Here is a 57671-nt window from a genome sequence, read left to right on the forward strand (position 1 = left end):
GTTAGATTAATATTAATTGGAATCTAGACCTGCTTCGCGCAGGTCTATTTTTTCCGCTCAATTGTTTGCGTTATTTTACCATCCTGATCAAATTTTACTGCGCGATAGACTGCATCATGGTAAAAAGTGAACCATGCGTCCTTGCTGATTCCAAATTCAAGCCATTTCTGCTTGGCGAAAATCGAATCCATTGGGTAATCATCGTACGCCAGCACCCAAAGAGGATTCTGGTGAGCATGTGTAGGCATGATATCAGCCATATGGACAATTGTTAGGTCTTCATCTTCAATAATCAGGATTGAATGTCCATCACTATGGCCACCTGTGTGGAGCATTTTGATTGGGCCAAATGACCATTCCTTCTCAAATGTCTCAACCTGCTGTTCAATCCCCTGCCAGTTTTCTTTCCAATATGTACTTTTGGACCTGATATTCGGATTGCGCATCTCATCCCACTCTACCTGGGAAGTGATAATTTTCGCGTTCGGGAAAACCGATACAAGTTCCCTTTCTGAATCCTTCGTCAACCCGCACGCATGGTCAAAATGCATGTGTGTCATCAATACGTAATCAATATCTTCAGTCGATAAACCAAGTCGATTCAGATCTGAATCCAGGTTTGATTCCTCCAGCACGCCAAAATTGCGTTTCTGCTTCTCGTTAAGTTTTCCGTTACCCAAGCCGCTTTCTACAAGGAAATTTTTGCCGGAGGCCTGGATCAAAATGGGATCTGTCCGCAGCTCAATCTGGTTTTTGTCATTCACAGCATATTTGCGTGACCATAACGGTTTCGGGACAACCCCAAACATCGCTCCGCCATCAAGATGAGTGACTCCACCGTTCAGCCATTCCAGTTTAACATTCCTAAGCTCAAGCTTTTCCATCTTGCATCCCCCTTTTTTACTTGATTGTAACACTAGGATTTTTAATTTTTAAATAATTCATCTTGTTATTGCTAAAAAAACAGTAATTAGTGGTGCGGTTTTTCAAAAAAATTTATTGGCGAAGTTCACAATTTTATTGGCGAAAATCTTATTTTATTGGCGATATCACAGGTTTATTGGTGGAAATTTGATTTTATTGGCGGTTTTCACAATTTTATTGGCGAACTGGGAAATTCCCTCGCTTTTTTTCCAATTAAGGTGGTATTTTTTCCATACAAAAAGCCGATCGATAAACTCGACCGGCCACACTGCTTATTTAGATTGAAACTGTACCTCACAACGATAAATGCGGCTGCCGCGTGAAGAGAATTTCTCTTCGTATTCAGTCATGACATTGCCTTCGAATTCACTTTTGTGAAGATCGAGGCTGACATAGTTAAGCTTCATGCCATAATGCGAGAAGCTGACAAGAGAGTACTCGAACAATCCCTGGTTGTCTGTTTTGAAGTGGATCTCTCCATTTTTGACAAGTATTGCTTCGTAGACTTCAAGGAAGGACTTGAATGTCAATCTTCTTTTTTCATGGCGTGTCTTTGGCCATGGATCAGAGAAATTCAAGTAAACGCGGCTGACATCTCCGCTTTCAAAGTACTTGGCAAGCTCTGCACCATTTACGTTCATTAGTTTACAGTTTGGCAAGTCTACCTCAATCAGCTTGTCCAGCGCGCTGACGATGACGCTTTCCTGCAATTCAATACCAATATAGTTAATGTTCGGGTTGGCTTTTGCCATTCCAGTGATAAACTGGCCTTTTCCAGTCCCGATCTCGATGTGGAGGGGCTGATCCTTCTCAAAAACCTGACCCCATTTTCCACGGTGTTGTTCTGGTTCATGAATCACAAAATTCGAATACTCACGTAATTTATCTTTAGCCCAAGGCTTATTTCTTAGTCTCATCCTGACACCTCTGTACTATTTTCATTCGTTTCAAACAATATCATGCAACCCATATGTTTTCAAGATTAAATTTATCCTGGCTGGCTGCTCGATGCATAAACACAAAAAGGAATCCACAATCTATATGTGAATTCCTTTAAAACGAAAGGGTGATCATCGTGCCTTTAAGCCACCATGACCAGGTAAATTTATTAAAGGATATATTAAGCAACCAGCAAACTGACTGCTGCGGTTCGGTTGCGGAGTATCAACAGTTGGAACGCCTGATCAAATCGCTGATGGTCAACACTAATGTTGACGGAAACATCAAATCGATTCTGCAGGATGTTTATCAGTATAGCCAAAATGGCGTCAATGCCTCTGACTTGGAACAGCATATCCAGACAAACCAGGGTCAGCTGTCACAATGGGTTAATGACATTGGGAGTTTTTCGTAAAAATTAAATAAGTGCTTTTAGAAAATCAATCCATTTGTCCATTTCTGGAATGCGATTCTGGTTTTTATGCCACTGGATTGCTGAGAGTGATTGTGCAATTGCATACCATTTCATTCGCAGCTTAAGGTTTTCTGTCAGAATGATGCCGTATTTATCCAGCCATTCCTTCCATTCCCCTTCCGGTATATAAGAATACAGGAGAAGTCCAAGGTCGATGGCAGGGTCGGCAATCATCGCTCCATCCCAGTCAATTAAATACAACTGGTTGTCTTCGGTAAGCAGCCAGTTGTTATGATTTACATCACAATGGCAGACGACCTTTTCGTCCACATCAATATTGCCAACATGTCCAGTTAAAAACTTTAATGATTCTATGACAGCTTGCTTCGTGCGAAGCTCCTCATCCAATTCCTCATTCAGCGCTGAAAGGAACATCTCGGGTTTCAGCGGACTTTTTCCCAGCCTGGTAAGCATCCCAAGAAGCGGATCTGAAGCATGGATCTTCTTCAACAGCTTGGCCACACGATCGTTGTTCATATCCCCGGGCTTAAGCTCTCGTCCATTCATCCATTGCTGTGCCGTAATGACATCTCCGTTTTCTAACCTTTTCGTCCAAACAAGTTTGGGTACAATTCCTTCTGCGGAGAGAACAGCAAGAAAAGGGGATGAATTGCGTTTTAGAAATAGCCTTTGTTCTTCATGCTGAGCAAAATAAGCGGCACCGGTTGCACCACCTGCAGGAACGATCTCCCAATCCTGTCCAAATAAATGTTCCAAAGTTAGTCACCTTCATTTATCACTATTTCCCTTATGCTAAAACCGGAAATGGATTCTATAAAATCAAAATTCACTGTTGTTGTCTTTATTATCGGAAATAAAAAGACAGCTATTGATAGAAAAATACACACAATAGCTATCTTATAAATTTTATCCCCTAGAGGATGAGTACGTCAACCCCATGGAACCTAAATTAATATTGTGAAAAAGTTATCATATGAAAAGCAGAAGCGCTTTATTTTATATCTATAAGGGTTCGTTACTTGACAATTGGAGACTTCCCCTACTTTGCCAGCACAAACAGCGAGCATGGCTCCAGCAGCACCTTATCTCCTTCTATATGGCGAAATGGCTGTGCGGAGGCTTTTTCATGGTCAGCAAGGACACTCCATCTCGCATCTTCTGTCAGATCCACAAGCTGCTGGTCCATTGATGGGTTTAAGAACACGAGAATTTTTTCCCAATGTCCACTTGGTTTTATTTCTTTCAGCGAAAAGCCGATCAACGGTGCTGGCAATGAGAAAAATTCCATTTTCCTGCGGATTTGTTCACTGTCAGGAAGCCGGAAAGCTTCGTTTGATTTGCGTATATCGATGATTCCTTTGATGTATTGGACATTATCCATGTTTGCATCACGAAGGTCCCAATCCAGCCAGTTTATTTCATCGGGAGAACGGTAACTGTTGCCAATTCCTTTTTTCGACCTGAAAAATTCCTGGCCGCTATGCAGAAATGGTACTCCCTGGGCCAGCAATACCATTGAAGTAGCCAGCCTGTGCTGCTTTTTCAAAATAGCTTCATCCTGATCAGGGGCACTAATTTTCAGCTTATCCCACAAAGTATGGTTATCATGCGATTCAATGTAATTCACGGATTGCCCCGGCTGCAAAAAGAGACCATGTTTCCGCTTGCCGACTCCAATGCTGCCAGCCATCACCTGTTTTGCCGCTTCCAGGTAACGTTCATTCCCTAATGCGTAGCCTTTATCATAAATGTTAAAAGTACTGCCTTTAATGGAGTCGCGGAACCAATCATTAAACTGGCCTATTCCTTGCAGCTTTGCCTGATTCGAAATATTTGCTTTTCGCTCAGGCGGGAGCGGGGTATTCAGGTCCCAGCCTTCCCCTATGATCAAAATGTCTGGACTTACGCTATTTACTGCCTTCCTGATATCAGTCATGGTATCGATATCTAAAATGCCCATCAAATCAAAGCGGAAGCCATCAACATGATATTCATTCAGCCAATACATGACTGAGTCAACGATGTACTTTCTCGCCATCAGCCTTTCGGAGGCAATATCGTTGCCCACTCCGGTTCCATTTGAGGGAAGGCCATGTGCATCGTGACGAAAAAAGTAACCTGGAACAATTTTTTCAAAAGGAGAGTCTTCACGTATATAGACGTGATTATAGACGACATCCATAATGACACCCATTCCCTGGCTATGGATGGCAGAAATCAACTGTTTAAGCTCCACGATCCGATTATAAGGTTCCCCGGGATCAGAAGCATAGCTCCCATCCGGGGCATTATAGTGAACCGGATTATACCCCCAGTTATAGTCCCTGGCCCGATCCAGTTCATCCACTCCCTCGAAATCATGAACTGGAAGGAGCTCTATATGCGTGACACCGAGATTTTTAATGTAGGAGAGCCCGGTATCCATTCCGCTTGCGCTTTTTGTTCCCGTCTCCGCTGCACCCAGGTATGTTCCCTTCATGGAAGCTCCACTGTTCGGGTGCATCGTCAGGTCCCTGATATGAGCTTCATAGATGACCGCATCAACCGGCCGTTTTAATTTTGGGGCATCAATGTTGGGTGTCTTTGCCTTTGAGAGGTCTATCACAACGCCATATTCACCATTGACGCTTAAAGCCGTTGCATATGGATCAACAGCTTCTCTCCACTCAAGGTTGATACAAACCAGGAACGAGTAGCGATATAGCTCCAGATTCCGGGCTACCTCTAAGCTCCACACGCCCTTATCAATCCTAGTCATATTGATCAGCTCGGGGTTTTGGTCATCTTCCTTGAAAAGCCTGAGCTTTATTTTTGTAGCGGTAGGCGCCCATAGCTTGAAAGTCGTTTTTTCAAGTGTATAGCTGACACCGAGATCATTTCCGCCGTAAAAAAATAAAGAATCAAATTCATCCGTTCGAATGACGGCTCCTATTTGCAGATCTGTTTGACCGCCGTGCTCATCTGAAATGACATAAGTTTTGCCGATCTCAGGCCTGATGCTTGATAAGCAAATGTATTTTACTGCATCCTTCAGCAATACCTTCTCCTGGATTGCCAATGGCAAATCAACGCCTTCTCCTTTTAGGCGGAACTCAATGGAGTTTCCTCCAAAATATAAATAAGGAAGCAATACGGTAATAACATCCACTTGATCAAGATAGGCGTTAAATTCCCTTTCAATGGCAATCATTCATTTTCAACTCCTCGGTATGCCCTGGATTGTTTTTACCAGATAGAATTTTCAAGGCTTTTGGACATGCCTGGATTTTCAGCGGTGTATGTCCGATCGCTTCACCATCTGCATGGGCTAAAACTTCACCCGTGGATTCAATGGTAATCGACTTGCCTGTAAACTGCTCAACTTCCTTGTATCTGGTATGCTTTCCCCAGAAGACGCTGATAAAAACCAGTAACAGCTTCATTCTCGAGATCTGATGCACAACCGTTATGTCAAGGATCCCGTCATCTGGGAGAGCAGCTGGGGCAATTTTCATGCCACCTCCGTAGTATGGCTGGTTCGAAACGGTGACAAACCAGGCGTTGCTGTATTTGTATACTTTTCCATCAACCGTCACCTCAATTGGAACCGTCCTGAAGGTGAGAAGTTTTTTGACAAGAATATATACATAAACCAGCCTGCCGAGTGAAAAACGGTTCAGCAGCTGTTTCATCCTGGATTCATTTGAATCCTTCGCGACAGCAGCATCAAAGCCTACTCCCATATTATTCATAAAATAGGTTTCCGGTAATTCTTTGTGCTGAATTTTTCCGATATCGATTTCCGAGGTGTGGCCATAATTCTTATCAACAATTAAACGCAAAGCATGTACGGCCTTTTGAGGTATTTCAAATCCTCTTGAAAAATCGTTCCCTGACCCGCCGGGAATGAATCCCACAGTAATGTTCGAATAGGATGCGACGCCGTTCACCACTTCATGGAGGGTACCATCCCCTCCGACTGCACAAATCAATTCCGGAGTTCTGTCAGCCTTACGGGCAATTGACTCTGCAAGTTCCTGAGCATGACCCGGATACTCAGTAAAAAATGCAAGATACGGAATGTCCAGATTCTCCAGCTCTATCTCTATGTTTCTCCAAATCTCCCGGCAGCTCCCATTTTTTGCATTCGGGTTGACGATAAAATAGATCTTCTTCATATGATCAACCTTTATCTATTTATTAGGTTTCTGAAACTTTTTATTCGCTCTTAGGATTGTTTTCCCACTCAAGCCTTCTGACGGATGTTGTCTGGCAGTATTGCAATAGAACCTGTGCTGCTTTTAATTGCATATGCTTCAATGGAGATTTCATGCCTCTCAGGGACATGAACCATGCCTCAAAATTACGTTTTTCAATAAATTGCACGCCATAAGGCTGGAGAGGATAGTCAAAGAATCCATTCCTGCTGATCAGCAGCTTTTGCACAGGAAGATCGACACCGTACATGTCAAAAAGAGTCTTGACGATTTTCTCTGTCCGATTGAGCGCAATCAACGGATTAAGGATTTTCTTTTCCAAATTTCTCGTTTTCTTGATCCAGAAGCGGTCCTTTGACCCGACATAAGCAGCATCCTCTTCGGCTTCGATGAACGAAATGCACATGGCTGCTGCAGGAGTGATGATGATTAACTCCGCCTCGACCGGCGCTTTTTTTAATAAAAATATAGGTTTATATAAAATGAGGAAGGTATCAGGAAATCGCTGCAGCAAAAACTTTAATGTCGGATCATTGTTGTATTCTTTTGCGACAAAAGACCTTTCCGTCAAAGTCGAGCTGGCCCATTTCAGCTGGAATGGCAGCAACCCATCAAGGAAATGTTGTTTTAATTCTTCGATCGTTTTTATGTTAGTGATTGAATTCAAAGAACCAGCGTCCAACAAATTCTCTTGGTCTTCCATGTTCCCAGGGACACTCTCCTCATACACCGGCTCAGGCTGTCGCACCATGCCTTTGAGCTTATGAAGGATATTATTAGGCTGCTCTGCCTGTTGTGAATTAATGAAGCTTTCAATATTTTGTTCAGGACCGTTTTCCCATTTATTCTTAATGCCATCCCATTGCTTTTTTTTCAGGCGGACATATCTTGATGGGTAAAGGTAAATGTCCTGGGCATAGCGTGATACATAGTCTTGGAGCTTGATTAATTGTGCCATAGATTGACCTGCCTTTATTCCTGCATAGCAAGCGGGAATAGTGTAATTGGTTCATATTTTGGACTTTTCCCCAAATGAGTCTTGTACAAAACGACCCTTTCAGCATGAAAAGTTAATTCTTTTTTAAATGGGTTCATTGCCTCTAACAGATCAGAAGTGAAAACTTCCTCGCCGACCCATTTCCTTGCGATTGTGATATGCGGGCTGAACGGCCGTGTTTCAAGGGCAAAACCCGCAGTCATACATGCAGAAAACACAGTATCTCTAATTTCATTCAATTCTTTGGATTTTTTCAGCCCTCCCCAAAAAATCCTTGGAGAGTCCTTACGACCGAAGATGCCTAGATGATCGATTTCCATTTTAAATGCCGTTGTTTTATTTAGTGCCAGCTCGATCACTTCATTGGCAGCCTGTATTTTAGCTTCAGGCGCATTCCCGAGGAAAGCGAGCGTAATATGTAAATCCTGCGGATGAACCCAGGTTTTAAAAGGCAATTTACTTTGAAGGTTGTGGATTGTGCCCTCCAGGATTTCTTTTGTCTCCCCAGGAAGTTCGAGAGCATAGAAATAATGTGTTTGCTGACCTGTCAATCAAATACACCCTTTCTTGTCCACTTGAATTTATTGTAGCAAATGGCAGGTTACATTGGCAGAATTTCCTTATAAACAATTTATAATCCCCACAAGTTGATAGGAATAGTCTTTTTTTATATGATAAAAAGAAGCTAATATTATTTTTCAGTTGCTTATCATCATTTATTCACTTAAATGGAAATACTAAAGCAGTCGATATCGATCAAGGAGGCTATCATATGAGAGTCGTTAACAATATTGCTTCATTAATTGGAGAAACCCCACTTGTAAAATTGAACAAATTGGCGCCAGAGGGAGGTGCAGCGGTATACCTTAAGCTAGAATACTTCAACCCTAGCAAAAGTGTAAAAGACAGGGCAGCGTTCAACATGATTGTTTCTGCCGAAAACGAAGGAAAGCTGAAACCTGGCTCTACGATCATTGAGCCCACCAGCGGCAACACAGGCATTGGCCTCGCCATGAACGCTGCAGCAAGAGGCTACAAAGCGATTCTAGTCATGCCGGACACGATGACAGAAGAGAGAATCAATCTTTTAAAAGCGTATGGAGCAGAAGTCGTGCTCACTCCTGGCGACGAAAAAATGCCTGGTGCGATCAAAAAGGCGGAAGAATTAGTAACAGAGATTCCCAACAGCTTTATGCCGATGCAGTTTGAAAATGGAGCGAATCCAGACGCCCACAGGCAAACAACAGCAAGAGAGATTATCGAGGCGATGGAAGAATTGAAAAAGCCGCTCAGCGCATTCGTGGCTACCGCTGGAACCGGCGGGACAATCACCGGTACAGGCGAAGCTCTAAAAGAAGAGTACCCTGACCTTGCAGTACACGTTGTTGAGCCGGCCGGGTCGCCTGTGCTCTCCGGCGGCAAGCCCGGAAAGCATAAACTCGTCGGCACAAGTCCAGGCTTCATCCCAAAAATCCTCAACCAGGATGTATATGAAAAGATCCATAAAATCGAGGATGAAGATGCTTATGAAACGGCACAAAGACTGGCAAAAGAAGAAGGTATCCTAGTCGGTCCATCATCCGGAGCCGCTTGCTTCGCCGCCATCAATGTCGCCAAGGTCCTAAAGCCCGACGAAGTCGTCATCTGCATTGCCTGTGACACAGGAGAAAGATATCTATCCAGTGATTTGTTCAAATTTGAGGATTAGTCGTGAAGAAAACTCGCCATTGTGATGGCGAGTTTTTCACTTTAAAGAGGATATGAAATAGATACGTTTTGACGTTTTAGTACCTTATCCTTTGCGTGCCCCGGGTAGCTTTTTGCTTGAATGAGACCCTTATGCAGGCTTTGCGCGTCACATAAGGGTACCTTTCCGACTGAACGAGACCCTTATGCAGGCTTTGGGCGCCACATAAGGGTACCTTTCCGATTGAATGAGACCCTTATGCAGGCTTTGCGCGTCACATAAGGGTACCTTTCCGACTGAATGAGACCCTTATGCAGGCCTTGGGCGTCACATAAGGGTACCTTTCCGACTGAATGAGACCTTTATGCAGGCTTGATACACCACATAAGGGTACCTTTCCGACTGAATGAGACCCTTATGCAGGCTTTGCGCGCCACATAAGGGCACCTTTCCGATTGAATGAGACCCTTATGCAGGCTTTGGGCGCTACATAAGGGTACCTTTTTTAAATCCCACATTTAATCTTTGACTATAAAAAGACTGCAGACAAACCATTTATAAATAGTTCGTCTGCAGTCTGTAAAATATCTCAGCCACACGCTTTTTTACTCGTTGTTTTCCATTTCTTCTTCATCATCCTCAAAAATCGTACCAGAATGGAGTGTCACTCCTGACACGATTTCTTCCATTTCAGCTTGGATTCTCTCGGTGATTTCTTCCCGTTCTTCTGGTGAAAGTGACTCCTTTGTATAACCGAATAGATAATTATCCAAGTCAAATTCTCTTAGCTTGCACTTTGTATGGAAGATGTTTTCCTGGTACACATTGATATCGACCATATCGTATTGTTCTTTTACATTTTCCGGGATGTAATTTTGAATCGAGCTTATGTCATGATCGATGAACAACTTGTTGCCATCTTTGTCCCTCGTGAATCCCCTTACCCTATAATCAATCGTCATGACATCTGTTTCGAAGGAGTGAATCAGGTAATTCAAGGCTTTCAATGGCGTAATCTCCCCGCAAGTGGAGACATCGATATCGGCACGGAACGTACTGATTCCTTCATCAGGATGGAATTCAGGATACGTATGGACGGTGATGTGACTTTTATCAAGCTGTAAGACTACATTATCAGGAAGCGGTCCAGGCGACTCATCATATGCTTCATCAGGAACCTCGACGACCGGTCCTTCAGATACTAAAATCGTCACACTTGCACCCTGCGGGACATAATCCTGCTTGGCCACATTCAGTACATGGGCCCCGATAATGTCGGAAACATTCGTAAGTATTTTCGTCAGACGATCGGCACTATACTGTTCATCAATATATTCAATATAAGCTTCGCGCTCTTCTTTTGTTCTCGTATAACAGATGTCATACATATTAAAACTTAATGATTTCGTCAGATTATTGAATCCATGCAATTCTATATGCTGTTCAGAAGTGAATTTCATTACTGTTCCCCCTGTTCGGTATTCTGCTGTAATGTGTATGATTTTGAACAAAAAGCAGGTTTCCGGATGATTTAAATATTTTTATGATACCCATTTACTACCGAGAAAAAACAAAGAAAGGTACTTGGCCGTTAGCGCCCACAAGGTAGTGTCCAAAAAAAGTAAAAAACCTGCAGCTTATCTATCTGCAGGTTCAGTATTTTAGTTATAATTTGCCGCAATGGCGTTCAATTTCCGCTCTAAAGAGTTTTTGCAGGTTCCTGGTGACAGGGCCTGGCTCCCCATTTCCTACAGGCTTCCCGTCCACTTCAACAATCGGCATGACCTCGACTGTTGTTCCCGATGAAAAGACTTCATCAGCCGCAGACAATTCGTCAAGGGTGAATGCTCGTTCCTCAAAAGCAATACTCTCATTGCTGCAAATCTCGAGCATCTTTTGTCTGGTGATTCCATTAAGAATCAAATTGTCTGCCTGGTGTGTGATGATCACACCATCTTTGACAATCGAGATGTTGGAATGGCTTCCCTCAGTTACAGTTTCTCCTCGATGAAGGATTGCTTCAAAACAACCTGCCTCTGCCGCTTTTTGCTTGGATAACAGATTGCCAAGCAAATTCAAGCTTTTAATGTCACAGCGAAGCCAGCGGATGTCTTCATCAAGAATCGTCCTGACTCCTTTTTCCATGGATTCCACAGGGCGTGACACCTTGCGCGTGTATGCGACAAAGGTTGGCTGCACATCACCGGCAGGAAAAACATGATTACGAGGCGAAGTCCCTCTTGTAAATTGCATATAAACAATACCAGTGTCCAATTCGTTTTTCGAAATCAGCTCTTGCATTTTTGCTTCAAGCTCCTCAGGACTGAAAGGCAATTTCATCCTGATTTTTTCTGCACTTTCTACAAGTCTGTTCAAATGCTCTTTTCCCGTGAACATTTTGCCATTATAAATCCGGATGACTTCATATACACCATCGCCAAATTGATAGCCTCTGTCCTCAATGTCTACCTTGGCGACCGTCCGGTCAAGAACCTCGCCATCTACAATTACATATTCCATGCTCTTCCCCCTCCTTGTTTTACGGAAATGTCTTTATTATTTTGCCAATTCATAGATCGCCTGCGCGTAGAGCGCAGTAGCTCTGAGTAAGTCTTCAATAATCATATATTCATCCTTCTGATGGGCGATATCAGGTCTTCCTGGGAAAAGTGGACCAAATGCCACACCTGACTTTAACGACCTTGCATATGTTCCTCCGCCAATTGAAATAAGTTCAGCTTTTTCCCCAACTTGTTCTTCATACACTTTTTTCAACGTCTGGACGAGGAAGTCACTTTCATCAACATGATGCGGATTTGAGTTTGAGAAATTCTCGATGGAAAGTCCCTCAGATTCTAATACCCCATTTAAGGTTTCTTTTGTCTTTTCAAGATTGGTTGTCACTGGGTAGCGCATATTCAAGCCAGCGCGGCCACCTTTATCCTTTGAGTAAGAAAGTTTACCAACATTGATCGTCAAATCTCCGGTGATGTCATCTGTATAGGCGACGCCCAATTCCTTGCCGCGTGAATCTTTGCCCAGGTACTTGGCGACAAACTGAAAGAACTTTTCACTGTTTCCATCAAGGTTCAATTCAGACAGGAATCCTGCCATATATAGGCCTGCGTTTTTCCCATTGTCCGGCTCCATGCCGTGAGCTGAAACACCTTCTAGCTCAAGGATCAGTTTGCCGCTTTCAACGATTGCCTTGCCGTCTAACCCATTATTCTTTTTGAATTCATCAAAGCGCTGGACAACATCCGTTTGTCCTTGCTGTACTACCAAGGTGACCTTCGCAAAATCCGGTACCATATTATAACGGCGGCCCGATGAAAATTCGATGACTTCAGCCTCGAAGCCTTCTTTTGCCATACTGGCTGGTTTTGAAACCAAGTCATAATCAGCGATGCCTTTTTCCGCGTAGATGATCGGGAAGTCAGCATCCGGGGCAAAGCCCATCGCCGGCATTTCCTCGTGTTCGAAATAATGATCAACACAGCGCCATTCGCTTTCCTCATCCGTACCTATGATCATCCTGACCCGCTTGTTCAGAGGCAATCCTAATTCTTTAACTATTTTCATTGCATAATATGCTGCCATAGTTGGCCCTTTGTCATCGATTGCGCCACGAGCAAAGATTTTACCATCGCGAATTTCCGCACCGTATGGGTCACTTGTCCAGCCGTCCCCTTCAGGAACAACATCGACATGACAGAGAACACCAACAATTTCGTCTCCTTGCCCGAACTCAAGATGGCCAGCAAGATTGCCAACATTCTTTGGAGTGAAGCCATCCTTTTCACCCAACTGAAGCATGAAGTCCAATGCTTCCTTGACCCCTTCACCAAGCGGTGCTTCCGGAGACGTATTCTCTTCGTCAAGAACACTTTTGATTCTTAGCAGTTCCTGTGCGTCTTTGATTAAATCACTCTGTCTTTTTTCTACTTCCTGTGTCCAATTGATTGAAGTCATCCATGTAAACCTCCAATTTAATTTTATATGTATAAAGATGGTATTCCCTTTTCAGGAACACTTAAGCGAGAAGATGTTCTTATTGTACTCTAAATCTTCACTTGAAAACTTGAATATTATTTTACTCCTTATCACCTCTTTTCGTAAACCGCGGGTAAAAGTAAAGTTACAGTTTAATTAATTTTTGTAATTTTCTAATAAATGTCATATTTAACCTGTTTAACACCATATGGTTAAGTATATAAACCATTATGAAGGGGGTACGTCCTGAGCAAATTATTAATTTTTCATAAAAAACAGTAAATTATCTGGAATTATATTTTATTAAAGTGTAAAATAGTCCAAAAGGTAAGACATCTTAGGACTGCCTTTTAAAATGGACGCAAAAGGAGCTGTCTGGAAAGAAGAAAACTACATACTTGAGGATTCGTCTTCAATCAATAGTCGGTTGCAGGAATATGACAAAGGGGTTTAAAAAAGGATAGGGAGTGGTTGTTTGAAACCTTCGACTAACCGGATGATAAACCGCATCAAATCCATCTACATGTATATATGTCAGAATGGAACTGTCACAACTCAAGATCTTGTAGAGGAATTCGGAATTACTCCTCGAACCATCCAGAGGGATTTGAATGTCCTGGCTTATAACGACTTAGTGAAAAGTCCGAGCCGAGGTAAATGGACAACGACCCAGAAAAAGGTAAAGATGTCATCGTAGAACGAAAAGCGTAAGCGCCTTGGTCAGCCCCGACAAGCGCTGCCCGCCTAGAGCGCCACGTCCTGTGGCTGGCGGGTTAGCACTTCGTGTGCCTCAGAGGGCCTGACAGTGAAGTCGTTCTTTGACTTCATTGGCAGGACCGAAATAGAAATGTATANNGAGTTTCTAGGAGGCGACACTAGACAAGCGACTCGAGGGGCTAGGCGCTGGAGCTGGAGCTGGACACTTATCAAATTAATAAATCGTAAAAAAAAAATCGCCAAAGCAATTTGGCGATTTTTTTATACTTCATAAGTTTGCAGCATTTCCACTTCTTCGTCGGTAAGCTCCCTGTATTCTCCGAGCTCAAGCGTTTCATCCAGCTTCAGCGGCCCCATCGATAATCGCTTTAGATAAATGACTCTTTTTCCAACAGCTTCGAACATCCGCTTCACCTGATGGAATTTTCCTTCTGTGATTGTCAGTTCTATATCAGACGTCAAGCCCGATTTTAAAATAACGAGGTCCCCTGGTTTTGTTTCATAACCATCATCAAGAGTGACACCTTGTTTGAATGCTTCAATATCATCTTCCGTCACTTCCCCCTCAATTACCGCGAAATACGTTTTTGGCACATGTTTTTTCGGCGATAAAAGCTTGTGGGAAAGCTGGCCATCATTCGTGATCAGCAGCAGGCCTTCCGTATCCTTATCAAGCCTGCCTACCGGGAATGGCTCGAATACCTGGTCTTCGATTTCAAGCAGGTCGATGACCGTCTCATCACGGTTGTCCTCCGTCGCTGATATGACACCTGGCGGCTTGTTCATCATTAAATAGATAAATTCTCTATAATGAATTTCTTCACCGTTTAAAGTGATTGAATCATTTTCAGGATTCACATGGTGCTTTGCATCCTTGACGATTTCATTATTAACTTTTACAGCACCATCTTTTAAAAGTTTCTTCACGTCTTTCCTGCTTCCATATCCAAGGTTGGAAAGCACTTTATCGATTCTCATCGCTTAACCTCCTTTATTCTATTGGGCGGATGCCCATTCCATTTTCCGGTTCCTTACATAGACTAATATCATACTTTATACAAGACTATGAGGAGATGACCTGAAATGAATTATCGTCAACAAGGACAAGGCTTGTACATCCCGCTTCCCGGCCTTCCAGGCGGAGGCGGCGGATTCCCCGGTGGAGGATATCCTGGCGGCGGTTATCCAGGAGGCGGCCAGATAGATCGCCTTGAACGGCAGATTCAAAGATTGAACAACCAGTTGGACCGGCTGGAGCGCAGGGTCGACAGGATCGAACGCCGTCTCGGCTTAAGGCAAGAAGACCAGAATTTTTACTACTAGAATGTTAGCAAAAATGGCCTTCATGAGAGAAGGCCATTTTCTTTTTATACCGGCAGCCTTAATTTGCGCTTGATCTTGGTGACCCGGTCTCCGAAGAGCCTGTCCACCAGCTTGGTCCGGAATCCGAGGTAAAAATAAACCACGGCTCCTACTAGCGCTGAGATTCCAATAAGCACAATCGATTGGAACTTGGCAGCCGGTGACAGGAACTGGACAAGCATTTCATAGAACGCCATTGTAACTCCAGCCATCAAGCCGGAGAAAATCAAAATCAGAGTAATTCTTCTTGCCATAAAACCCATTGGGTATTTGGCGAACTTTTTGATTACAAACATATTTATGAGAATCGCTACCATGTAGCCTAAAGCTGTTGACATAACAGCTCCTTGGGTTTCAAATAGTTTGATCAAAGGGATATTGAAGGTTAGTTTCACCAATAATCCAGTAAGCAAACTCAAAATTGTAAAACGCTGCTCATTGATTCCCTGGAGGATAGCAGCTGTGACTGAGAAAAGTGCGAACAGGATGGCTACTGGGGCGTAGGTTGTCAAAACCTCTGTGCCCAGGTCATTATGCGCATAGAAAACGGTATACATCGGTTCAGCAAGTATCGCAATCCCAATAGCCGCCGGTACAGTCAGATACATCAATACCTGAAATGTCTGGTCAAGCTGCCGTCTCATACCCTTGCGGTCGTTTTCTGTAAATGCCTTTGTAATGCTTGGTACCAGTGTCAATGAAAATGCCGTAGCAAGAGATACCGGAATGATGACGAGCTTATGTGATTGGAAATTGAGGACTGAAAAAGCCGAACTCGCTTCATTCTGGCTAAAACCAACTGACATCATCGTTCTGGTAAATGTCATCATATCAACAAACTGGAATAGGGGATTGGCAATCCCGACAAAAACAAAAGGAGCTGCATAAAGCAGGATTTCCTTATAGATGTCCTTCAAAGAAATGTCCATTGTCTTCTTGTCTTCTTCGAGCAGTTTATCTAAATGAGGTTTTCTTTTTATCCAGTACCAGCCAAGTACTCCAAGGCTGCCAAGAGCCCCGATGAACGCGGCAAACGTGGCTACACTAACAGCTGTAACCATATCTCCTTCTATCACGTTCAGAACAAAATAGGCTCCGGCCAGTACAAATATAATCCTGACAATTTGCTCTACAACCTGTGATACTGCCGATGGCCCCATCGACTGATGTCCCTGGAAGAAGCCGCGGATCAAGCTCATGAATGGAACGACAATCAAGGCAAAGCTGACCGCTCGGATAACCGTGGTCACATTAGCAGCGGTTATTTTGACATTTTCATCACTGCTTTTATCCATAACAAGCTCGGCTAGACCGGGAGCAGTAACATACATAATCAAGAAGGAGAGAATACCGGTTGCCAGCATTACGGCCACACCGGATTTAAACAACTTCCTTCCGATTGCATATTCTTCAAGAGCATTGTATTTGGCTATGAATTTAGAAACAGCAAGCGGTACGCCAGCTGTAGCAATACTAATGAAAATTGTATAAGGAATATAAGAGAATGAGTATAGAGCTGTCCCATAATCCCCTACTATCGCGAAAAAAGGAATAACATAAAACAACCCAAGTACTTTAGATAAAATCGTGCCAAGCGTCAGTATGAACGTCCCTCTTAAAAGCTTAGATGACATAAGATCCCTACTTTTCAATCTATAAAATAAAAACAGATTACAAACTTGTATTTTACCATAAACAAAACCAGTCACTATGATATTTATCAATAGATGCAGAAATTTCCTGCATCCTAGCGGCAAGAATTCCTCGCATCTTATAGCAGTAATTTCCTGCATCCTTGTTGCCGTAATTTCCTGCATCCCCTAGTTTACTCTTTCTCCAGCATGACTGCCAGTTTTCCGGGCTGTAATTCTTTTACTGCCGTTTGAAGAACATCATTCAAGGAAATGTTTTTAATGAAGAGATGGATTATAATAATAAAAGTGCTCAAATGATTTTTAAAAAAGTAATACGAAAAGTTGGTGAAGCAATGAAATACGATGTAATCGTCCTTGGCGGCGGTCCGTCTGGCTTGATGGCTGCGATAGCTGCTGGTGAGCAGGGAGCAAAGGTGCTGCTGATCGACAAAGGAGACAAGCTTGGCCGAAAGCTGGCAATCTCCGGCGGGGGTCGCTGCAATGTGACGAATCGGCTGCCCGTGGATGAAATCATTAAACATATACCCGGAAATGGGCGGTTCTTATACAGCGCACTGTCGATTTTTAGCAATGAAGATATCATTTCATTTTTTGAAGGGCTTGGAATACAGCTAAAAGAAGAGGATCATGGTCGGATGTTCCCGGTCAGTGACAAAGCCCAGTCGGTTGTAGACGCTCTTTTATCTAAGCTTAAAGATTTGAAAGTAGAAATCAAAACGAACACCCCTGTTGCCGATGTTCACTACAAAGATGGCAAGGCTGAATCTGTCGAATTGAAAAATGGCGAATTTTTTTATGCGGACAGTGTCATCATTGCTGTCGGAGGAAAATCAGTGCCACATACCGGTTCTACCGGAGATGGGTATGCCTGGGCTGAAAAAGCAGGCCACACGATCACAACACTTTTCCCGACTGAAGTGCCGTTGACGTCCTCTGAACCCTTTATAAAAGAAAAAGTTCTGCAGGGACTATCGCTGAGAGGAGTGGCTCTCAGCGTCCTGAATCCAAAAGGGAAAGCGCTGATTACGCATAAGATGGATATGATTTTTACACACATCGGTGTCAGCGGGCCTGCTGTCCTGCGCTGCAGCCAGTTCGTCGTCAAAGCGATGCAAAAATGGAACCTGAAAGAAGTTGTCATGTCCCTTGATGCCCTTCCTGACATGAAAGAAGAAGCATTGTTCCAGGAAATCAATAAACTGATTAAAGCCGAGCCTAAAAAAGCCGTAAAGAATTTATTGAAGGGTCTTCTGCCAGAACGGTACCTCTTGTTCCTGCTTGAGCTGAATGAGATTGACCCAGCGATGCAGGGCGGACAGCTAGGTCATGAAAAAATTAGAAGCTTCGCCAAATCAGTAAAGCAATTCGAGTTCAAAGTGAATGGCACCCTGCCGCTTGATAAAGCATTTGTTACCGGAGGCGGCGTATCAGTCAAAGAAGTCGAGCCACAGACAATGGCATCCAAGAAAGCCGAAGGACTATACTTTTGCGGTGAAATCCTCGACATCCATGGATATACAGGTGGCTACAATATCACCTCCGCACTTGTCACCGGCCGGCTTGCTGGGACTAATGCAGGGGAATATGCGCTCAAAAAATAGATTAATGACTTAGTGTCCGTCATGAGCTTGATGACGGACACTTTCTCGTGGTTTCCACCTGTTTTTGTCCGTCATGACCTTAATGACGGACACTTTTTCATGATTTCCACCTGTTTCTGTCCATCATGACCCTGATGACGGACACTTTTTCGTGGTTTCCACCAGTTTCTGTCCATCATGACCCTGATGATGGACACCTTTTCGTGATTTCCGCTGGTTTCTGTCCGTCATGCCCCTGATGATGGACACCTTTTCGTGATTTCCGCTGGTTTCTGTCCGTCATAACTTTGATGACGGACACTTTTAATCATTTTCCATCTGTTTCTGTCCGTAATCCTATATCAAAAAACAGAGCCTGAGTGAATCCACTCAGGCTCTGTACACGACCATGGCTGAAAAACAGTAGATCTGTTCTTCGTCCTCTTCTTCTGGCAGGACCGCGACATTGTATTTAATGTCTAAAAGCTTTTTTTCATCGAGCTTTTCCAGAAAGCGGTTCATATCCTGTTCTAGATCTTTTTCATGTTCATGATCAAAAACTCTGACCTGGATCAAGGGAAGTCATCCTTCCTTTTTTACATCCATTCTGGCCAGGTTTTCAGAATTTTATAATTATGGGCGTTTTATTTCTCCGCCCCAGCTCATCATGCCGCCAACCATGTTGCGGACTTTGAAGCCTTGCTCGTTCATGTAATGGCAGACGTTGCCGCTGCGCGCGCTTGAACGGCAGATGAAGATGTATTCTTTGTCTTTGTCGAATTCGTTCATTCTTTCAGGAATTTCTCCCATTGGTACGTGCTTAGCTCCAGGAATCATTCCAGATTCAACTTCGTCATGTTCACGAACGTCAACCATTTCTGGCTTTTCGCCCGCTTCCAGCTTCTTTTGAAGTTCTTCAGGTGTGATGGTTTCAACTTTATTCATTAGTCATTTCCTCCAATATTTAGTAAAATTAATCCTATTTTAAGGATACAATACCTTAATGTATTTTCCCCTATTTATTATATAAAAACCAAATTTAAATTACAAAGAATAAACCTTATGGGGTATTTTATTAAAAAACCAAAAGGGTCGCCATTACACGACCCTTTTGGGAAAAAACCTTAATTTGCGACTATGTTAACTAACTTTCCTGGTACTGCGATTACCTTGCGGACTGTCTTTCCGTCAATTTGCTCTTTGACAGCATCATCGCCCATCGCAATCTGCTCAAGAGTTTCTCTGTTTGCATCTGCCGGCACCATCATTTTTGCTTTGATTTTACCGTTTACCTGGACAACGATTTCTACTTCATCATCGACAAGCTTGGCTTCATCATATGCTGGCCATGCTGCATAAGTGATTGACTCACCGTGGCCAAGCTTAGCCCATAGCTCTTCCGCGATATGCGGCGTTATTGGGGCAAGCATTTTTACAAAGCCTTCTACGTAAGCTTGCGGTAATACCTCAGCTTTATATGCTTCGTTAATGAAGACCATCATTTGCGAAATAGCTGTATTGAAACGAAGCCCCTCGTAATCTTCTGTCACCTTTTTAACAGTCTGGTGGTAGACCTTCTCAAGGTTCTGATTTTCAGTATCCTGGATTTTGTCGCTTATGCTGTCGTTTTCGTTGACGAACAAGCGCCAGATACGGTCAAGGAAGCGGCGTGATCCGTCCAAACCATTAGTAGACCATGCGATGGATGCTTCAAGAGGTCCCATGAACATTTCGTAAAGACGAAGCGTATCCGCACCATGGCTTTCGACAATTTCATCCGGGTTGACGACATTGCCTTTTGACTTGCTCATCTTTTCATTATTTTCACCAAGGATCATTCCCTGGTTGAAAAGCTTTTGGAAAGGTTCCTTCGTGTGGACAACTCCTACATCGTAAAGGACTTTGTGCCAGAAACGAGCGTAAAGTAAGTGAAGTACTGCGTGCTCTGCGCCTCCGATATAAATATCAACAGGCAGCCATTGCTTTAATTTTTCCTTATCTGCAAGTGCCTGATCATTCTTCGGATCAATATAGCGCAAATAGTACCAGCAGCTGCCACCCCATTGTGGCATTGTGTTCGTTTCCCTGCGGCCTTTTTTGCCTGTTTCAGGATCCACTACATTCACCCAGTCATGAATATTGGCAAGTGGAGACTCGCCTGTACCAGAAGGCTTGATATCCGTCGTTTTAGGAAGAACTAAAGGCAACTGGTCTTCAGGTACAGCAGACATCGTTCCATCTTCCCAGTGGATGATTGGAATCGGCTCACCCCAGTAGCGCTGGCGGCTGAACAGCCAGTCGCGAAGGCGGTAAGTGACCTTTTTCGTACCTATGCCTTTTTCTTCAAGCCAAGCAATCATCTTATTAATTGCCTCTTCTTTGCCCATGCCGTTAAGGAATTCAGAGTTGATGTGTTCGCCGTCGCCAGTATATGCTTCTTTCTCGATGTCTCCGCCGGCAACGACTTCCTTGATCTCTAAATCAAACTTTTTCGCAAATTCGTAGTCACGCTCGTCATGGCCAGGTACTGCCATGATCGCCCCTGTTCCGTAGGATGCAAGAACATAGTCAGCGATCCAGATTGGCATTTTTTCGCCATTCGCTGGGTTGATCGCGTAAGCGCCAGTGAAGACGCCAGTTTTGTCCTTCGCCAAGTCTGTACGCTCAAGATCACTCTTGCTCTTGATTTCATCGATATATTTTTCAACTGCTGCTTTTTGTTCTGAAGTAGTGATTTTATCAACCAATTGATGCTCAGGTGCAAGCACTGCATATGTTGCGCCGAACAGTGTATCCGGACGGGTTGTGAAAACCGTGAATGTTCCTTCATGTCCTTCAATATTAAAGGTGATTTCCGCACCTTCTGAACGGCCGATCCAGTTGCGCTGCATATCCTTCAAACTCTCCGGCCAATCAAGTAAATCAAGATCTTCAAGAAGACGGTCTGCATACGCAGTGATCTTCAGCATCCACTGTCTCATCGGACGGCGTTCCACCGGATGTCCTCCACGCTCACTTTTACCGTCGATAACTTCTTCATTCGCCAAAACTGTTCCAAGAGCCGGGCACCAGTTAACCGCAACTTCATCAATGTATGCAAGCCCTTTTTCATAGAGCTTAAGGAAAATCCATTGCGTCCACTTGTAGTATTCAGGGTCTGTTGTATTGACTTCGCGGTCCCAGTCGTATGAAAAACCTAATGCCTTGATCTGGCGGCGGAACGTGTTGATGTTCTGCTCCGTAAACTCTGCCGGGTCATTCCCTGTATCCAATGCGTACTGCTCAGCAGGAAGGCCGAAAGCATCCCAGCCCATTGGATGAAGGACGTTGAAGCCCTGCATCCTTTTCATGCGTGAAAGGATATCAGTCGCTGTATAACCTTCCGGGTGGCCAACGTGAAGGCCAGCACCAGATGGGTACGGGAACATATCAAGCGCGTAGAACTTCTCTTTCCCTTTATCTTCAGTTGTTTTAAACGTTTTGTTCTGTTCCCAATGCGATTGCCATTTTTTCTCGATTTCCTGATGGTTAAAACTCATCGTCAATGTCCTCCTGTTTGGTTTCGATTTATTTTTTAGCGGTGTGGAGCTTGTTGATTGAAAAGACGGCGACATTGTTGGACTTGCGCCAAGCCTTTATCTCCAGAAAAATAAAAAACTCCCGCCCCTGTAAAAGGGACGAGAGGTTATGTATGATCTCCCGCGGTACCACCCAAATTAGTGTGTAACACTCGCTTCATTCATCCTTAACGCGGAAAACGGCAAACGCTACTAAAAAATTCGCGCCTGCGACTCAAAGGCGAGTTCATGATGAATCCTGTCTGGCTTGCACCAACCGCCAGCTCTCTACATCAGGCTTTGCACCACTACTACTCCTTGTCGAAGTCTTTCATTATGAATATAGAGATATTGTAATAAAATTCCCTCACATATGCAAGCGGGGATAGAATTTTTGATGATAGTGAGTAGTATATGCCTGTATTGCCTTTTGGTGCACCCATTTACATACCGGGACGTGGACAAAAAAGAACCCATCCGAAGATTCAGATGGGTTCTAGGTGGTTATTTTTCCGATTGCGCTGCTTCCAAAAGCAGGTCAACAATATGCACGCCTCTCATTTTGCCAGAAAGACCTTCACGCTCTATCCCGAGCTTCATTTGAAGAAGACAGCCTGGATTTGCGGTAACAACCGTCGTTGCATGGGTGGCCTTTGCCTGAACCATTTTGGAATCAAGGAGCTGCATCGACATTTCACTCTCAACAATATTATAAATTCCTGCTGAACCACAACAGCGGTCGGCATTCTCCATCTCTTGGTATTGAATTCCCTTGATGGACTGCAGCAATGTCCTCGGTGCTGATGCTGTCTTCATGACATTTCGAAGGTGGCAGGAGTCCTGATACGTAATGATTTGATGCGCCAATTGGAGGTCCACTTTTTCATGAAAGCCTACTTCAACCAGGATTTGCGATATATCCATGATTTTATCAGCAAATGCCTGAGCCCTTTCCTTCCATTCCGGATCATCCTTAAGCAAATGGTCATAGTCAACAAGGAAGGCACCGCAGCCCCCTGCATTGGTGATGATGAAATCGACCCCGGTGTCCTCAAAGGCTTTAATATTGCGGCGGGCAAGTACCTTCGCATCTTCCTTTTCACCACTATGCCCATGAAGCGCGCCGCAGCAGGCCTGGTCCTTCGGGATGACAATTTCACAGCCTGCAAGCTGCAAGAGCTTCATTGTTGCATTGTTTGTTTCCAGGAACATCGTATCCATCAGGCAGCCGCTGAAAAATGCGACCTTATGCGTCTTCGTGCCAATTGGTTCAAGGTGCTCAGGACGATTTTTCATTTCCTTCATTGTCGGCACCTGGGGAAGAACCTTTTCCATCGTTGCGAGTGACTCAGGGAACAGCTTCATCACACCTGTTCCGCGCGCCACTTTCTGCAGGCCGGAACGTTGATAGAAGCCAATCAGCCCAGTCAGTCCCCTCATCCGCTCCTGATGTGGGAATAGTCCTTTGAAGACTGCATTTCTGACCATTTTTACCGGCATTGAAAACTTCTTGTTTTGATTGACAATGTCACGGGCTTCTTCGAGAAGATGGCCATAGTTCACTCCTGATGGACAGACAGGTTCACATGCACGGCAGCCAAGGCACAGGTCAAGTGAACGTTCGAAGTCCTCATCCGGTTCAATAATTCCATCGACAACCGCCTTCATAAGCGCGATCCGGCCGCGTGGTGAATGTGATTCCTGATAGCCTGATTCGATATAAGTTGGGCATGTCGGAAGGCAGAACCCGCAGCGCATGCAGTTCAATAGTTCGTTCTGGTCCATCTTTTCCTGGAATTCTGTCTGGATTCTCTGCTGTTCTTGAACCGTTGTCATTTTGAAACCACCACCCGTTTCCTGCTGTCCTTCGCGAAAACCTTACCAGGATTCATGATATTGTTAGGATCAAGGGCCATTTTCACAGCTTTCATAGCCGCAATTCCTGCTTCTCCTAATTTCAACTCGAGGTACGGTGCTTTCATGACGCCGACGCCGTGCTCACCTGTAATCGTTCCGCCGAATTCAATCGCCTTTTCAAAAATTTCGGCAAATGCCTTCTCGACTCTTTCCATTTCGTCATGATTCCGGGAATCCGTCGGACATGTAGGATGAAGGTTTCCATCTCCCGCATGGCCAAAAGTACAAATATTCAGGTTATACTTAGCCGCAATTTCATTGATTGCATTGACCATTCTCGCAATCTCTGACCTTGGAACAGTCGCATCCTCCAAAATGGTCGTCGGTGCTAACCGCGCTAGTGCGGACAATGCACTTCTGCGCGCAGTCCTCAGTGCTTCAGCTTCAGCTTCTGTTTGGGCCAGCTGCACAGACACAGCTCTTTCCTCTTTACAAACCTCGGCAATCCTCGCCATGTCACGCTCGACCACTTCAACAGGACCGTCCTGTTCAATCAATAGCACTGCTTTGACATCTGTTGGCAGCCCAATCTTCGCAAAATCCTCCACTACCTTCAATGTCGGCTGATCCAGGAATTCCAGCGTAGCCGGAATGATTTTGCTAGAGATAATCTTGGAAACTGATTTAGCTGCTGCTTCTATGTCTTGATATAAAGCCAGCATTGTTTGTTTTGTCTCTGGCATAGGAATCAGCTTTAAGGTTGCTTCGGTAATGATGGCCAATGTCCCCTCCGAGCCAACAAGCAGTCTCGTAAAATCATATCCAGCAACATCTTTCGCCAATTTTCCTCCTGTTGTGATGATTTCCCCGTTTGGCAGCACAGCCTCAAGCCCGATTACGTAATCCCTTGTCACTCCATACTTCAAGCCGCGGAGACCGCCAGAGTTTTCATTGATATTGCCGCCGATGGTTGATATTTTCATAGAGCTTGGGTCCGGTGGATAAAACAGGCCTTTCGGCTCGACTGCGTTGATTAAATCAAGAGTTACCACACCGGACTGAACAGTAACAGTTAAATTCTCTTCATCGACTTCAAGGATTTTGTTCATATGTTTAAAAAGAAGCACAATTCCGCCTTCTGTCGGGCAAGTACCTGCGCAAAGATTCGTTCCTGATCCGCGCGGGACAATCGGAATTTGATATTCATTGCAAATTTTCACAATCTGTGAAATTTCCTGTTTGTTTCGCGGACTTACAACTGCATCCGGCATTGATTGGAAATTAGGTGTTGCATCATATGAATAAACGAGTCTTCCCGTTTTGGAATCATCAAAATTAACAGGACTTACAATTGAAATAATCTTTTCTTTGACTGTGTTTGTAACCATGATAGTTCCCCCTATGTCAGTTAAATAAAACGATGTTCCTTGTCAGATAAAAAGAAGCCTGAACATACGTTTAAAGCACGATGCTTTAGGGTCCAAGCCAGGACGCTATTTCGCATGTATGATTTATTTTTTAAAACTATCAATAATTCCTATAATTCGCAGAAATCGCAACCGCTTACAAGTAATGGTAAGGTCATCTGATGACCGGGTCATTAGCACGACCTATCTAAATTATAGGATGGTTCTAGCGTAAATATCAATATAATTTTAAAAGTTAGTGAAATATAACTTTGTGAAGTGTGTTTATATTGGGATTTCCTGCTTCCAACCCATAATGATGATAAAGAATATTACATAGCTAAAGTGAAATTGTATAATGGGAGTCAAGAGATCGGAATATTGGGGGCTTTACTTTGCAATATAAAAAAATAAAACCTAAAAAGATTTATGAAGAAGTAGCCGAAGCAATCTACGGAATGATCAAGTCGCGACAATTGAAACCAGGCGATAAACTGGATTCGGTCCCGCAGCTCGCGGAGAATTTCCAGGTGGGGCGCTCCGCTATCAGGGAAGCATTGACTGCATTAAGAGCAATGGGGCTTATTGAAATCAGACAGGGCGAAGGAACATATGTGAGGGAGTTCGAGTCAGAGCAGATTAGCTTTCCATTATCGACGGCCATCCTGATGAATGCTCAGGATACAGCACATCTGCTGGAAGTGAGGAAAATCCTTGAGGCTGGCACTGTCTTTTCCGCTGCAAAGAAACGGACTGAAGGGCAGCTGCAGACAATGAAAGAGGCGCTTGAGGATATGAAACATGCCAGTGGTAATGAGGAACTTGGTGAAAAAGCCGATTTGCAATTTCATATGGCCATTGCTGAAAGCTCGCATAATCCTTTATTGATCAGCTTGATGAACCATGTTTCAGGCCTGATGGGAGAAACGATGAAGGATACCCGCCGGCTCTGGCTTTACTCGAAACAAACGACAACAGATCGGCTCCATGACGAACATTATGCTATTTACGAAGCAATAAAAGAACAGAAAGCAGAAGAAGCAAGAAATATGATGCTCAGTCATATCGAGAATGTAGAGAATATTCTCCATAAATATATTGACCAGGCTAAAATATAGGAGTTCAAAGTCAAAATAAGCTGGCTGCCCAAAAGGGAGCCAGCTTATTTTGATTATTGAATCGTATACCCTCCATCAATGACCGCCGCCTGGCCAGTGATTCCTTTGGCCGCATCACTGGCCAGGAACATAACATAACTGGCGATTTCATCGACAGCCAGCAGGCGTTTTTGCGGAACAAGCGGAAAAATGACTTCCTCGAGCACTTTTTCGAGCGGCACGTTCCTTGTCTCCGCAAGGCTGGAAAGCTGGTTTCGCACAAGCGGTGTATCGACATACCCCGGGCAAACTGCGTTTACTGTAATGCCGTGCTCAGCGGTTTCAAGAGCTGCAACCTTTGTTAGTCCAATGACCCCATGCTTGGCACTGTTGTAAGCTGCTTTACCAGCGAAACCGACAAGCCCATTGATGGATGCCATGTTGATCACCCGCCCAAAACCTTGTTTTTTCATGACTGGCAGCACATGCTTCAATGCTATAAACGGTGCCGTGAGCATTACTTTTATCAACAGTTCGAATTTTTCAGTCGGAAAGTCTTCGATCATGGAGACATATTGCAAACCAGCGTTGTTGATAAGAACATCGACTGTACCAAAGTGCTCAATGCATTTTGCCACTGCCTCCTCAATGTCTTTTTCTCTGGTAACATCACATTTCAATCCAGCGGCTTCATGCCCTAATTCACGCAGGCTGGCAGCCGCTTTCCCTACAGCCTCTTCCTGTAAATCTGTTAAAAATACCTTCGCGCCCTGCTCAGCAAAACTTTTGCCAATCTCATACCCGATTCCCTGGGCGGCACCGGTAATCATCACCACTTTATCTTTTACCATCGGGAATCTCCTTTCTTAAATTCCTAATCCTAGAGAGAATAGAACAATCGCGATTGCTACGCCAATCAACGGAACAATGACAGTCACAGCAGCCACTGGGTTGTAAGCATCCTGATGGGACTCACCACAAATCGCCCGGACGGTCGTGACTACGTAACCATTGTGCGGCAGTGAATCTAGCGCACCCGAGGAAATTGCCGCTACCCTGTGAAGAGCTTCCGGATTGACACCCATATCCATGTAATGCGGAGCGAGTAATGGAAGCGCGATTGCCTGACCACCGGATGCCGATCCAGTCATACCGGCAATGACACTGACGGCGATTGCCGCACCAATCAACGGGCTGCCTGGAATATTCGTCATCGCATCTACCGCCGTCTGGAAAGCCGGCACTGCTTTGGCGACACCGCCGAATCCGACGACTGCAGCTGTGTTACCAATTGCAATCAACGCACCCATCGTTCCTTCAGAAAGAGCTTCCCAGAAATTCTTAAAGTATTTGCGATTTAATAGATAGGCAGATACAACCCCGCCAAGCAGGGCGATAATCAATGCTGATTGTTTCAATGAATCATGGAAAACGAAAGAAATAACCAGTACCACAACTAACGGTATAAGACCCATAAGCGGATGCGGAAGCTCTCGCTTTTCCATCATTGGATCGGTCTTCCTCGCTTCGAATTTCTCCCCTCTTGCGACGGCCTTTGTAATCATTCGTTTCAGCCACCAGTATCCAAAAATCATCATGAAAACCGCAACGATGGCACTGACCTCCCAGCCTGCTATCGGTGAAGTATCCAGGAATTGAATGGGAATCCAGTTCTGGATTTCCGGAGACCCGGCGGAAGTCATTGTAAAGGTAACCGAACCGAAAGCCAGTGCCGCCGGAATGAAACGCCTTGGCAAATTCGCCTGCCTGAACAAGCTCAATGCCATTGGATAAACCGAAAATGCTACGACAAACAAACTTACGCCTCCATAAGTCAGCACGGCACAGGCTGCGACGATCGCAAGCACCGCAAACTTCATCCCCAATTTGTCCACGATGAACTCAGACACACTGTCAGCCGCGCCGCTATCCTCCATCACCTTTCCAAAAATCGCCCCGAGCAGGAACATCATGTACCATGCAGTAACGAAACCAGAAAAACCAGACATATAATTGCCGACAAAGTTGGCAGCTCCTTCTTCAACGAGCTGCGGAAACAGTGGCATCCCACTGAAAACGGCAACAAATAACGCAGAAATCGGTCCAACAATAAGCAGGTTCATACCTCTCATCGTCAAATAAATCAATAAAGCCAGACCGCCAATTAATCCAATCATACTCAGCATTCTTTTTCCCCCTTGATTTTTAAAATAAAGATAAACGCACACTGCCCTCCTTGTTTGACGAGATGATAACGCTTACAAATATATTGAATAAAATTGCTGTATTATCTTATTGCAACTATCGTGCCAACTTTTCGAAGGATGAGAATCAACATTTATTCTCAATTTTCAGTCATTTAATTCCGGAATTCCGGACGCTATCAATCTATCATTACCATTACCTAATAGAGTTAACCTGTCCTTTTCCCTCTGATTAATTACCATTCATACAGTGAAAACATATTAAAATATTGCTAGAAAAAAGAAAGTCCGAAAACTCGGACAGCATTCCGAATTTCCGGACTACAAGAGGCCGTATTTATTAAGCTTTTCATACAGGGTTGACCTGCTGATCCCCAGCTCTCTGCCTACCAGGACTTTGTCATCTTTATTTCTTTCAAGACTTTGCATCAGTACCCACTTTTCTGTTTCTTCAACAATATCCTTAAGCTTCTTGTTATTGAATCGATACATGGCTGTCTGTGTTTGCAGATAATCCGGCAAGGAATCCAGTGTAATCTGTTCTCCTTTTGTCAAATGGACCGCAGCTTCAATGACATTTTCCAGTTCGCGGATATTACCCGGCCAACTGTAGGATTTCAGTATATCCATGACGTTCCTTTCAATCCCTGCGATCCGCTTGCCTAACCGATTCGTGACTTTATCGATAAAATGGCCGATCAGCAGTGTTAAGTCCTCAGCGCGTTCCCTTAATGGGGGAACGCTGAAAGGAACCACATTGATCCGGTAAAAAAGGTCCTCCCTGAATCGCTTCTCTTCAATCATGGTTTCAAGTGGCCTGTTTGTGGCAGCGATGATCCGGACATCAACTGAAATGGATTTCGTTGAACCAATCGGTTCTATTTCCCCATCCTGGAGCGCACGCAAAAGTTTAACCTGCATGCTTAGCGGCAAGTCCCCGATTTCATCCAGAAAAAGGGTACCGCCATTAGCCAGCTGGAATTTCCCCTTCTTCCCTCCTTTTTTCGCGCCTGTGAAAGCTCCTTCTTCATAGCCAAACAGCTCGGATTCGAGCAGGTTCTCTGGGATTGCGCCGCAGTTCACCTTGATGAACGGCTTCTGGCTCCGGCTGCTTAGCTGATGGATGCTGTGAGCGAACAATTCCTTCCCTGTTCCGCTCTCTCCTCTGATCAGAATCGAAATATTGCTGTTGGATACCATTTTTACTTTTTCTTTTAAACTGATAGTCTGCTGCGATTCGCCCAGGATGTCATCAAGCGTATATTTCACGCCTGAATCAATTTTTTGGATGTATGGCTGCATCCTGGTCAGCAGGCTTTTTACATGGCTGTCCATCTTCATCCATTCCTGAGTATCCCTGAAAAATACCGTCCCAAAGGCGGCTATGACTTCCCCATTTTTTATGATGGGCACCCGGTTGGCAATCATGTAATTTCCCTTGATAAATTGCAAGTCTGCCAATTCTTCCTTTCCCGTCTGGGCCACAATATGCATCCTCGTATTCTCGATCACTTGTGTCACATGACGGCCAATCGTTTCTTCACGATTGACTTCAAGGAATTCACAATAATTATGATTGATATAAATGATCCTTCCTTCCCGATCTACTACAACAAGCCATTCAAAGGCATTCTCAACAATGGTTTCAATAATATCTGCCGGTATATGTAAAAGCTTTGTATTCATAATCCGTCACCTGGTTTTTCTTTTGATTTTATCACACTTTTCTGAAAACATTATACAAGCATAAAAAAAACACCTAAAAACAGGTGTTTTAGTCTACTTTAGCTGCATTGTTGTTATGCAGGTTGCGTCATTCTCAAAAGTGGATATCTCTGATTCAACAGTCTTGCCGTCATATCCAATCTTTGTTTTGAACTTTTGATCACGTGGAAGCCACAAATCGATGAAACCATTCTGATGGGATGTCAATTTCTCATCAACGATCACCTTGCCATCTTCATCCTCAATATATACATCAAACTCTTTTTCGACCAGTTCACCTTGACAACCTGTCAAGCTATGATTCGTTCAAGGATGGGTTTGATTTTCGTAAGGCGCAATTGAGACGAAGAAGTCTTCTTCCGAAATATCGTAGACTTGCTTGTCCCCTTCACTATCAGCAATTGTCAGCTCTTGTGAGGTGATGGAAGCATTGTGTCCCTTAATTTTGCCCATGCTGTAATCACTCACCAATTCCTTGATGTCTTGTTGTTGTTTTTCAGGTTCAGCAGTTTCCTCCCCGCCATTACAGGCAGTTAATAAACCTGCAGCCAAAAACGCAATTCCGAGGATTTTAAATTTCAATCCATTCACCCCCTTGTCTTTCAAAGTATGATTATATCATAATCACACAGTCCTATCTTAGATGTAAAATATGCATTTTTTATCGAGAAAAAATGCATAAATTGTGACCGATAACAAAAGGAGCCAGGCTTACCAGCCCAACTCCTCTTTGTTTTGCTCTGTTAACTCGGCTGTTGATTTTCGTTCCAGGCGCTTCGCTTTCCGCGGGAAGTCCGGGAGCCTCCTCAGCGCTTTTAGCGCCTCCGGGGTCTCCCGTGACTTTCTCATCCCGCAGGACATTGAGTTAGCTTCCTCGAACCTGCCCACGCACGATGAAAATGCGTTAGCATTTTCGGAGGAGTCTTCGCGCCTTCCACTACAATCAACAGGTGTTTAAAAATTTTTTCGCTATAACAGAGCCTATTGTTATTTATACTTGTGCAGCCACATTGTGGGATTCCTTTAGTTTCCGATCGTAAATGACAGTAGTAAAGATCCCGATAAACATGAGGGCAATAAGAATCGCGAATAGCATTGGCATACCATAAAGGTCGACAAGGATTCCACCCATGAGCGGGCCGATCATCCTGCCGCCAGTTGCGGTGCTGTTGACGATTCCCTGGTAAAAGCCTTCCCGTCCTTTTGGCGCCAGGTCATTTGCGATTGTCGGAACGGCCGGCCAGATCAGCATTTCTCCAATCGTCAGGATCACCATACCAGCCACGAAGCCTGAGAATGCATTAGCTCCTGCAGCAACTGCATAGGAAACCATGAAGATGACCATCCCGATGACGATTTGCAGCTTTAACTTATTCTGGAACGGCTTGATCAGCCTGTTTACAACCGGCTGGCCAAGAACGATCATAGCGCCGTTGATTGTCCAGAGGATGCTGTATTGATTCAGGGAGATTTTCAATTCCTGTGTATAAGCTGCGATCGTGGTTTGCCACTGTACGTAACCAACCCAGCAAAGCAAGTAGCCAACAGCAAGGATAAGGAGCGCATACAGCTTGGTATGGCTTTTGATCACTCCGTTTTCCTGCAGAACGTTCGTCTGCTTCGCTGCCCGCGTGTCGATGCTGCGATAGCCAAAAATCGCGATCATCATAAAAATCAGGTACATCACTGCGTTCGCCATGAAGATCAGCTGGAATGAATAAGATGCGACAAGACCGCCAAGCGCCGCTCCAACCGCAACTCCGAGGTTCTGCGCTACATAGATGGCGTTGAACGCTTTACGTCCGCCTTCCTTCCAGACCGAACCTGCCATTGCGTACATTGCCGGAAAAACGATTCCAGATCCAAAGCCAACCAATGTCAAAAAGAAAATATACTGCGGCCAGCCAGGCCATAAGGTCAAGCCAAGCAGCGCCATGATGGTAATGCTGATTCCAAGAATAATAGACTTATAACCGCCAATTTTATCAAAAAGACTGCCGCCAAAAAGGTTGCCAATAACACTGGCAGCAGAGTTCAGCATCAGGACGATACCTGCAACAGACAGCGATTTGCCGAGATGCTCATGTATATAAATGGTGTTCAGAGGCCATAAAAAAGAGGAACCAGTAACATTTACTGCCATCCCAATAATCAAAAGCCACAAGGCTCTAGGCATCAAATAACGCCTTCTTTCACTCATAAATTTCGATTACCAAAGTAATTCTAGAGCTTTTCACAATTGGTTGCAATAGGAATTTATGCAGATATTTGAAGTTGAAATTTTCTATTTTTTTGAAGTGGAATTGGAAAAAATACTCGCTAATTTCCAGTTCGCGGAATTACGGGGATTTTCGCTAAGTTATGCATCTTGAACCACCAGGATTAGCAGGAAGTTTTAAAAATGATTCCGGGAATATTGACACTCAACCGGTTTTCTGCAAAACTAAAGAAAACACCGTACAAACTACCATTTGCACAGTGTTTTCATATTTATCTTTTCTCTAAATTTACTATTCTTTATTTTTTTGGAGCTGGCTGTTGTGCCGGGAAGTAACTGTTCACTGCTTTCTCTTTCTTCTTGAAGTTATCTTTTTCGTCGAAAACAGCCTTCTTCACTTTTTCAATCTCTATTTTAACCTCTTCCAGATTTACACCTTTCTTGGTCAATTCCTCGATGGCAAGATTGATCGCCTCATTCGACTCTTCAATCGATACCCTTAATGAATCCATTGCTCCCTGCGGATTATGGAATCCTGCTGCACTCTCAGCTGCAACGATATCCCAGAACCATTGTCCTTTTCTGATATGCTCCTGAGCTTGCTTGATTTTCTCGTCACTTACGCCAGAAGTAATCATCTTATTTACGTAATAGTGTGATGTAATCGAAATATCCTCAGCTTTATGAAGTGCTTCCATATGTTTATCCTGGATACCGATTACACGCTCTTTCAGTTCATCCATATCCCTGTTGGTATGGCAGGTTGCGCATGATTGATCCATGGTCTTAAGCGGTGAAGTCCACCAGTGTGAGCTGATTTTCTTTTTGCCGTCTACCCTGTCATATGGCATGTGACAGTCTGAACATGTAACTCCTGCTTCACCATGAGGACCCTCGATATGAGTCTCAAAGTCAGGATGCTGTGCTTTTAGCATTGGCGTCCCTGAAACATTGTGGACCCAGTCCTTCTCAAACCCTTGCTCCTTAGCAGTAGTTTCATAGTATTCGTACATATTTTCAGGCTCAAAGCCATTAGCCCAAGGATAAGTTACTTCTCCGTTATCTGCAGCAAAATAGTACTCTACGTGGCATTGTCCGCAAACATAGTTCCTCATATCATTCTTCGTTGGGTTGGACATGTCGATTCCCTGTGATTCCATTCCCTTGATAAAGCTTGGACGGGTTACTCTCAAGTCCATTGTCTGTGGATCATGGCAGTCTGAGCAGCCGATTGGTGAATGGCCCATCGCTTCTGCTTTTGGCCAGATATCTTCATTAAAATTGCCTCCCCAGTAATCATCCCCCATTTCCTCGATCATGTGAGGAACAGCAGTCGATTTACAAGTTAAGCATGAACCAATTGATTTATCAGTGATACGCGCAATCGCCCGGACATCCTCATTCGCATAGATATGGCCGCGATCCTCGTTGTACTCAGTCGCAAAGCCATAGCCGTTAAAAAGGACTGGCAGATAGGGTTCCTTATCATGGTCGAACTTGCTTCGTTTGACGGAACCGCTGTACTTCGTATCTTCCATTTTTTCATTTTGCTTGTAGCTGTCATATTGCAGCGGGAAAAGGTCCTTGAAGGCCTCATTGCTGATTTCATCTTTGCTCAGCCCCGTTTTCAGCTCGCTTGCCGAGGTTGCTTCTTCCTCTGAGCCGGAGCATCCAGTAATGATGAGCATGACAGCCGCAAGGAGCAAGAGTGCCCAGCGGAAATTTCTAGCCATTGTTCATCGTACCTCCTTTATTTTCTAAAAGCTCGCCTGGTTTCGGCGGTTTAAAATAATCCTCTGTCTTGAAGCCCTTGCCGTGCGGCACTGCCTGGTGGCAGCTTGAACAGCTGTCCTTTGCATCATGCGATACATTTTCCAGTGTGTTTTCATGGCAGCTGATGCAGTTCTCATTGATGACTTCGTCAGAGCTTTCTGTTGCGTGGAGCACCTTCGGGATTTTTGCTTCTCCAAGCGTATTGTAGTACACGTGGGTCATGCCCGCCTTTGCCTTATACGTGTACTTCTTGACCATGTTTTCATGCGGCAAATGGCAGTCGCCGCAGGCAAGGCCGGCGTGGTTGGAATCAGAGAACGAGTCATGGACTTCTGTCATGATATGGCAGCTCGAGCAAAATTCAGGTGAATCCGTATAAGCAAGCGTTTTGACAGTGACGACAGAAACAATGATTCCAGCAAATACGCCAATGAATAACAGCATCTTTTTGTCTATTCCCAGTAGCTTTTTCAGCATCTTTTTCACCTCCCTTAAAGCGGATTCTCGCAATCTACCAAAAGCTGTTTTGCATGGTCGAAAACAGCTTTATTAAAACACGGATGTGCTTTAACCAAGGTTAAGGTGAAACCATTTCCTGGATCAGTTTGATCAAATCGTCCTTCGTTGTCGGTCCTGAGAAACGTTCAACAATGACTCCGTTTCCGTCGATGATGATCGTCTCGGGCTGGCCGATGACATTGTAATCTTTTGAAATGTCTTCTTTTGTATCTAAAAGATACGTAAGGTCAGAACCGCTTTCCGAGATGTATTTTTCCATCCGTTTTTTCGATTCGCCTTTGGCGAGGATCAGCAGCTTTGCATCCTTATACTCTTTGCCGAACGCTTCCAGTTCAGGAGCTTCATCAATGCATGGCGCACACCATGTCGCGAAAAAATTCAGGACGACCGGCTGGCCTTTAAAATCAGAAAGTTTATAAGTATTGCCGTCAATATCCTGCAGTTCAAAATCAATCGACTGGTCACCAGGCTGGGCCGATGCTTTTCCTCCCAGTCCGCTGACCAAAAAGCCGAGAACTCCGATGACGGCAGCGATGACAATGATCGGAACAATCTTTTTGCCCATTCTATTCACCCGCTTTTTTAAAAATCTGAGTTCCATTCTTCAAGTAGTTCAAGCTCTTTTTTCAGCTGCTTCTGCCGGCGGCCAAGCACTACTACATAACCCGCGATCAACGTCCAAATAACTGAGTAAGCCATGAATAAGTAAGTCATTTTCCATTCCTCCTTAGTAATTAGCCTGCAAGCTTTTCGATTGCTTTTGACTTTGCCTTTTTGACGATGTGCCTCATTTTTTCAATTTCAATCCCCTTGCGCATCAGGAACGCATACAGCACGGTAATCGTAAAAATCGAGAACAGCAATGCGACCAGCATATCTGGTTCGACTCCGCCGCCTGACTGGTTTTTGCCTTCACCGAACACAACCGGATGCAGCTTCGTGTTCCACCAGCGGATGGCCATGAAAACAATCGGGACATTGATGACGCCAATGATGCCAAAAACAGCTGATAGTCTCGCAATTTTTTCCATTGAGCCGTCCATCTTGCGGACAAACAGATAAGCAACATAGATGAACCATAGTATCAGGGTTGTCGCTAGACGCGGTTCCCAAGTCCACCATGTATTCCAGCTTGATTTTCCCCAGATCATACCGGTAATCAGTGTAATCGTTGTGAAAAGAACACCAATTTCAGCGGAGATTCCGGCATTGATATGATGCTGAAGTCTAGGTTTGATCAGCACTCTCACGCTGTAATAGCCAACGACTCCAAAGGCCAGAAAGGCTACCCAGGCACTGCCCACATGAAAGTAGAAAATTTTCTGTGAAGCGCCCATTATCCTTTCAACAGGCGACCATATAAAAATCAGATAAAGCGCGATAAAAACTGTCGGAATCAACGTAAACAGCAACAGCCGGTCGATAATGCCAGTATTCTTTTTCATCAAGATCCCTCCATAATAAATTCGAATAAGAAAAAGCAAGCAGCCAGGAACAATAAATCGTAAGCAGCCATCAGCCTGATCCATGAAGCTGCATCTGCAATCATTTCATTTTCAAGAATGATCCTCGTTGCCTGGACCCCGGCGATCAGCAACGGACTTAGCAGCGGCAGCAGCAAAACCGGCAAAAGCATCTCGCTGTTCTTGGCATTTGCTGATAGCGCAGCCAGGAAGGTCCCGACGATGATGAAACCGAGAGTGCCGATGATGACCACAACGATAAACCAGCTTACTTTTCCAAAAAAGCGGTAGTCGAACAGCAGGAACAAGACTGGAATGCTGACCAGCTGTACTGCCGTAACGAGGATGAAGTTCGCCAAAACCTTTCCAAGATAGATGCTCGAAGGGTCGATTGGAGCCGAACGCAATCCTGTCAGAGCATCGTTTTCGTGCTCAGAAAGAAAGGAACGATTCAGTCCGAGAATTCCGGAAAACACGGTAATCAGCCAGACGAGCCCTGGAATGACGGCCTTTACCATATTGTTTGTCGGATCGAACGCAAAGCTGAAGATCAGGACGACGAGACTTGAGAAGATGACCATCATACCAATTGTCTGCTTTGTTTTGATCTCATTGCTCAGGTCTTTGCTTGCGATCGTCCACGCATCTTTAATGATTGAAATCACGAGCCCTTCACCTCTGCTTCATACCAGGTTTTCATCTCTGCGAGGCTTACTTCTTCTCCAAGGCGCATTGTTGAGACGATTTTCCCTTTTTTCAGCACAGCCGCCCTGTCAGCAAGCGCATGCACCTGCTCAAAATCATGAGAGATGATCAGGATTGAGGTCCCGCTGTCCCGTTTGTGTTTAATAATGTTATTAAGCAGGGTCACAGCCTCCTGATCAAGACCGGTGTGCGGCTCATCGAGCATCAGGATATCAGGGTCTGGAAGCAGCACCCTGGCGATGGCCAGTCTTTGCATCATCCCTCTTGAAAAGGAGCGAATGGGCATATCGCGAAAAAGATAGAGCCCCACTTCCTTCAAAAGCTCATTGGCTTTCCTGTCAAGATCCTTTACTTTGTATAGCTTCCCGTAAAATTTGAGATTCTCAAGCGGGGACAGATTGTTGTAAAGAAATGATTCATGACCCAGAAATCCAATCCGCTGTTTTACCTGTGGTGAATTTTTCTTAACGAGTTCACCGTCCAGGTAAATTTCCCCGCTCGTTGGCTGCAGGAGTCCGACCGTGCATTTAAAGAAGGTACTCTTCCCTGCTCCGTTCGGGCCAATCACTGCTAGAATCTCTCCTTTTTCCAATGAAAGGGTGATATTCCTTAAAACGATTTTGTCTCCCAGCATTTTGGTCATTTTCTTCAGTTCCAGCATGGTCCCCAACTCTTTCGTTAAGTGTATTGTTTCAGTTCTTTTTCTACCTCGGCGAGATGGCTCTGGTAATCAAGCTTCATCTTGTTAAAATTCTCCTCGGTGATTTCTGCTGCCGATAGCCTTGCTTCAAGTCCCACGAGCTCCCCTTCAATCACTTTTTTCCTATGGAGAAGGTGTCTGAATAACTGGTCTTCCTCACTGATACTGTCCTCTGCGGGCTTCCTCCGTTTTCGTAAAAACCAGACAACAATAAGGACAGCAGTTAAAAATATCAGCAAATAGTGTGGATTCACCATGTTCAACCCCGGAGTACTGAGCCAGAATTTCACAAGCCATTCAGGATGGTAGGCTGGCGCCATACTGATCACCCCTTCTGCTGGCGAAGCTTTTTCAGTTCTCTAAGAATTTCCGCCTCTGCTTCGGCATCCTTTATCTTCTTTTTGCTCTCTGGAAGATGTTTTGCCTTGCGCCCTTGCAATTCTTCCTTTAACATCTCGGCCGCGAGCAATTGGTAATCCTCTTTCAATTTTTCAAAATCCTCACGAGTGATTTTCTTCATTAAGAAGTCCATCTCCAGCTCATTCACAGCGCTGTAAACTTGCTCAAGCGTCAGCTTTTCCCCCTCTGTGTCCATTTCCTCAGCCGGCATCTCGCCAGCTTGAAAGAAAGGTGAAATAATGAAGTAAAAGCAAGTAATGATTACAAGTGAACCAATTATTAAAAATAGATAATCCATTTTGATCAGCTCCTAGAAAAGCTTCCGGCGCTCTTCGTCAAATGTTTTTGCCGCAATTTCTTTCTCCACTTCCGAATTCCAAGCTTTAGTCGCCTCAAGCTTTGTTTCTGCCTTCTTGACTGTCAATTTCCTGAGCCAGACACCGACAATTACGCTGCCGATGCCAACTCCAGCAGCTGGCATCCCCCAGGCAATCCAGCCACTTGTGCCGCCGCCCGGAGTTCTTAATGCTGCCTGCCCGTATTCATCAACATAGGACTGGATGATTTCCGGCTCTGTTTTGCCGCCGTTCAGCATCTCGACCACTTCATCGTAGTAGATTTTTTTTACTGAGCAAGTGGATAGTTCATGGTCAGCATGGCCCTGCATATCAAGCTGTCCGATGATGTGCTTGAACTCCTTAGAGTTATAGGTGAAGGCTGTTGTCATGCCAGGAATCACAATCAGCAAAAGGAGTGTTGTTATGAGAATTTTCTTATTCATCTTCTTCACCCTCCCACTCTCGAAATGCCTTTATTGATTTGGTAGCGGGATGTTGTCGGCCTGCCGCCTATGAGGGCGAACGCTGTTCCGATCACCATAATAATCCCGCCCATCCAAATCCAGCTTACGAATGGATTCACTTTAACCATGAATGTCACTTTGTCTTTGTTCTCCCAGGAACTGAGCACGACGTATAAGTCCTGGCTCCAATTCGTCTTGATTGCTACCTCTGTTGATGGTTCAGGCCATGTTTCGTAGAAAATCTTTACGGGCTTTATTTTGCCAATGTCCTTGCCCTTATACGTCACATCGATATCGGCCACCACTATTCCATTTCCGTTTTTCGTATGTTCGGTCAGTTCATTGAATTTCAAGCTATAATCCCCAGTCTTGATGCTGTTTCCTGCATCTACCGTTTTCAGCACTTCTGTTGAGTAAGTGTGCGAAGATATGACACCTACCGCGATCACAGCAATCCCGATATGGACGATATAACCGCCGTAGCGGCGCTGATTTTTCACCGTCAGCTTGAACGCAGCCTTCAAGACATTTTCCTTTGTAGCTTTTCGTCTTGCACTGATTCCTCTGGCGAATTCAAGCAAGTGCGTTCCGAACATGAAGCTTGTTGCTGATAGACCGATAATCGCGTAAATACCCTTGACGCCAAAAGCGAATAGGATGATTGCTGTAACAACACCCATTGCCAGCGGCCAAAGCGCATTTTTCATAAACTTTTCGAACACCGCTTTTTGCCAGGCGATGAGCGGGCAGATGCCCATCAATACAATCAGCACCAGCAGGATCGGAGCCATCACTTGATTAAAATATGGCGCGCCGACATTAACTTTTGTCCCTGTAAAAGTTTCTGAAATCAGCGGGTACATTGTTCCCCAGAAAACGGCGAAAGCGGCAGCCACAAGAATCAGGTTGTTCAGCAGGAAGCTGCTTTCTTTTGAAAAATAAGCTTCAATCGGGCTGCTGTCTTTTTTTAACAGTCCGTATCTTGTCATCACGATATAAAGAGAAAACAACATCATGAAGGCCATGAAAACAAGGAAGTAAGTACCCAAATTGCTGTCACCGAACGCGTGGACACTGGTCAAAATACCGCTTCTGACAAGGAAGGTCCCGAACAGTGTCAGGATGTAGGATAAAATGATTAAGCTTACGTTCCACGTCTTCAGCATGTTTTTCCGTTCCTGAATCATCACAGAGTGCAGGAAGGCCGATACAGTCAGCCATGGCAGGAACGAGGCATTTTCAACCGGGTCCCATGCCCAGTAGCCGCCCCAGCCTAACTCAAGGTATGCCCACCAGCCGCCAATCACATTGCCGAGCGTCAGGAACAGCCAAGCCAGCAAGGTCCATCTTCTCGTCAGCTTGATCCACTCTGAATCCATCCTCTTCAGGATCAATGCCGCAATTCCGAATGCGAATGGAACGGCCAATCCGACATAGCCCATATAGAGCGTTACAGGGTGCAGGATCATTCCCGGGTTTTGCAGCATCGGGTTGAGCCCTTTTCCATCTGCCGGAATTTTATCGGTCATTTCAAATGGATTTACATTAAGTGCCATTACGGTGAAAAAGAACAGGATGTTCACCATCAGAATGCTCGATACATACGGCATCATCGGGTTCTTCTTTTCTTTTGAAAAAACGACCATTGCTGCGTATAGTGATAAAAGGAAAGCCCATAACAGCAGGGATCCAGCGTTACCCGCCCAAAATGCTGTTAACTTATAAGCCATCGGCAAGCTCTCATTCGTATACGAAGCCACATATTTATATTGGAACTGGCTTGATCCAAGCAAGTAGAGCAGCAGGAAGGATGCGATGCTTGCCACAAAAGCCAGCGAAAGTACTGCGCCTCTTGCGCTTTCAATCCACTTGCTGCTTTTCTTCTTAATTCCGACGATATTGGCAATGATTCCATAAAGCGATATCACAATGCCAAGGTAGATTGAGATGTTCCCAATTAGATACATACAGATAACCACCCATCTGTTTTATTCCTGATTGTCATTTTTGTACATTTCCTTATGCATTTCGGTATCATAGTTCTCCATGTCTTCGCCTTCATATTTTGTCGGGCATTTCGTCTGGACTTTTTCTGCTTCGAACACTCCGTCTTTTTGGATAAAACCTTCTACGAGGACGATGACATCCTCTGAGAAGTTATCCGGCTTAATGCCTTTATGGAAAACCTGAAGCGTTCCCTGGCCTTCCTCGTAAATCTCGAAACGGAGCTCCAGTTTGTCAGCGTCCCATTCAACGGATTCCTTATTGAGCAATCCCTGCGTCATAATATAATCGCCTTCATATTTCGAACCATTTTTGCTAAGGTCGGCAATCGTGATTTCCTTGCTCCCTGCGCTCGGCATTGTCGAAAACATCATGATCACGAATGCCACAGCTGCCAGGCTGAGCCCCACCACGATTTTTTTATTTTTGGACATTAGTTTCTACCTCCCAGCTTTTTGATTAATTCGTTGAATTCCGCTTCGGTAATGCTTCCTTCTACCAACATGGCACGGAGCTTTGACTTTTTGGCTTCATAGTCATTAAAAGCATCAGCTTTAACCGGCTTTACTTTCTTTTTCTTCATAATGAAAATCAACAGTACTGCCGCAAAAATTGTCACACTGCCAACGACTGTAATGACAAGCCACAGAGGCATTTTTTCATCATTTTGTTTTACAGTGCCGGCCTTCTTTGCATCCCCGGCCATTGCCTCCATAATTTCCGCTGTCGTCCTATCGTCAGCTCGTTTGTATTCAAGTGAGATATTCTTTTCATCACCAGGCTTCATTCCCTGGCTTTGATAAAGGAACATGTTCATGTTGTAGGAATTTTTTTGATGCTGCTCTGAGGCAGGCTCCAGCTTAAAGCTTTCCGAATTAAGCGGCTCAACGAAGATCAAGTTGAACAAACCAATATCAGCGAAGTTTTTAAAATCGTAAGTCAGTGTCTTAGTGCCGTCTTTTTCCTTGATGCTGTCGGTATAGTACTCAATCACAAATTTGTAGATTTCCTGCGGCTGTATTTCCTCGCTCGTTTCCCAGGAAATTGTTCCGTTATCCTGATCAAGTTCATATTGAATTTCATTCATTTCAGTCAGGTCCCGGGAGTAATCAGCAACAAAACCAATTCTGAAATTCTTTTCATCCATTGGCAGCGGGATGACTACCTGACCTTTTTGTGCTTCTTCTGCATTGTTCTTCAATGCCCCATGATAGCCGACCAAAAGTGGTGCATTCTTCTTCTTATCTTTTGGGTGATACGAATATTCTGGCATCACCTGGATCGTGAGCTCCTCCATATTCAGGACATTTGATTTTGTCTCAGCACTCCCCTTACCAGGCAGCTGGAATATGAACAATAAAATGATGGCCGATAAGAACTTCACAACTTTCATTTGATTGGCTCCTTTCTATATGTGACAAATTCGTGAATATTTTCACAAGACAACTTACATTGAAAATGACAATTTATTTTGGCTAAGGATTTTTCCAAAATGAAATTTCTTCCCTCAAGACCTTTTGGGTCTACCTTATTTAAACCATTTCTAAAAGCTCCCATTCTGTGATATAAATCACGGAATTTTCGTGAGTTTTATCCGATTTGTGAACGGGGGTATTTGTTGAATAAACAAGGCTGTTGATTTTCGTTCCATGCGCTTCGCTTTCCACGGGTGGTCCGGGGAGCCTCCTCGTCGTTTCACTCCTGCGGGGTCTCCCCCTGCCCCATGATCCCGTAGGAGTCTTCGCGCCTTCCACTACAATCAACAGGTGCAAAAATACTATTGGCTTTTTCAAAATCAATAAAAAACCTCACTTCCAAAATGGAAGTGAGGGTGTTACAAATTTATGAAGATTGCTCTGGTTCAGGATGGAATTTTGATTTTACAGGCTGCCCGCCGCTTTGTTCATATTTTTTCTTTGCTTTTTTTACCGGATCATGGTCCATTCCGAGCTCGAGATCCTGGTTATTGATGCCGTTCCTTGTTTTTTGTTCAGGATTATTCTGCTTTGAGCGCTTTTTCAAGATTTTCCCCTCCTGTTTAGTGATCAAGCAAAATCATATTGTTTTGGACTTGCTGCAGCTGAAGCCTCATTCTGTGCAGTTGTTCGCGCTGCTGGGAGTTTGCGCTGAAGGAGAGCTTGGCCAGATCATTATAAGCGTCCTCGAGCGCATGCAGTGCATTGGTGTAATTACCGTCATTATAATGCTGCTGAGTAGCGGCATCCTTGTATTGTTCCTGGGCCAGATTGATTGCATCCTCACATTGCTGAAGTAACTGGTCAACCGATTGACGTGTTGCCAATAGTAGCCCCTCCTTTACTTGATGCTGAAGCAAAGTCTGCTTCTTCTTTATTTTGTTCACAATACATTTTCCTATCACGATTTTGCCAATGTTTAATGATGCCAATTATTTAGGGTGCATATTGTAATCTTTTTGCAATTGGATTCATGTTGTCTAAGTGGTACAATTTTTATTATTCATTTTTTTGACAGACAGGCTTTAGGAGGTTTCTGGCATGAAACAGACCAACCCTTTTCACTATGCTACTGACGATAAACGTTACCATACTTGGAATTACCATTTGCGCAGCCATTTTGGCCACAAGGTTTTCAAGGTGGCACTTGATGGCGGATTCGATTGCCCGAACCGCGATGGCACGGTAGCCCATGGCGGCTGTACGTTTTGCAGTGCAGCTGGTTCAGGTGATTTCGCCGGTGACAGAGTAGAAGATCTCGGCACACAGTTCGCAAAGATAAAAGAAAAAATGCATTCTAAATGGAAAGATGGCAAGTACATGGCCTATTTCCAGGCTTTCACCAATACACACGCCCCAGTCGATGTGCTGCGGGAGAAGTACGAAACTGTATTGAACGAAGAAGGAGTTGTCGGGATTTCAATCGCAACCAGACCCGACTGCCTTCCTGATGATGTCGTGGAATATTTGGCTGAGCTGAATGAGCGGACGTATTTATGGGTTGAACTCGGTCTTCAGACAGTCCATGAAAAAACCGCCAATTTAATCAACCGCGCCCATGATTATAGAACGTACAAAGAAGGTGTGGACAAGCTCCGCAAGCATGGAATCAGGGTTTGCTCGCATATTATCAACGGTCTGCCACAGGAAACTCCGGAAATGATGATGGAGACCGCACAAGAAGTCGCGAAGCTCGATGTGCAGGGGATCAAAATCCATCTTCTTCATTTGTTGAAGGGCACCCCGATGGTCAAGCAATACGAAAAAGGATTGCTTGAATTCCTTAGCTTTGAGGACTATGTCAAGTTAGTCTGTGACCAGCTGGAAATCCTGCCTCCTGAAATGATCATCCACCGAATTACCGGGGATGGGCCGATCGAGCTTATGGTCGGGCCGATGTGGAGCGTCAATAAATGGGAAGTACTAAATTCGATTGACAAAGAATTGAAGCGCCGCGACAGCTGGCAGGGGAAATTTTATACTGGGAACAAAGTGGTGATTGAAAATGAAGCTTGAACGGATCCTTCCATTTGCCAGGAACCTTCTTGAACTGGCCGTGAAACCAGGGGACATCGCAGTGGATGCGACCGTCGGCAACGGGCATGACACATTATTTTTAGCCAACCTGGTCGGGCCTTCCGGCAGGATTTACGGATTCGATATCCAGAATGAAGCACTAATGTCTTGCAAAACAAAGCTTCGGGAACATGAGCTGCAGGATCAGGTCACCCTGTTCCATACAGGACATGAAAACATCACAGAATGCATCCCTCCTTTGCATTTCGGAAAAATTACCGGTGCCGTGTTCAACTTAGGCTATCTACCCGGTGGTGATAAGGACATCGTCACTGTCCCCGAGACAACCATCGCGGCCATCGACCAACTGCTGGAAATCATGGCACCTGAAGGCATTATCGTCATCGTGATTTACCACGGGCATCCTGAAGGCAAGGTAGAACGGGAGTATTTATTGCGTTATGTAAAATCACTGGATCAAAATATTGCACATGTATTGGAATATAAATTTCTTAACCAGAAAAACAATCCTCCATTTATTATTGCGATTGAGAAGAGATAGGATCTTTCATTATGAAGGATCCTTTTATCTACTTATAAACGATTTATGAACACCTCACCTTTATCCAAACTACACTATTAGTTCACTCTATCGGACAAACTGACTGCTCTTTTCTCCAGTTTTGTCCGTTAGAAGGGCTCTATCGGACAAACTGACCGCTCTTTTCTCCTTTTGTGTCCGTTAGAAGGGCTCTATCGGACAAACTGACCGCCCTTTTCTCCATTTGTGTCCGTTAGAAGGGCTCTATCGGACAGATTGACCGCTCTTTTCTCCATTTGTGTCCGTTAGAAGGGCTCTATCGGACAAAACGACAGCTCTTTTCTCCTTTTGTGTCCGTTAGAGGGGCTCTATCGGACAAACTGACCGCTCTTTTCTCCAGTTGTGTCCGTTAGAAAGGCTCTATCGGACAAACTGACCGCTCTTTTCTCCATTTGTGTCCGTTAGAAGAGCTCTATCGGACAAATCGACCGCTCTTTTCTCCATTTGTGTCCGTTAGAAGGGTTCTATCGGACAAACTGACTGCTCTTTTCTCCAGTTGTGTCCGATACGATAAAGCCATCACACCTTAAATATATCCGCTTCCACCAATTACACAGAAAAACCAGGGGGCTCCCCTGGCTTGCAATCCTACTTTATAAACGCCTTAACCACTCCTGAAGGAACCCACCTCTGCAATGACCGATAAGCTCGTCCATTTATATAAAAGAAGTAGCTGACGGGGCCGGCTGTCTTGATCATTTCTCTGGCCAGCTTCCTTATTCTTTCCTGGCGCCTTACTTTTTCATCAGAGAGGTAGACGCCGAGGAGGCCGCGGTTGATCAGTTTATGGAATCTTTGGTGCGGAAGCTTGGCTGTATGATGATCAGCGTTTTCCACGAAATGTCGAAGCCGCTCAAACAAAGCTTCTTCATTTTCATAATAAAAACAAAAGTTCAAATCGCCGCCTTCACGGTCTTCTTCCTGGTCGATGAAATAATCGAGCAGGATATGAAGGCCTTGTATGTAAGGGAAATATCCGTTGCGGATGCTGTCAGCATACTCAGGTTTAAAATCATCGCGAAGCGCGTAGGATACAAGGCAAAAGATTCCGAGCGTCGAGCCGGTGCACGCTGAGAATTCATACCACTCCATGTCGGGAATGTTGTCACGGTGGCCGTCAAACCATGTTTGCAGCCTTGGGACGCGGTCTTTTACCTCGACATGTTTGTGGATTTGCAAGTCGCAATAATAGTCACAAAGCTCGCTCAAATGCTGTTGGATATCCTGGTAGTAATCTAGCTCCGACAGGACTTCCCGGCAGACAGTCACCAGCTCAATGAGATATCCTCCGTCATTCTGGTCTTCCCGCTCGCGATAATAATTTTTCAATTGGCGGTCCAGATTCAAAGCGTCTGCCATTGATTCATGCAGCGCAGCAAAATCGGCCGGATCCAATGATGTACTGCGGTCACAAAGATTATCCAGGTAATCGCTGATCGTCTGGTAAGCAACTATGAAACGGATCGCTTTTTTGTAATTCTTTTTCGCGGTCAGGCTCAAAATCGCGCCTCCTTCGCAATGGAAGGTTTTATGCTCGATGCTGGCCAGTGCCTGTTTCCTTAATTCCGGGTTCGGGATTTCCTCTGCCCTGCTCTTCCAGTACGCCAGCTCCCTGTGTACTTGAGGGAGGACTTGTTTGTATACACGGTACATTAAACTGATTGGCATTGATGGGATCAACATGTATACACTTTCATCCTTTCCATGTAAAACAAATATCTAATAAACATAACCAATTGCCTTGAGTTGGCTGATGACAAAATCGTGTGCGTAGTCAAAAACCTCTTCGCGTTCAGGTTCGTTGAACACCTCATGAAAGCAATTTGGCCACTCTTTATATCTTTTTTCAGAGAGCGGAGCATTATTGAACCATTCCTTCACAGAGCGTTTATCCACAATCCGATCATCACCGCCCTGCACCAATAGTGTTGGAACGTCCTGGACTTTACTCATGCTTTCAAAGGCTTGATCCATTGCCGCGATAAGTTCACGGTACCAGCGGATTGATACCTTGGTAAGGTAGAGTGAGTCATTTGCATCCACAGCTCTCACATCCTCATTTCTTGTGGCCATTTCAACCGTCAGGCCTGGCGACATCCTCATGGCAGGAACTAGTACATTCAGTCCATGCGAAAGCATATCCAGCATTTTAGAAGGATATTTGACCAAACCAAGACATGGAGATGACAAAATGAGTCCGGCAATTTCGACTCGTTCCTCCTGCAGCATACGGATCGCTATAAGTCCTCCCATGCTATGGCCGAGCAAAAAAACTGGCAAATCAAATTCATAGGCTGCCTCAACCCATTCTTTCACTGCCAAAATGTATTCATCAAATGAATCAATATGGCCACGGTTCGCTCTTGTTGTCATGCCCTGTCCAGGCAAATCACCCATTATGACATGAAATCCGGATGAGCGCCAAGCTTCAATCAGCCACCCGTATCGCCTGTGATGCTCGAGGGCACCGTGAATCATAACGATTACTGCCTTCGCATCCCCGTCAGCTTCCCATTTCCACATGACCATTCCCCCACTCAAATACTTTTTCTTTCTTTAAAAGAACTATAATATATAATTAATAAAAAATAAAAATGAAAGCACTGATAAAAACAATTTTATTTAGGAGTGTATTAAATGATTTATCCTTACAAAGGCAAGACACCTAAAATAGCGGATTCCGCGTTTATTGCAGATTATGTAACGATTAGCGGGGATGTCGAAATCGGCGAGGAATCGAGCGTCTGGTTCAACACCTCAATCCGCGGCGACGTCGCTCCCACCATGATCGGCAATAAAGTGAATATACAGGATAACTCTGTCCTCCATCAGAGCCCTAATAATCCTTTGATTCTTGAGGATGAAGTGACTGTTGGCCACCAGGTCATCCTCCACAGCTGCATCATCCGGAAAAAAGCATTGATTGGGATGGGGTCCATTATCCTCGACCAGGCTGAAATCGGAGAAGGTGCTTTCATAGGCGCTGGCAGTCTCGTACCCCAAGGCAAAAAAATCCCGCCGAACACACTTGCATTCGGGAGGCCGGCCAAGGTCATCCGCGAGCTGAATGAAGACGACATCCGTGACATGGAGCGAATCTCAAGAGAGTATGCCGAGAAAGGACAATATTATAAAAATCTCCAAAACAAAGAATAATGATTGATTAAACAAATCCCGCATCAGTCCGATATTAATTTATATATTATACCCTGCAATTTTTAAAATATGCGGACGGGCCAGGTGATCGATGTGGATATGTTATATATATCAATTGCTGCTGTTGTACCTCTGCTAGTCTTGTTTTTTCTGTTAATCCGAAATCAAAATAGCATGATAAAATCCATCTTGATGTTCATGTTTGTTTTTACATTGGTGGCTGGTGCTTTCCTGCTCGAGAATCTTCAGGCTTCACATGTAGCCAAGGCTGTCCAGTCGGTCAAGGAATGGCTTGATGAACCTGAACCAAGTCCGCCACGACAGGCAGCTGCTATCATGGAAGAATATAAACCTGAAATCATTCCTATAAAAAACCAGATTCTCCTGGATGCTCCGGTCATCTGGCAGATGCCTGAGCTTCCTAGAGGATGTGAAGTCACAAGCCTCGCCATGCTCCTGCAGCACCGGGGTATTCAAGTGGACAAGCTGACACTAGCCAGGGAAGTAAAGAAAAATCCGGCCGAATATCGGCTTCATAATGGCAAAATCTATTTTGGCGATCCAAACGAAGGCTTTGTCGGGAATATGTACACCTACACTCAACCAGGTCTTGGTGTCTATCACAAACCGATTGCTGAACTGGCGCAACAATATCTTCCTGGGAAAATAAAGGACCTTACAGGCGCAGAATTCCAGGAACTTAAAATCCACTTATCAGATAACCGGCCAGTATGGATTATTACGAACACTGAATATAAAAGCTTGGACGATAGCTTTTTCCAAACATGGTATACACCTAATGGAGAAGTAAAGGTTACAACAAAAGAGCATTCGGTATTGGTTACCGGCTATGATGAAAATTCCGTTTATTTCAACGACCCGTTAACTGGTGAAAAAAATAAAAAAGCACCCATGAAAGACTTCATGGAAGCCTGGGTGCAGATGGGAAGGCAAGCAATTACCTACCTTCCCTGATTTTTAAGATTGTAAAACTTTCTGAGCCTCATACTCCTTCTGGAAGGAGTATTTTTTTTCGACATAAACATCATGCCACATCATGAACATCAGCACTGTCCAGATTTTGCGGCTGTTGTCAGCCTTGTTCTGGCAGTGGTCATCCAATAGCTTCAATAAATAAGACTTATTGATCAGATGCTCTGTGTTGCTTTCCTTGATGATGTTCTTCGCCCACTCGTTCATTTCATTCTTCAGCCAGTGGCGAATCGGCACCGGGAAGCCAAGCTTTTTGCGTGTAAGAACGTGATCAGGTACAACGCCTTCAGCCGCTTTACGCAAAATGTACTTGGTTGTGTTGTTAGCTGTTTTCAAGCTTGTAGGGATCTTTGAAGCTGTTTCGAAAACAATCTTATCAAGGAATGGTACGCGAAGCTCCAAAGAATGAGCCATCGTCATTTTATCAGCCTTCAGTAGAATGTCGCCGCGCATCCAAGTGTGGATATCAATATATTGCATGGTATCAACCGGATCATAGCCTCTGCTCTCGCGATAAAGAGGCTTCGTGATATCCCTGTAATCGTACTGTCCATTATAAACGTGGAGCAGTTCGCTCTTCTCTTTTTCAGTGAACATCTTCGCGTTGCCAATGTAACGCTCTTCCATAGGCGTTACGCCGCGTTCGATGAAGCTCTTTCCTCTCATGCCCTCTGGCATCATTTTCGAAATGCCCTTCAGCATCGTTTTCCCGACCTGGGGAATCTTGTTGAACATTTCAAGGTCCTGCGGTTCGCGGTAGATATTGTATCCGCCGAATAATTCATCCGCCCCTTCACCAGAGAGAACAACCGTTACATGTTTCCTTGCTTCCCGGGCAACGAAGTACAAAGGTATGGCAGCCGGATCCGCAAGCGGGTCATCCATATGCCACATGATTTTTGGAAGTTCATCCATATATTCCTGCGGACTGATCACATAGCTGATATTTTCAACACCGAGTTTATCAGCCGTTTCCTTCGCGACATCAATTTCGCTGAAGCCATTCTGTTCAAATCCAACAGAAAAAGTCTTGATTCCAGGATGGTATTGCTTCGCAATCGACGCGATGATCGAAGAATCAATTCCGCCGGAAAGGAATGAACCTACCGGCACATCGCTGCGCATGTGGATTTTCACCGATTCGAACAGGACATCCCTGATTTCCTTCGTGAATTCATCCTCAGATTTGTGGATTGGCGAGAAGCTCGCTTTCCAATAACGCTTGATTTCCATCGGTGAGCCGATTTTTTTTGTAAAATAATGCCCTGGCTCAAGCTTGTAAATGCCTTCGGACATTGTATTAGGTTCTGGTACGAATTGATAAGTCAAATAATGCTGCAGTGCCTTATAATCGAGGACATCATTCTCAAGCGCAAGCAAAATGCTCTTCTTTTCAGACCCGAAGAATGTACGATTTTCATCTTCAAAGTAGAAAAATGGCTTGATGCCGAAATGGTCACGCGCACCGTAAAGGGTCTGCTCCTCTTTATCCCAAATGACAAACGCGAACATTCCGCGCAGCTTGTCGACAGCCTGCTCTTTATAATAGCTGTATAGAGCAATGATCACTTCAGTGTCAGAATGAGTTTCGAAGGTAAGCCCTTCCTCAATCAACTCTTCACGAAGCTCAAGATAGTTGTAGATTTCTCCGTTGAAAATGATCCAGTAGCGCTCATTTTCATACGTCAATGGCTGATGGCCAGCCTCAAGGTCAATGATGCTCAGACGGCGGAAACCGAATTGGATATGCTCATCATAGAAATATCCATCATCATCAGGCCCGCGGTGGGTGATGATGTCATTCATATTTTTGAACAGCTGCTTGTCATCGCTGCTGAATTTCTGTGCATTTTCATGTACACAACCGATAAAGCCACACATTATGTACTTCACCTTCTCCATTTCAGATAAAAATTTATTGTTATTTTCCAATGAATTTACTGCCTAAAAACATACCATCTAATACTATCATTAAACACAAAGTTTTTGCAGTAAAATCTGTGGGAAATTTAAGGTAATACTCTATTTTACACCTTTTGGACCACTCGCAAACCAGAGGGCCTTTTTTGTCTTCCCTGATTAGACGGCAAATAATAAAGGGAGTTACATATTTCTATGCAACTCCCTTGTGATTTTATTTTCCTTGAGCTTGAGTGCGAAGTGCCTCAGCCTTGTCTGTACGCTCCCATGGAAGGTCAACGTCAGAACGGCCGAAGTGTCCATAAGCAGCTGTCTGCTTGTAGATTGGCTTGCGCAGGTCAAGCATATTGATGATACCAGCCGGGCGAAGGTCGAAGTTGTTTTCAACAACGTCGATCAATACATCTTCGCTCACTTTGCCTGTTCCGAATGTATCGATTGAGATCGATACCGGACGAGCCACACCGATTGCATAAGCAAGCTGAACTTCAACTTTTTCAGCAAGGCCGGCAGCTACGATGTTCTTCGCAACATAACGTGCAGCGTATGCAGCTGAGCGGTCAACTTTTGTAGGATCCTTACCAGAGAATGCACCGCCGCCGTGGCGAGCATATCCGCCGTAAGTATCAACAATGATTTTGCGGCCAGTAAGACCTGCATCACCCTGAGGTCCGCCGATTACGAAACGGCCAGTTGGGTTGATGAAGTATTTTGTGTTCTCGTCGATCAATTCTGCTGGTACAACAGGATTGATAACATGTTCTTTAAGGTTTCGCTGGATTTGCTCCAGGGAAACTTCCGGGTGGTGCTGAGTTGAAATAACGATTGTGTCGATACGGACAGGCTTGTCGTTCTCATCGTATTCAACTGTTACTTGAGTTTTTCCGTCTGGACGAAGGTATGGAAGAATCTCTTCCTTGCGCACTTCAGTCAGGCGGCGTGAAATCTTGTGTGCCAATGAGATTGGAAGAGGCATAAGCTCTTTTGTCTCATTACATGCAAAACCGAACATTAATCCTTGGTCCCCTGCACCAATTGCTTCGATTTCATCATCTGACATTTGGCCTTCGCGTGCTTCAAGAGCCTGGTCAACACCCATTGCGATGTCAGCAGACTGCTCGTCGATGGAAGTCAAAACTGCGCAAGTTTCAGAATCAAAACCGTACTTAGCGCGAGTGTAGCCAATTTCCTTGACTGTTTCACGAACGATTTTCGGAATATCTACGTATGTAGATGTAGTGATTTCGCCTGCAACTAGTACAAGGCCTGTCGTAACTGATGTTTCAGCAGCAACACGTGCGTTAGCATCTTTTGCAAGGATCGCATCCAAAATTGCGTCAGAAATCTGGTCGCAAATTTTATCCGGATGGCCTTCTGTTACTGATTCAGAAGTGAACAAACGGCGTTTGTTTGACATCTGAGTTCCTCCCTTATTTATAAAAATTGATCGAGGCTGTCCCAATACAGACCTCGGGTTGATACGGTACTCATTCCCTATGTAGTATGAAATAAACGCTGAGTTTTTATTAGAAAAATTTGTTTAGGATTCATGATGAATTTCTTTTTTTTCCTAATTTTCACCCACGGGAGCAATGACACCAAAGAAGGCAGTCCGGTTGCATTCTCATGCATTTGGACAGAAAAAAGCAATATAAAAAACCTCTCCAATTTCGAGGAAAGGTTTATGCTTAAATCCGCGCCTTTCGCTCTTATCGTTCAAGGGCAGTTCCCTTGCGTCAGGTTAGCACCTTTGCCCGGAAATAGCAGCATTCCATAAGCTGTTTTTTCACATCTGCAGGTTGCTGGGTTTCATTGGGCCTGTCCCTCCACCAGCTCGGGATAAGAGAGTATCCGTTCAAGACCAAATCATAACGAAACTACAATTGCATGTCAATGATTTTCTCGGTAAAATTGTCGATTGTTGTTGAAAGTTTTTTTATATAATAAAATGCCTTTAAAACGCTTCTTTTCGCTTGACTATATAAAGAAAGAATTATATAACGCAAGTTAGGTACAAGGTAATTTTTCGAGTCATTAGTATAGATTAATTAAACCAATGTGTTATACTAATACCGAGATGTAAACACTTACAAAAATATTAATCTTTCAAGAAATGCAAAAGCGCCTTGTTCAGCCCCGACAAGCGCTGGAGGGCCGACCGGTGAAGTCGTTCTTTGACTTCATTGGGCGGACCGAAGCGACTCGAGGGGCTAGGCGCTGGCGCTGGACATTTCTCGAGGTTAATATTTAATTTTGAATCTATAAAAAAGGAAGGTATTCTCCGATGAATGTTGTAGGAATATCAAATGAACTTTCAGCATTATTAAAAGGAAGCAATGTAAAGGTGCAGTTATCTGTTCCCCAGCTTGTTGAAAAAGTCTTGAACCGAAACGAAGGCCTCCTGACTTCAACTGGTGCCGTAAGAGCTACTACTGGTAAGTATACTGGCCGTTCACCTAAAGATAAATTCATTGTCGAGGAAGAATCCGTCAAGGATAAAATTGACTGGGGCTCCGTCAACCAGCCGATTTCCGAGGAATCTTTCACAAAACTTTATAATAAGGTATTGAATTTCCTTAAAGAAAAAGAAGAAGTATTTGTATTCAAAGGATTTGCGGGTGCTGATAAGAAATACCAGCTTCCGATTCAGGTAATCAATGAATACGCCTGGCACAACCTTTTCGCACATCAATTGTTCATCCGCCCAACGGAGGAAGAGCTAGTTGATCATGAATCTGAATTCACGGTTATTTCTGCTCCAACTTTCAAGGCAGACCCTAAAGTGGATGGCACGAATTCCGAGACATTCATCATTGTTTCTTTTGAACAGCGCGTCGTATTGATCGGCGGAACAGAATATGCGGGTGAAATGAAGAAGTCGATTTTCTCCGTGATGAACTTTTTGCTGCCTGAAAACGGCATCCTGTCCATGCACTGCTCGGCAAATGTGGGACGTGAAGGCGATGTGGCATTGTTCTTCGGATTATCTGGCACAGGCAAAACAACTTTGTCTGCTGATAATAATCGCCGTCTGATCGGTGATGATGAACATGGCTGGTCAGCTAACGGTGTGTTCAACGTCGAAGGCGGCTGCTATGCGAAATGCATCAACTTATCCAAGGAAAAAGAACCGCAAATCTTTGATGCAATCCGCTTTGGTTCCGTTCTTGAGAATGTCGTAGTCGATGACGTAACACGTGAGGCCGATTATGATGATGGCAGCCTGACAGAAAACACTCGTGCAGCCTATCCGATTCAGGCAATCGAAAACATCGTGGATCCAAGCATTGCCGGACATCCAAACGCGATTGTATTCCTTACGGCCGATGCCTTCGGAGTTCTGCCTCCAATCGCCAAGCTGACAAAGGAACAGGCAATGTACCATTTCTTGAGTGGATATACTTCAAAGCTCGCAGGTACGGAGCGCGGCATTACTTCACCGCAAGCAACGTTCTCGACTTGCTTCGGCTCACCTTTCCTTCCGCTGGCGGCAACAAGATACGCGGAAATGCTCGGTGAAAAAATTGATGAGCACAACGCGAAGGTATTCCTTGTGAACACAGGATGGACAGGCGGAGAGTATGGAACCGGAAGCCGCATGAAGCTTGCATACACTCGCGCAATGGTCCAGGCAGCACTTGAAGGCGAACTGAACAACGTTGAAACCGTCAAAGACGAAATTTTCGGCCTTGATATTCCGTCACACGTACCAGGTGTGCCTGACGACGTCCTTCAGCCAGTCAAGACATGGAGCGACAAAGAAGCCTACTACGCAAAAGCGAATGAACTTGCAGGCAAGTTCCGCGAAAACTTTAAGAAGTTCTCAAACGTACCGTCTGAGATCGAAGAAAAAGGCGGACCGACAGCGAAATAATAGAGCAGTTGATTGAGGCCATCTCCGGGGCAGGAGATGGCTTTTGATTTGGACCTTTTATCAATCTTAAGATTAACATATCCTGGAAGGTGTGCGGGTTTAGACAAAATTACGCTTTGAGCTCATGATTTTGTCCGAAGGTGACCCGGGTTCGGACAAAGTTCCCCTTTGAGCCCGTGATTTTGTCCGAAGGTGACCCGGGTTCGGACAAAGTTCCGCTTTTGAGCCCTTGATTTTGTCCGAAGGTGACACAGGTTCAGACAAAATTACGCTTTGAGCTTATGATGTTGTCCGAAGGTGACCCGGGTTAGAACAAAGTTACGCTTCGAACCCTTGATTTTGTCCGATAATGCCCCAGGTTCGATCAAAGTCCCCCTGTGAACCCGTGGTACGAAAAAACAGAGCACAATATGTGCCCTGCTTAGTTGGTTGAATTCAAGGAAATTAACTGATAAGTAAGTGTTGTAGTGTTTTCTGTCCATTCAACTTTCTTGATGACACCTGTTCCGGTAAGGTCACCTTCGATTGTCTTTTTGACTTCAAGTGGAATGTCAACTGGATAAAGCCTGTAGCCTTCCTTGGTCAGAGTGAAAAAATTGTCTTCGAGCCTTTTTTCCCGGCCCTTCGTCACGATCATTGTATTCAACTCTAATGGCATCCCCATTGTACTCGCTCCTCTATTGTTCATCATTAATATCACTTTTATTTTATCATTGTTGCTATTGTGATTTCATCCAATTCGTTAAGTCGGACACAACTTTCCGGTTCATTACAGGCGGAAAGTAATGCGTGTAGTCATCAAAATACCAGCTAGCGACAGGCTTGTCCAACTCTTTTAACCGCTTCTCGATCCGATAGGAGTGCTCAACCGACACATTGTGGTCGTTCCGGCCGTGGATCAGCAGCACAGGTGCTTTTAGGGCCTCGATATCGTATAAAGGCGTGCGGAACTTATAGCGGTTTGGCACCTTTTTGGGCGACCCGCCGATCACCCTTTTCATCATCCTGCGCAGGTCCTTCCTTTCCACATACGTTAAAAACATATCCGTTACCCCTCCCCAGGTAACGACGGACGCCGTCTCAGGAAACTTAATGGCAGTCAGCAAAGCCATCAACCCGCCGCGGGAAAAACCAAAGACATGGACCCTTTCAACCCATGGCAATGTTTGCAGCAGCTGGAATCCTGCAAATGCATCGACTCGGTCATCGCCGCCAAAGTCCTCATATCCTTCCCCTCCCTGGTTCCCACGGTAAAAAGGAGCGAAAACCGTAAAGCCTTCAGAAGCGAATTGTGCAATTCTGGCAGGCCTTACCTTTCCTACATTTTTAATTCCTCCACGCAGATACAGGAAACCTTCTGTCCCGCTTCCATCAATCGGCTTGGCCAAAAGTCCTTTGACCCGCAGTCCGCCTGCGTAGTATGTCACCATTTGCAGCTCGACTGACGGATTGGGGGAAGGAAATTTATAGGCTGAGATCATTAACCCGTCATTATCCAAAGTAAACACTCCTCTCTTATATGAAATTCTTTAAATTTGGTTCCTGGGCATTCACACATTTTTAGGGAATTCATACGATACTGTAAGCCCAATTTAATACAGTTATTTAGGAGGCATCAATATGAAAAAATGGTTCAAAGCCGGTTTTGCTTTATTTATGGTTGCTGTACTTATTATACCTCTTGCAGCCTGCGGTCAAGACAAGGTACAGACTGTAAAAGTGGCAGAGGTAACGCGTTCAATCTTCTATGCTCCTCAATATGTTGCCCTTGAAAAGGGATTTTTTGAGGATGAAGGGTTGAAAGTTGAATTAACTACAACATGGGGCGGCGACAAGACCATGACAGCCGTTCTCTCTAACGCAGCCGATATAGGACTCGTGGGTTCAGAGACATCCATCTACGTTTATGCCCAGGGATCAAATGATCCAGTCATCAACTTTGCCCAGCTGACACAAACAGATGGAACCTTTCTCGTATCCAGAGAAAAGATCGATGATTTTTCATGGGATCAGTTAAAAGGAGCCACCTATCTCGGCCAGCGTACGGGCGGGATGCCGCAAATGGTCGGTGAATTCGTCCTCAAGAAACACGGCATCGATCCAAAGGCAGATTTAGAGATGATCCAAAATATTGATTACGCGAATATTCCCAACGCCTTTGCTTCCGGAACTGGTGACTTCGTCCAGCTATTCGAACCGCAGGCCAGCATGTTTGAATTGGAAGGCATAGGCCATATCGTTGCTTCTTTCGGAACTGAGTCCGGTCATGTACCATATACCACATTTATGGCAAAACAAAGCTACATGAAAAAAAACCCGGAGACAATCGAAAAATTCACCCGCGCCGTCCATAAGGCACAGAAGTGGGTGGAATCACACAGTGCCAAAGAAACAGCGGAAGTTATCGCACCATTCTTTAAAGATACAGATCTATCGTTAATTGAAACGGTTGTTGATCGATACAAGAGCCAGGGATCATACGCAACTGATCCTATTCTGGATGAAGAGGAATGGCAGAACTTGCAGGATATCATGGATGAAGCAGGGGAACTTCCTGAGGAAGTCAGCCATGACACTTTAGTAAACACAGAGGTGGCAGAAGAAATCATGAAATAACAGGAGGTTGCAGCCAATGGACTTTTTGACATTAACAGGGATCCAGCACACTTATTTCACCCAAACAACTGCTGTCAATGCATTAAATAATATTTCACTACATGT

General features: G+C 44.5%; 58 protein-coding genes, 1 riboswitch and 1 other annotated feature (2 of these 60 cut by a window edge). Of the genes, 14 read left to right on the top strand and 44 right to left on the bottom strand.

Annotated elements, in window-relative coordinates:
- On the top strand, positions 1–10 hold the end of the coding sequence (locus J7E32_RS07940; RefSeq protein ID WP_214906099.1) for a PepSY domain-containing protein. It extends 305 nt beyond the left edge of the window; only the last 10 of its 315 coding nucleotides appear in the window; its start codon lies off the left edge, out of view; its stop codon occupies positions 8–10.
- A 34-nt stretch (positions 11–44) separates the two neighbouring features.
- Here J7E32_RS07940 and J7E32_RS07945 read toward each other — a convergent pair whose 3' ends face one another.
- Positions 45–884 (bottom strand): YtnP family quorum-quenching lactonase, encoded by an 840-nt coding sequence (locus tag J7E32_RS07945; protein WP_214906102.1) that lies wholly within the window; start codon positions 882–884, stop codon positions 45–47.
- Between the two features lie 312 nt (positions 885–1196).
- Positions 1197–1841: a tRNA (guanosine(46)-N7)-methyltransferase TrmB gene (gene trmB, locus J7E32_RS07950; RefSeq protein WP_214906105.1), complete on the bottom strand. Its 645-nt coding sequence runs from the start codon at positions 1839–1841 to the stop codon at positions 1197–1199.
- Positions 1842–1999: 158 nt separating this feature from the next.
- Between trmB and J7E32_RS07955 the strand changes: the two genes are divergently transcribed.
- Entirely contained in the window at positions 2000–2278 is a 279-nt protein-coding gene (locus J7E32_RS07955; protein ID WP_214906108.1) for a YtzH-like family protein, read from the top strand.
- A 3-nt stretch (positions 2279–2281) separates the two neighbouring features.
- On the opposite strand, the gene J7E32_RS07960 is transcribed toward J7E32_RS07955, so the two are convergent.
- The 5 genes from J7E32_RS07960 to thpR all read right to left on the bottom strand — a co-directional run bounded on the left by J7E32_RS07960 (position 2282) and on the right by thpR (position 8043).
- Positions 2282–3055, bottom strand: a complete 774-nt coding sequence (locus tag J7E32_RS07960; protein ID WP_214906111.1) for a phosphotransferase family protein — start codon at positions 3053–3055, stop codon at positions 2282–2284.
- Positions 3056–3338: 283 nt separating this feature from the next.
- The gene (gene pulA / locus J7E32_RS07965; protein ID WP_214906114.1) at positions 3339–5489 is read right to left on the bottom strand and encodes a type I pullulanase; all 2151 of its coding nucleotides are present in this window, start codon (positions 5487–5489) and stop codon (positions 3339–3341) included.
- Positions 5476–6456 carry a diacylglycerol/lipid kinase family protein gene (locus tag J7E32_RS07970; protein WP_214906117.1) on the bottom strand — a complete coding sequence of 327 codons (981 nt, stop codon included), beginning with the start codon at positions 6454–6456 and terminating at the stop codon, positions 5476–5478. Before J7E32_RS07970 ends, pulA begins: the two co-directional genes overlap by 14 nt.
- A 40-nt stretch (positions 6457–6496) precedes the next feature.
- A complete protein-coding gene (locus tag J7E32_RS07975) occupies positions 6497–7453 on the bottom strand; it encodes an NERD domain-containing protein (RefSeq protein WP_214906120.1) in 957 nt (318 codons plus the stop codon).
- 14 nt (positions 7454–7467) lie between these two features.
- On the bottom strand, positions 7468–8043 hold the full coding sequence (gene thpR / locus J7E32_RS07980) for an RNA 2',3'-cyclic phosphodiesterase (protein WP_214906122.1): 576 nt from the start codon (positions 8041–8043) through the stop codon (positions 7468–7470).
- Between the two features lie 221 nt (positions 8044–8264).
- Between thpR and cysK the strand changes: the two genes are divergently transcribed.
- Positions 8265–9200 (top strand): cysteine synthase A, encoded by a 936-nt coding sequence (gene cysK, locus J7E32_RS07985; RefSeq protein ID WP_214906124.1) that lies wholly within the window; start codon positions 8265–8267, stop codon positions 9198–9200.
- Positions 9201–9784: 584 nt separating this feature from the next.
- Here cysK and speD read toward each other — a convergent pair.
- The 3 genes from speD to pepV all read right to left on the bottom strand — a co-directional run bounded on the left by speD (position 9785) and on the right by pepV (position 13151).
- Positions 9785–10639: an adenosylmethionine decarboxylase gene (gene speD / locus J7E32_RS07990; RefSeq protein WP_214906126.1), complete on the bottom strand. Its 855-nt coding sequence runs from the start codon at positions 10637–10639 to the stop codon at positions 9785–9787.
- Between the two features lie 205 nt (positions 10640–10844).
- Complete coding sequence (gene dat / locus J7E32_RS07995; RefSeq protein ID WP_214906128.1) at positions 10845–11699, bottom strand: D-amino-acid transaminase; 855 nt, start codon at positions 11697–11699, stop codon at positions 10845–10847.
- 36 nt (positions 11700–11735) lie between these two features.
- Positions 11736–13151: a dipeptidase PepV gene (gene pepV / locus J7E32_RS08000; protein ID WP_214906130.1), complete on the bottom strand. Its 1416-nt coding sequence runs from the start codon at positions 13149–13151 to the stop codon at positions 11736–11738.
- A gap of 496 nt (positions 13152–13647) precedes the next feature.
- On the opposite strand from pepV, the gene J7E32_RS08005 reads away from it, so the two are divergent.
- Positions 13648–13869, top strand: a complete 222-nt coding sequence (locus J7E32_RS08005) for a DeoR family transcriptional regulator (RefSeq protein ID WP_023626930.1) — start codon at positions 13648–13650, stop codon at positions 13867–13869.
- 281 nt (positions 13870–14150) lie between these two features.
- On the opposite strand, the gene J7E32_RS08010 is transcribed toward J7E32_RS08005, so the two are convergent.
- On the bottom strand, positions 14151–14867 hold the full coding sequence (locus tag J7E32_RS08010; protein WP_214906132.1) for a pseudouridine synthase: 717 nt from the start codon (positions 14865–14867) through the stop codon (positions 14151–14153).
- A gap of 105 nt (positions 14868–14972) precedes the next feature.
- On the opposite strand from J7E32_RS08010, the gene J7E32_RS08015 reads away from it, so the two are divergent.
- Positions 14973–15212: a hypothetical protein gene (locus tag J7E32_RS08015; RefSeq protein WP_214906134.1), complete on the top strand. Its 240-nt coding sequence runs from the start codon at positions 14973–14975 to the stop codon at positions 15210–15212.
- 44 nt (positions 15213–15256) lie between these two features.
- Here J7E32_RS08015 and J7E32_RS08020 read toward each other — a convergent pair whose 3' ends face one another.
- Complete coding sequence (locus J7E32_RS08020; protein ID WP_214906136.1) at positions 15257–16885, bottom strand: putative polysaccharide biosynthesis protein; 1629 nt, start codon at positions 16883–16885, stop codon at positions 15257–15259.
- 353 nt (positions 16886–17238) lie between these two features.
- On the opposite strand from J7E32_RS08020, the gene J7E32_RS08025 reads away from it, so the two are divergent.
- Positions 17239–18507 carry a BaiN/RdsA family NAD(P)/FAD-dependent oxidoreductase gene (locus tag J7E32_RS08025; RefSeq protein ID WP_214906324.1) on the top strand — a complete coding sequence of 423 codons (1269 nt, stop codon included), beginning with the start codon at positions 17239–17241 and terminating at the stop codon, positions 18505–18507.
- A gap of 369 nt (positions 18508–18876) precedes the next feature.
- Here the strand turns inward: J7E32_RS08025 and J7E32_RS08030 are convergent, their stop codons facing one another.
- The 5 genes from J7E32_RS08030 to glcD form a co-directional block, all read right to left on the bottom strand.
- On the bottom strand, positions 18877–19062 hold the full coding sequence (locus J7E32_RS08030) for a sporulation protein Cse60 (RefSeq protein WP_167834517.1): 186 nt from the start codon (positions 19060–19062) through the stop codon (positions 18877–18879).
- A gap of 57 nt (positions 19063–19119) precedes the next feature.
- Positions 19120–19431 (bottom strand): rhodanese-like domain-containing protein, encoded by a 312-nt coding sequence (locus J7E32_RS08035; protein WP_214906139.1) that lies wholly within the window; start codon positions 19429–19431, stop codon positions 19120–19122.
- A gap of 179 nt (positions 19432–19610) precedes the next feature.
- Positions 19611–22025, bottom strand: a complete 2415-nt coding sequence (leuS, locus tag J7E32_RS08040; RefSeq protein ID WP_214906142.1) for a leucine--tRNA ligase — start codon at positions 22023–22025, stop codon at positions 19611–19613.
- A gap of 131 nt (positions 22026–22156) precedes the next feature.
- Positions 22157–22377: a binding site (T-box leader), on the bottom strand.
- 170 nt (positions 22378–22547) lie between these two features.
- The gene (locus J7E32_RS08045) at positions 22548–23879 is read right to left on the bottom strand and encodes a (Fe-S)-binding protein (protein ID WP_214906145.1); all 1332 of its coding nucleotides are present in this window, start codon (positions 23877–23879) and stop codon (positions 22548–22550) included.
- Positions 23876–25288, bottom strand: a complete 1413-nt coding sequence (gene glcD / locus J7E32_RS08050) for a glycolate oxidase subunit GlcD (protein ID WP_214906148.1) — start codon at positions 25286–25288, stop codon at positions 23876–23878. Before glcD ends, J7E32_RS08045 begins: the two co-directional genes overlap by 4 nt.
- A gap of 413 nt (positions 25289–25701) precedes the next feature.
- Between glcD and J7E32_RS08055 the strand changes: the two genes are divergently transcribed.
- Positions 25702–26424: a FadR/GntR family transcriptional regulator gene (locus J7E32_RS08055; protein WP_214906152.1), complete on the top strand. Its 723-nt coding sequence runs from the start codon at positions 25702–25704 to the stop codon at positions 26422–26424.
- Between the two features lie 53 nt (positions 26425–26477).
- Here the strand turns inward: J7E32_RS08055 and J7E32_RS08060 are convergent, their stop codons facing one another.
- From J7E32_RS08060 to J7E32_RS08160, 21 genes are all read right to left on the bottom strand, one after another.
- Complete coding sequence (locus tag J7E32_RS08060) at positions 26478–27254, bottom strand: 3-hydroxybutyrate dehydrogenase (RefSeq protein ID WP_214906155.1); 777 nt, start codon at positions 27252–27254, stop codon at positions 26478–26480.
- A 15-nt stretch (positions 27255–27269) separates the two neighbouring features.
- On the bottom strand, positions 27270–28589 hold the full coding sequence (locus J7E32_RS08065; protein WP_214906158.1) for a GntP family permease: 1320 nt from the start codon (positions 28587–28589) through the stop codon (positions 27270–27272).
- Between the two features lie 339 nt (positions 28590–28928).
- Entirely contained in the window at positions 28929–30293 is a 1365-nt protein-coding gene (locus J7E32_RS08070) for a sigma-54 interaction domain-containing protein (RefSeq protein ID WP_214906161.1), read from the bottom strand.
- Between the two features lie 93 nt (positions 30294–30386).
- A complete protein-coding gene (locus tag J7E32_RS08075) occupies positions 30387–30914 on the bottom strand; it encodes a CueP family metal-binding protein (protein WP_286182885.1) in 528 nt (175 codons plus the stop codon).
- Positions 30915–31323: 409 nt separating this feature from the next.
- Positions 31324–32508 carry an MDR family MFS transporter gene (locus J7E32_RS08080; RefSeq protein ID WP_214906164.1) on the bottom strand — a complete coding sequence of 395 codons (1185 nt, stop codon included), beginning with the start codon at positions 32506–32508 and terminating at the stop codon, positions 31324–31326.
- Between the two features lie 341 nt (positions 32509–32849).
- A complete protein-coding gene (locus J7E32_RS08085) occupies positions 32850–34283 on the bottom strand; it encodes an ammonia-forming cytochrome c nitrite reductase subunit c552 (RefSeq protein ID WP_214906167.1) in 1434 nt (477 codons plus the stop codon).
- Positions 34276–34800, bottom strand: coding sequence for a cytochrome c3 family protein (locus J7E32_RS08090; protein ID WP_214906169.1), 525 nt, complete (start codon positions 34798–34800; stop codon positions 34276–34278). The genes J7E32_RS08085 and J7E32_RS08090 overlap by 8 nt, the downstream gene beginning before the upstream one ends.
- 100 nt (positions 34801–34900) lie before the next feature.
- On the bottom strand, positions 34901–35407 hold the full coding sequence (locus J7E32_RS08095; protein WP_214906172.1) for a TlpA family protein disulfide reductase: 507 nt from the start codon (positions 35405–35407) through the stop codon (positions 34901–34903).
- A gap of 17 nt (positions 35408–35424) precedes the next feature.
- Positions 35425–35556 carry a CcmD family protein gene (locus J7E32_RS08100; RefSeq protein ID WP_023626909.1) on the bottom strand — a complete coding sequence of 44 codons (132 nt, stop codon included), beginning with the start codon at positions 35554–35556 and terminating at the stop codon, positions 35425–35427.
- A 20-nt stretch (positions 35557–35576) separates the two neighbouring features.
- Positions 35577–36287 (bottom strand): cytochrome c biogenesis protein, encoded by a 711-nt coding sequence (locus J7E32_RS08105; RefSeq protein ID WP_286182888.1) that lies wholly within the window; start codon positions 36285–36287, stop codon positions 35577–35579.
- On the bottom strand, positions 36287–36970 hold the full coding sequence (locus J7E32_RS08110; RefSeq protein WP_214906175.1) for a heme exporter protein CcmB: 684 nt from the start codon (positions 36968–36970) through the stop codon (positions 36287–36289). The genes J7E32_RS08105 and J7E32_RS08110 overlap by 1 nt, the downstream gene beginning before the upstream one ends.
- Positions 36967–37671, bottom strand: coding sequence for a heme ABC exporter ATP-binding protein CcmA (gene ccmA / locus J7E32_RS08115; RefSeq protein ID WP_214906178.1), 705 nt, complete (start codon positions 37669–37671; stop codon positions 36967–36969). Before ccmA ends, J7E32_RS08110 begins: the two co-directional genes overlap by 4 nt.
- Positions 37672–37688: 17 nt before the next feature.
- Entirely contained in the window at positions 37689–38030 is a 342-nt protein-coding gene (locus tag J7E32_RS08120) for a hypothetical protein (RefSeq protein WP_214906181.1), read from the bottom strand.
- 5 nt (positions 38031–38035) lie between these two features.
- Positions 38036–38407, bottom strand: a complete 372-nt coding sequence (locus tag J7E32_RS08125) for a hypothetical protein (RefSeq protein WP_214906183.1) — start codon at positions 38405–38407, stop codon at positions 38036–38038.
- A 12-nt stretch (positions 38408–38419) separates the two neighbouring features.
- Positions 38420–38890, bottom strand: coding sequence for a cytochrome c-type biogenesis protein CcmH (locus J7E32_RS08130; RefSeq protein WP_214906186.1), 471 nt, complete (start codon positions 38888–38890; stop codon positions 38420–38422).
- Positions 38891–38895: 5 nt separating this feature from the next.
- Positions 38896–40878, bottom strand: a complete 1983-nt coding sequence (locus J7E32_RS08135; protein WP_214906189.1) for a heme lyase CcmF/NrfE family subunit — start codon at positions 40876–40878, stop codon at positions 38896–38898.
- A gap of 21 nt (positions 40879–40899) precedes the next feature.
- The gene (locus tag J7E32_RS08140; protein WP_214906192.1) at positions 40900–41349 is read right to left on the bottom strand and encodes a cytochrome c maturation protein CcmE; all 450 of its coding nucleotides are present in this window, start codon (positions 41347–41349) and stop codon (positions 40900–40902) included.
- Positions 41349–42308, bottom strand: a complete 960-nt coding sequence (locus J7E32_RS08145) for a hypothetical protein (RefSeq protein ID WP_214906195.1) — start codon at positions 42306–42308, stop codon at positions 41349–41351. Before J7E32_RS08145 ends, J7E32_RS08140 begins: the two co-directional genes overlap by 1 nt.
- A 139-nt stretch (positions 42309–42447) precedes the next feature.
- The gene (locus tag J7E32_RS08150) at positions 42448–42714 is read right to left on the bottom strand and encodes a hypothetical protein (RefSeq protein ID WP_214906198.1); all 267 of its coding nucleotides are present in this window, start codon (positions 42712–42714) and stop codon (positions 42448–42450) included.
- Positions 42715–42757: 43 nt separating this feature from the next.
- Complete coding sequence (locus tag J7E32_RS08155) at positions 42758–42937, bottom strand: glycogen biosynthesis protein GlgD (protein ID WP_214906200.1); 180 nt, start codon at positions 42935–42937, stop codon at positions 42758–42760.
- A gap of 16 nt (positions 42938–42953) precedes the next feature.
- Entirely contained in the window at positions 42954–43217 is a 264-nt protein-coding gene (locus tag J7E32_RS08160; protein ID WP_214906203.1) for a YtzC family protein, read from the bottom strand.
- Positions 43218–43431: 214 nt separating this feature from the next.
- On the opposite strand from J7E32_RS08160, the gene mnmL reads away from it, so the two are divergent.
- Both mnmL and mnmM read left to right on the top strand, forming a co-directional pair.
- Positions 43432–44406, top strand: coding sequence for a tRNA modification radical SAM protein MnmL/YtqA (gene mnmL, locus J7E32_RS08165; RefSeq protein ID WP_214906206.1), 975 nt, complete (start codon positions 43432–43434; stop codon positions 44404–44406).
- Positions 44396–44968, top strand: a complete 573-nt coding sequence (mnmM, locus tag J7E32_RS08170; RefSeq protein ID WP_214906209.1) for a tRNA 5-(aminomethyl)-2-thiouridylate-methyltransferase MnmM — start codon at positions 44396–44398, stop codon at positions 44966–44968. The genes mnmL and mnmM overlap by 11 nt, the downstream gene beginning before the upstream one ends.
- A 627-nt stretch (positions 44969–45595) precedes the next feature.
- On the opposite strand, the gene J7E32_RS08175 is transcribed toward mnmM, so the two are convergent.
- Both J7E32_RS08175 and J7E32_RS08180 read right to left on the bottom strand, forming a co-directional pair.
- The gene (locus J7E32_RS08175) at positions 45596–46690 is read right to left on the bottom strand and encodes a tetraprenyl-beta-curcumene synthase family protein (RefSeq protein WP_214906213.1); all 1095 of its coding nucleotides are present in this window, start codon (positions 46688–46690) and stop codon (positions 45596–45598) included.
- A 36-nt stretch (positions 46691–46726) separates the two neighbouring features.
- Entirely contained in the window at positions 46727–47530 is an 804-nt protein-coding gene (locus J7E32_RS08180) for an alpha/beta hydrolase (RefSeq protein ID WP_214906215.1), read from the bottom strand.
- 114 nt (positions 47531–47644) lie between these two features.
- On the opposite strand from J7E32_RS08180, the gene J7E32_RS08185 reads away from it, so the two are divergent.
- Both J7E32_RS08185 and J7E32_RS08190 read left to right on the top strand, forming a co-directional pair.
- Positions 47645–48163, top strand: a complete 519-nt coding sequence (locus J7E32_RS08185; RefSeq protein ID WP_214906218.1) for a gamma carbonic anhydrase — start codon at positions 47645–47647, stop codon at positions 48161–48163.
- A 99-nt stretch (positions 48164–48262) separates the two neighbouring features.
- Entirely contained in the window at positions 48263–49138 is an 876-nt protein-coding gene (locus J7E32_RS08190; protein WP_214906331.1) for a C39 family peptidase, read from the top strand.
- A gap of 3 nt (positions 49139–49141) precedes the next feature.
- On the opposite strand, the gene asnB is transcribed toward J7E32_RS08190, so the two are convergent.
- Complete coding sequence (asnB, locus tag J7E32_RS08195) at positions 49142–51037, bottom strand: asparagine synthase (glutamine-hydrolyzing) (RefSeq protein WP_214906334.1); 1896 nt, start codon at positions 51035–51037, stop codon at positions 49142–49144.
- A gap of 253 nt (positions 51038–51290) precedes the next feature.
- Positions 51291–52493: a methionine adenosyltransferase gene (gene metK / locus J7E32_RS08200; RefSeq protein WP_214906221.1), complete on the bottom strand. Its 1203-nt coding sequence runs from the start codon at positions 52491–52493 to the stop codon at positions 51291–51293.
- Between the two features lie 289 nt (positions 52494–52782).
- A riboswitch (SAM riboswitch) is annotated at positions 52783–52922 on the bottom strand.
- A gap of 438 nt (positions 52923–53360) precedes the next feature.
- Here metK and pckA point away from each other — a divergent pair.
- Positions 53361–54950 carry a phosphoenolpyruvate carboxykinase (ATP) gene (gene pckA / locus J7E32_RS08205; protein WP_214906223.1) on the top strand — a complete coding sequence of 530 codons (1590 nt, stop codon included), beginning with the start codon at positions 53361–53363 and terminating at the stop codon, positions 54948–54950.
- A 421-nt stretch (positions 54951–55371) separates the two neighbouring features.
- On the opposite strand, the gene J7E32_RS08210 is transcribed toward pckA, so the two are convergent.
- Together J7E32_RS08210 and J7E32_RS08215 are read right to left on the bottom strand one after the other, a co-directional pair.
- Entirely contained in the window at positions 55372–55614 is a 243-nt protein-coding gene (locus J7E32_RS08210) for a DUF2584 domain-containing protein (protein ID WP_214906225.1), read from the bottom strand.
- A 55-nt stretch (positions 55615–55669) separates the two neighbouring features.
- Positions 55670–56431 (bottom strand): alpha/beta hydrolase family protein, encoded by a 762-nt coding sequence (locus J7E32_RS08215; protein ID WP_214906337.1) that lies wholly within the window; start codon positions 56429–56431, stop codon positions 55670–55672.
- A 139-nt stretch (positions 56432–56570) separates the two neighbouring features.
- Between J7E32_RS08215 and J7E32_RS08220 the strand changes: the two genes are divergently transcribed.
- Both J7E32_RS08220 and J7E32_RS08225 read left to right on the top strand, forming a co-directional pair.
- The gene (locus J7E32_RS08220) at positions 56571–57566 is read left to right on the top strand and encodes an ABC transporter substrate-binding protein (RefSeq protein WP_214906228.1); all 996 of its coding nucleotides are present in this window, start codon (positions 56571–56573) and stop codon (positions 57564–57566) included.
- Between the two features lie 16 nt (positions 57567–57582).
- A protein-coding gene (locus J7E32_RS08225) for an ABC transporter ATP-binding protein (protein ID WP_214906230.1) crosses the window boundary here: on the top strand, positions 57583–57671 show its beginning. 688 nt of this gene lie beyond the right edge of the window; only the first 89 of its 777 coding nucleotides appear in the window; its start codon is at positions 57583–57585; its stop codon lies beyond the right edge, outside the window.

The sequence above is a fragment of the Bacillus sp. ISL-55 genome (assembly GCF_018613155.1).
GTDB lineage: Bacteria > Bacillota > Bacilli > Bacillales > Cytobacillaceae > Mesobacillus.

Bases quoted from the DNA above. Each gene is read 5' to 3' on its own strand.
- J7E32_RS07945 (WP_214906102.1), bottom strand. From the start codon at position 884: ATGGAAAAGCTTGAGCTTAGGAATGTTAAACTGGAATGGCTGAACGGT.
- trmB (WP_214906105.1), bottom strand. From the start codon at position 1,841: ATGAGACTAAGAAATAAGCCTTGGGCTAAAGATAAATTACGTGAGTAT.
- pulA (WP_214906114.1), bottom strand. From the start codon at position 5,489: ATGATTGCCATTGAAAGGGAATTTAACGCCTATCTTGATCAAGTGGAT.
- J7E32_RS07970 (WP_214906117.1), bottom strand. From the start codon at position 6,456: ATGAAGAAGATCTATTTTATCGTCAACCCGAATGCAAAAAATGGGAGC.
- J7E32_RS07975 (WP_214906120.1), bottom strand. From the start codon at position 7,453: ATGGCACAATTAATCAAGCTCCAAGACTATGTATCACGCTATGCCCAG.
- cysK (WP_214906124.1), top strand. From the start codon at position 8,265: ATGAGAGTCGTTAACAATATTGCTTCATTAATTGGAGAAACCCCACTT.
- speD (WP_214906126.1), bottom strand. From the start codon at position 10,639: ATGAAATTCACTTCTGAACAGCATATAGAATTGCATGGATTCAATAAT.
- dat (WP_214906128.1), bottom strand. From the start codon at position 11,699: ATGGAATATGTAATTGTAGATGGCGAGGTTCTTGACCGGACGGTCGCC.
- pepV (WP_214906130.1), bottom strand. From the start codon at position 13,151: ATGACTTCAATCAATTGGACACAGGAAGTAGAAAAAAGACAGAGTGAT.
- J7E32_RS08010 (WP_214906132.1), bottom strand. From the start codon at position 14,867: ATGAGAATCGATAAAGTGCTTTCCAACCTTGGATATGGAAGCAGGAAA.
- J7E32_RS08015 (WP_214906134.1), top strand. From the start codon at position 14,973: ATGAATTATCGTCAACAAGGACAAGGCTTGTACATCCCGCTTCCCGGC.
- J7E32_RS08020 (WP_214906136.1), bottom strand. From the start codon at position 16,885: ATGTCATCTAAGCTTTTAAGAGGGACGTTCATACTGACGCTTGGCACG.
- J7E32_RS08025 (WP_214906324.1), top strand. From the start codon at position 17,239: ATGAAATACGATGTAATCGTCCTTGGCGGCGGTCCGTCTGGCTTGATG.
- J7E32_RS08035 (WP_214906139.1), bottom strand. From the start codon at position 19,431: ATGAATAAAGTTGAAACCATCACACCTGAAGAACTTCAAAAGAAGCTG.
- leuS (WP_214906142.1), bottom strand. From the start codon at position 22,025: ATGAGTTTTAACCATCAGGAAATCGAGAAAAAATGGCAATCGCATTGG.
- J7E32_RS08045 (WP_214906145.1), bottom strand. From the start codon at position 23,879: ATGACAACGGTTCAAGAACAGCAGAGAATCCAGACAGAATTCCAGGAA.
- glcD (WP_214906148.1), bottom strand. From the start codon at position 25,288: ATGGTTACAAACACAGTCAAAGAAAAGATTATTTCAATTGTAAGTCCT.
- J7E32_RS08060 (WP_214906155.1), bottom strand. From the start codon at position 27,254: ATGGTAAAAGATAAAGTGGTGATGATTACCGGTGCCGCCCAGGGAATC.
- J7E32_RS08065 (WP_214906158.1), bottom strand. From the start codon at position 28,589: ATGCTGAGTATGATTGGATTAATTGGCGGTCTGGCTTTATTGATTTAT.
- J7E32_RS08070 (WP_214906161.1), bottom strand. From the start codon at position 30,293: ATGAATACAAAGCTTTTACATATACCGGCAGATATTATTGAAACCATT.
- J7E32_RS08080 (WP_214906164.1), bottom strand. From the start codon at position 32,508: ATGCCTAGAGCCTTGTGGCTTTTGATTATTGGGATGGCAGTAAATGTT.
- J7E32_RS08085 (WP_214906167.1), bottom strand. From the start codon at position 34,283: ATGGCTAGAAATTTCCGCTGGGCACTCTTGCTCCTTGCGGCTGTCATG.
- J7E32_RS08090 (WP_214906169.1), bottom strand. From the start codon at position 34,800: ATGCTGAAAAAGCTACTGGGAATAGACAAAAAGATGCTGTTATTCATT.
- J7E32_RS08095 (WP_214906172.1), bottom strand. From the start codon at position 35,407: ATGGGCAAAAAGATTGTTCCGATCATTGTCATCGCTGCCGTCATCGGA.
- J7E32_RS08100 (WP_023626909.1), bottom strand. From the start codon at position 35,556: ATGACTTACTTATTCATGGCTTACTCAGTTATTTGGACGTTGATCGCG.
- J7E32_RS08105 (WP_286182888.1), bottom strand. From the start codon at position 36,287: ATGAAAAAGAATACTGGCATTATCGACCGGCTGTTGCTGTTTACGTTG.
- ccmA (WP_214906178.1), bottom strand. From the start codon at position 37,671: ATGCTGGAACTGAAGAAAATGACCAAAATGCTGGGAGACAAAATCGTT.
- J7E32_RS08120 (WP_214906181.1), bottom strand. From the start codon at position 38,030: ATGGCGCCAGCCTACCATCCTGAATGGCTTGTGAAATTCTGGCTCAGT.
- J7E32_RS08125 (WP_214906183.1), bottom strand. From the start codon at position 38,407: ATGGATTATCTATTTTTAATAATTGGTTCACTTGTAATCATTACTTGC.
- J7E32_RS08130 (WP_214906186.1), bottom strand. From the start codon at position 38,890: ATGAATAAGAAAATTCTCATAACAACACTCCTTTTGCTGATTGTGATT.
- J7E32_RS08135 (WP_214906189.1), bottom strand. From the start codon at position 40,878: ATGTATCTAATTGGGAACATCTCAATCTACCTTGGCATTGTGATATCG.
- J7E32_RS08140 (WP_214906192.1), bottom strand. From the start codon at position 41,349: ATGTCCAAAAATAAAAAAATCGTGGTGGGGCTCAGCCTGGCAGCTGTG.
- J7E32_RS08145 (WP_214906195.1), bottom strand. From the start codon at position 42,308: ATGAAAGTTGTGAAGTTCTTATCGGCCATCATTTTATTGTTCATATTC.
- mnmL (WP_214906206.1), top strand. From the start codon at position 43,432: ATGAAACAGACCAACCCTTTTCACTATGCTACTGACGATAAACGTTAC.
- mnmM (WP_214906209.1), top strand. From the start codon at position 44,396: ATGAAGCTTGAACGGATCCTTCCATTTGCCAGGAACCTTCTTGAACTG.
- J7E32_RS08175 (WP_214906213.1), bottom strand. From the start codon at position 46,690: ATGTTGATCCCATCAATGCCAATCAGTTTAATGTACCGTGTATACAAA.
- J7E32_RS08180 (WP_214906215.1), bottom strand. From the start codon at position 47,530: ATGTGGAAATGGGAAGCTGACGGGGATGCGAAGGCAGTAATCGTTATG.
- J7E32_RS08185 (WP_214906218.1), top strand. From the start codon at position 47,645: ATGATTTATCCTTACAAAGGCAAGACACCTAAAATAGCGGATTCCGCG.
- J7E32_RS08190 (WP_214906331.1), top strand. From the start codon at position 48,263: ATGTTATATATATCAATTGCTGCTGTTGTACCTCTGCTAGTCTTGTTT.
- asnB (WP_214906334.1), bottom strand. From the start codon at position 51,037: ATGTGTGGCTTTATCGGTTGTGTACATGAAAATGCACAGAAATTCAGC.
- metK (WP_214906221.1), bottom strand. From the start codon at position 52,493: ATGTCAAACAAACGCCGTTTGTTCACTTCTGAATCAGTAACAGAAGGC.
- pckA (WP_214906223.1), top strand. From the start codon at position 53,361: ATGAATGTTGTAGGAATATCAAATGAACTTTCAGCATTATTAAAAGGA.
- J7E32_RS08210 (WP_214906225.1), bottom strand. From the start codon at position 55,614: ATGGGGATGCCATTAGAGTTGAATACAATGATCGTGACGAAGGGCCGG.
- J7E32_RS08215 (WP_214906337.1), bottom strand. From the start codon at position 56,431: ATGATCTCAGCCTATAAATTTCCTTCCCCCAATCCGTCAGTCGAGCTG.
- J7E32_RS08220 (WP_214906228.1), top strand. From the start codon at position 56,571: ATGAAAAAATGGTTCAAAGCCGGTTTTGCTTTATTTATGGTTGCTGTA.